The following is a 45,939-nucleotide window of genomic DNA, read 5'->3' on the forward strand; positions in this document are numbered from 1 at the left end:
CGATGGCCTCGTTGATGAACGTGCCGATGACGCGCGAGGTGAAGAAGCCACGCGAGTCGTTGACGACGATCGGCGTCTTGCGGATGGCCTGGACGTAGTCGAAGACGCGCGCGAGGGCCTCGTCGGACGTCTTCTCGCCGCGGATGATCTCGACGAGCGGCATCTTGTCGACGGGGGAGAAGAAGTGGATTCCGATGAAGTCCTCTTGACGCTTCACACCCGTCGCCAGGCCGGTGATCGGCAGGGTCGACGTGTTCGAGCCGAGCAGCGCCGTCGGCTCGACGATGTCCTCGATCTCCTGGAACACCTTGTGCTTCAGGTCCTGCGACTCGAACACGGCCTCGATGACGAAGTCGACACCGGCGAAGTCGGCGGGGTCGGCGGTCGGAGTGATGCGGTCGAGCAGCGTCTTCGACTTCTCCTCGGTGGTCTTGCCACGCGAGAGGGCCTTGGCCTCGATGCCCTCGGAGTACGCCTTGCCCTTGTTGGCGGCCTCGATGGTGACGTCCTTGAGGACGACGTCGAAGCCGGCCTTCGCGGACACGTAGGCGATGCCCGCGCCCATCATTCCGGCACCGAGCACACCGACCTTGGTGATCGGGGTCTTCTCGATGCCCTCGGGGCGGGAGGCGCCGGAGTTGATGGCCTGCAGGTCGAAGAAGAACGCCTGGATCATGTTCTTCGCGACCTGGCCGGTGACCAGCGACGTGAAGTAGCGAGCCTCGATGAGGAGCGCGTTGTCGATGTCGACCTGCGAACCCTCGACGGCGGCGGCCATGATGGCGCGCGGTGCCGGCATGGGAGCACCCTTGAGCTGCTTGCGCAGGTTCGCGGGGAACGCGGGCAGGTTGGCTGCGAACGCCGGGGTGGACGGGGTGCCGCCGGGGATCCGGTAGCCCTTCTTGTCCCACGGCTGGACGCCGCCCTCGGGGTTGGCCTTGATCCACGCCTTCGCGGCGGGGACCAGCTCCTCGACCGAGGACACGACCTCGTCGACGAGTCCGACCTCCTTGGCCTGCACCGGTCCACGCTGCTGACCCTGGAGCAGCACCTGCATGAGCGCGTTCTGCAGGCCGAGCATGCGGACGGTGCGCACGACGCCGCCACCACCGGGCAGCAGGCCGAGGGTGACCTCGGGCAGGCCGATCTTGACGCCCTTCACGTCCGCGGCGACGCGGTGATGCGTGGCCAGGGCGATCTCGAGTCCGCCACCGAGCGCGGCACCGTTGATGGCGGCGACGACAGGCTTGCCGAGCGTCTCGAGGCGGCGCAGGTCCGACTTGATCGCGACGCTGTGGCTGTAGATCTCGTCGGCGTTCTCCGGGCCGACCTTGATCATGTTCTTCAGGTCGCCGCCGGCGAAGAACGTCTTCTTGCCGGACGTGATGACGACACCGGTGATGGAGTCCTTCTCGTCGACGAGGCGGTCGACGGTCGCCTTCATCGAGGAGATGTAGGCGTCGTTCATGGTGTTCGCGCCCTGGTTGGGATCGTCGATGGTGAGCACGACGATGCCGTCGGCGTCCTGCTCCCAGTTGATGATGTTCTGCTCGCTCACTGCTTCAAGTCTCCTGATGGTCCGGGCGGTCAGACGCGCTCGATGATGGTGGCGACGCCCATACCGCCGCCGATGCATAGGGTGATGAGGGCGTACCGGGCGTTACGGCGCTCGAGCTCGTCGATCATGGTGCCGGTGATCATGGCGCCGGTGGCTCCGAGCGGGTGTCCCATCGCGATGGCACCGCCGTTGACGTTGAGCTTCTCGTCGGGGATGTTCAGGTCCTTCTGGAACTTGAGCACCACGGACGCGAACGCCTCGTTGATCTCGAACAGGTCGATGTCGTCGACGGTCAGACCGGCGGCGGCGAGGACCTTCTTCGAGGCCGGGGTCGGGCCAGTGAGCATGATCGTGGAGTCGGCACCGCTGGTGGCCGTCGCGACGACGCGGGCGCGCGGGGTCAGGCTCATGTCCTTGCCCGCCTGCTCGGATCCGACGAGGACCAGTGCGGCGCCGTCGACGATGCCGGAGCTGTTGCCGCCGTGGTGGACGTGGTTGATCTTCTCGACCCAGTGGTACTTCTGCAGCGACACGGCGTCGAAGCCGCCCATCTCACCGACGCCGGCGAACGACGGGTTGAGGCCCGCGAGGTTCTCGAGCGTGGTGCCGGGACGCATGTGCTCGTCCTGATCGAGGACGGTGAGGCCGTTGATGTCCTTGACCGGGACGACGGACTTGGCGAAGTAGCCGCCGGTCCACGCCTTCGCGGCGAGGTCCTGCGAGCGGACGGCGTACGCGTCGACGTCCTCGCGGGAGAAGCCCTCGATCGTGGCGATCAGGTCGGCGCCCACACCCTGGGGAACGAAGTAGTTGTCGTAGTTGGTGGCCGGGTCGAGCGCCCACGGTCCACCGTCGGAGCCCATCGGCACGCGGGACATCGACTCGACGCCGCCGGCGATGACCAGTTCGTCCCAGCCGGAGCGGACCTTCTGCGCGGCGGTGTTGACGGCCTCGAGGCCGGACGCGCAGAACCGGTTCAGCTGGACGCCACCGACGGTGTCGGGCAGCCCGGCGTCGTTGACCGCGACGCGCGCGATGTCCATGCCCTGGTCGCCGACCGGGGTGACGACGCCGAGGATCAGGTCCGAGATGCGATCCTCGTCGAGGTCCGGGAAGCGGGCGCGGAGCTCGTCGATCAGGCCGGTGACCAGCGAGATCGGCTTGACCGAGTGCAGCGAACCGGTCTTCTTTCCGCGGCCACGCGGGGTGCGGATGGCTTCATAAATGAATGCCTCTGTGGTCACTGTGGAGTGTTCCTTCCTTATCTGCGTCGACGCCGACCGTGCACACGGCGCTCTGCACGGGGCATACCCCGGCACGTCCACCTTAGAACGTGTTGCAAAACGGAAGGAAGGACCGAAGCGATCCTGGATCGTGACCCAGGCGATCACGATCGGCCGGTCTGCGCCCTGCCCGGCCCGCCTTTCGTGCTGTAATGACGCGGCGCTCGACCCGACCCGAGCGGAGGAGAACACGCTGTGACCACCCGACTGTCCCGCCGGCAACTGTTCGGCGCCGCGACCGCGGGTGCGGTGACCGTCGTCGGGCTGGGGCGTGCCGCGGCGTCCGCGAATCCGGCTCGTCGGCTGCCGTCGCCTGCCGCGATCACGGCGTCCGATCCGGCTCTCCTCAGCGCGGTCGAGGCCGCGTCGCTGTTGCAGTCCCGGGCGCTGCATCCGCGCGAACTTCTGGACGCATGCCTGTCGCGCAGCGCCGCGCACGACGGCGGCATCGGGGCGTGGATCCGTATCTACCCCGAGCAGGCGTACGAGGCCGCGGAGTCCGCCGCCCGGCGACTCGAGGAAGGGTCCGCGCCGCTGGTGTGCGGATTGCCGATCGCGTTGAAGGACCTGTACGCGGTGGCCGGGCTGCCCGTCACGGCGTCGAGCGGCGTCCTCGAGGGCAACATCGCCGCCGGCGATTCCGGGGTGTGGCGGCAGCTGCGCGACGCGGGCATGGTGCTGATGGGCCACGCGCACACTCACGAGTTCGCCATCGGAACGGCGACACCGCAGGTGGGGAACCCGTGGAACGTCGAGTACTCGCCGGGCGGCTCGTCCGGTGGCAGCGCAGCCGCCCTCGCCGCACGGTTCGCGCCCTGTGCGGCGGGTACCGACACCGGCGGGTCGCTGCGCATTCCCGCGAGCGCGTGCGGAATCACGTCGATCAAACCGACGTTCGGCCGGTGCAGCACCAGCGGGGTGATTCCGCTGACCTGGACGCGCGATCACACCGGTCCGATGGGACGCAGTGTCGCCGACGCGTCGCTGCTCCTGAGCCACATGGCGGGCGTCGACGTCGACGACCCCAGCACGTCGGTGGGTCCGGGCGTTCCCGCGGAGGGTTACCCGCTGACCGCCGCGGGCGGGTCACGCCCACTGTCCGGCACGCGTTTCGGGTTGCCTCGGGGTGTCGCCGACGACCTGCCCGGCCCGATCGGGACCCTGTTCGCCGGCTTCCTCGACCTCGTCCGCGCACTGGGCGGCCAGATCGTCGACGTGACCGAGCCCGACGTCCCGAAGGGGTTGCTGAGCGGCGACTATGCCGAGTTCGGCTCGTATCACCAGCAGTTCGCGGACCGGCTCCCGGCATACGGCCCGGAGTCGGCGCTCGCCGCGACCGCGGCGATGGCGAGCCTCGCCCTGCCCGTAGCCGACTACTTCGCACTCGAACGCGCACGGCTGCGCTTCCAGCACGACTACAACCGGATGTTCGCCGAGCACCGGCTGGATGCGATTCTGCGTCCCGGCGCACTCACCGACGGCGTGCGGCGCGACGCACTCGCCGATTCGAGCGTGTTCGCCGGTGCGCGGGAGAACTACTTCTGGGCCAACTACACGGGGGCACCGGTCGTCTGCACCCCGGTGGGCCGGTCCGCGGCCACCGGCATTCCGTTCGGCGTGCAACTGGGCGGTCTTCCGTGGTCCGAGGCGTCGCTGATCTCCATCGTCCTGGAACTGCAGGAGGCGCAGCCGGTGTGGCGGGACACGCCGCCGCTCGGTCCGGCGCCGCGGCGGATCCCCGAGGTGCGGGTAGCGGCCCCCGGCGCCGGACCGACTGCGACCAACACGGACGACACGGGCCCGGGCATCCGGTTCGTGCCGACGACGTCGACCGCGGCAGTGTGACCTCGCGAGGTCAGGCGTCGAGGCCGAGACCCGCGTCCCGTGCCCGGACGATCGCGGCGGGACGGTCGGGCACACCGAGTTTGGTCAGCACGTTCGACACGTGGTTGCGCACGGTCTTCGGGCTCAGCACGAGCCGCCGCGAGATGCTCGCGTTGTCGTAGCCGCGGGCAACGAGGTCGAGGACTTCACGCTCCCGGTCGGTCAGCTCGGGAAACACCGTGGGGCCCACCCTGCGTGAGGCGGCCATGAAGCTCATCGCGCGGGCCGCGACCGCGGCGCCGAGGATCACCTCACCGTTGGCGACCGCCCGGACCGCCCGTTCGACCTCCCCCGGGTCGGCCCCCTTCACCAGGTAGCCGCGAGCCCCGGCACGCACCGACGCGACCAGCGATTCGTCGTCCTCGTGCATGGTCACCACGAGCACCCGCAGTGCGGGGTGCCGCTCGACGAGCCGCCGGGTGGCGTCCACCCCCGAACCGTCCCCGAGTTCGAGGTCCATCAGCACCACGTCGATGTCGCCGTCGACGACGTCGAGCGCCTCCGCGACGGAGCTGGCCTGCGCGGCCACCTCCATGCCGTCCAGCGTCGACAGCAACGCGACCATCCCCAGCCGGAACACGGGGTGGTCGTCGACGACGGCGACCCGGATGGACGAGGTGGTGGAATCCGTGGCGGCGCTCATGATGCGGTCAACGGTAACCGGGCCGTGACCACCGTGCCTGTCGGACGGGCGGATTCGATGTGGAGCGTGCCACCAAGTTCGTGGGCCCGCTCGCGCATCGACCGGGTTCCGACGCCGCCGCCCCCGGCCGGATCGAACCCGCACCCGTCGTCGTGGATGACGACGGTGAGAATCTCCCGAGCGAACGTGGCGTCGACCCGGCAGCCGTCGGCGCCGCTGTGCCTGCGCGCGTTGGTGACGGCCTCGACGACGATCCCGTACGCCGCGGCGCTGATCTCCGCGCCCAGCCTCGGCGGCGGTTCGGCCTGCACTCGCAGCTGGAATCCGCTGCGCGACTGGTTGGCCGCCAGTTCGTGCAGCGCCGGGACCAATCCGAGCTCGTCGAGCACCGGCGGGAACATGCTGCGGGACAGCTGCCGGACGCCCTCCACCTGATGGTCGAGTTGCTCCTGCAGCGCGTCGATGAGTTCCGCGGCGGCGGCGGGATCCGAGCCGAGCAGGTTCCGGGCGCCCTGCAGGCCGAGTCGGATACCCGCCAGCGACGGACCCAGCCCGTCGTGCAGTTCGCGGCGAATCATCTGCCGCTCCTCCAGTCGCACGGACGCGAGCCGCCGCCGCGCCTCCTGCAGATTCTCCGCCGACTGCAGCACGACGAGACCGGCAGTCACCACCGCCGACAGTTCGGTGAGCGACCGGCGGGTGCGCGCCCCCAGCGACTCCCCCGGTGGCGCCGTCACGACCATCGTCCCCAGCACCGCACCGCGGTGGGCCAACTCCACCGACTCGGCGTGCCCCGTCGCCGAACCCCACACCGCGGCAACCCCGTTGGCGCGACGCACGGACACGGATTCGAGCCGCAACGCGACGCCCACCCCGGCAGCGAGACCCTCCAGGAGTTGTTCCGGGGTCTCGGCACTGCCGAACTGCCGGCCCAGGGTCCGGACGGCCCGCGCCGGATCCGCGCCCTCACCGTAGACGAGGCGGTGCACCCGCCGCTGCAGCCACAACCGGACCGGCTGCACCGCGACGGCGACGACACCCGCCGCGACCACCTGCGCCCCCACCGAATCGCCTTCGGGCAGCAGCGCCGTCACGGCCGTGGCCACCACCACGTAGAGCACCAGCAGCAGCACGGTGAGGGTGCCGGCCACCGTCGCGCGGCTGACGGCGAGGTTCAGCCCCCACATGCGCTGGCGCAGGATGCACACCAGGATCGCGACCGGATAGAACGCCTGAACGGCCAAGTGCGCCAACGGGTTGAGCACCCACAGACCCGGCAGTGACGCGGGCAGCGCCAACGGAACGTACGCGGCGGTCATCAGCGCCGTGCCGAGGCACATCCATCCGAGCCCGACACGCTCGTCGGGTGGGCCGTGACGCCACCGCCACCCGCAGTCCGCGGCCGCCGCAGAGCCGACGACGAGAACGGGCGCGATCACCCAGACCGCGGGGATGTCCGTGAACGTGCGGGACCAGAAGTACCAGGCCGTCGCGGCGATACCCGCGAGGACGCCGAGTTTCGCGCCGACGCCCAGCGGGTGGTCGCGGATCAGCCACGGCACGATCAGGAACAGGCTGAGCGTCCCCGGAATCCACGCGGTGTTCTGCAGCGGCGACAGCACGTCGACCCACGGCAACCCGGGACGCACGAGCGCGAGTTGCGAATAGCTGTAGCTCAGCGCGGCGACACCCACGCCGATCGCGGTGAGCCCCATGATGATCGGCACCGGGTGCACCCGCCGCGCGAGGACGACGCCCGCCACGGTCCCGTAGACCGCCGCCCCGACGACGTCCACCAGGAAGAACAGTTGGTTCGAATCGATGCCCGGATCGGCCCGGACGAACGCCACCACCGAGAGGACGACCAGAATCCACGCGGACACCGCCATGACAGCAGCAGGTACGGGCGCACCGCCCGTACCCGCCGACCCCTCGGTCATTCGAGTGTCCTTCTGCTTCACCATGATGCGAACGAGTATCGCCCCTACTCGCGCACGGTGTCGGCGAAAGCGAACCCGATCGCGCTCACCAGCACCCACAGCGGTCCGGTGAACCCGGCGAGGTACTGCAGCGGCGAGACGCCGATGACGGCCGTCACCAGGCCCAGGACCAGGCTGACCCAGCCGATCCACCGCGGGCCCGCCTGTCCGCGCAGCAGTGCGACGGCCACCGCCAGCGCGCTGACGCCCGCCCCCGCCCACAGCCACGGGATGGTGCCCATCCAGTGACCGCCGACCACCGCGAACGCCGGCACCAACTGGTCCGTGTCACCGAGACCGAACACCAACTCGGTGGTCAGGCCGGTTCCCAGCAGGCACGCCGCCGACGTCAGGACCAGACCGAACGCCGCGACCGACGGCAGGATGCTCTCGGCCGGCAACGCTGCCCGCAGCCGCTGGGACAGCCCGGCGGCGAAGACGAGGATCAGCAGCGCCGTGGTCATGATCGACACGTGCATGACGAGGATCCCGGTGCGCTGTCCGGCGAGGCCGTTCATGATGGCGACCGCGTCGCCGGCCGACGCCTCCGCGTAGACGGCGTCGATCGACATGCTCGCCTGGATGCCGACGATTCCGGCCACGCCGGCGAGGACCCCGACGTAGGCCCACCACCGGCTGCCACTTCGCGGTCGTGCCGTCGCCGGGACCTCGTTCTGCACGCCGTCTGGAACGTTCACTGTGCTCATGGGACGAGAATCGGCCACCCGGCGTCCCGGGCACCAGGGGCGGATGTCCCGATGTGGCGGGACCGCCGACGGCCCTTCGGGTCAGCCCTCGAGCTTCTTTGCCCCGAGCATGTCCTTGAGCAGTTCGAACGCCACGTCTTCCGGGTCGCGGCGCGTCGTGGGGTCGGCGGGTTCCGCCGCCTCCGCGAACATCTCTTCCTCGTCCTCGGGTGTGGAGACGGGCGGCGTCGTCGCCGAAGCCTCGTAGTCGATCGGCCCGGGATCATCCGGGTAATCGGGTGCCTCCGGCGGCGGGATGTCGTCGTCCGGTTCGGACGACGGACGTGCCTGGCCCGCACCAGGACCCGCCGAATCGGACCGCTGCGTGTCGGACTGCTGCTGCGGCGGACGCTGTGCGGTCCGCTCCTGGCTGGGCCGGGAGAACCGCGGTGCGCCTGCCGGTTTCGTCGGCGCTGCGGCGGCCTTCGCGACCGGTGGCGGCGGCGCCGTCGGAGCGCCGGCCTGGTACTCCACTTCCCAGGTGCCGCCGAACATCTCGGCGAGTACCTCGGTGATCACCTGGGCGTTGTGCGGCGACGCGATGCGAGCGCCCAGGTTGGGGACGGGGTGCGCCAGGATCAGGCGGTTGCCCTGAACGTCGTGCACCGTCGCGGCCGACAACATGGCAGGCAGGATCTTGTTCCGCTGACTCACCTTTTCGCGCAGCGAATTCCAGGCTTCCCGCAGCGCGGCAGCATCCGGGCCGGCGGATGCGGCGGGCGCCGCCTCCACCTCGGGGGCGATCGGCGGCTCCGGCTCGGGTTCGGGAGTCGGCTCCGGCGCAGGATTCGGTTCCGGCGCAGGAGTCGGCTCGGGTTCCGGGACGGGAGCGGGCGCCGGCGCGGGGGTCGGCTCGGGCTCGGGCGCGGGAACAGGAGCCGGCTCGGGCGCGGGCGTCGGTTCGGGGACAGGCGTCGGTTCGGGCTGCGGCTCCGGTTCGGGAACGGGCGTCGGCGCGGGCTCCGGAACCGGCCGCGGCATCGGTTCGGGTTCCGGCTCGGGCGGCGGGGGCACGGTGGCCGCCGTGGCCTGGCGCATCGACGGTCGCTGGAACTTCGGTTCCGGTTCCGGCTCGGCGGGTTGTTGCGGCGCACGCGCAGGAGCCGCCGCGGGCCGCTCGGCCGCGTCGACGGCCGGCGCCGACCCGGCGGGCGGAAGTCCGCGTTCGACCCGTTCGAGTCGCTGCAGCACGGCGGACTCCGCATCGGACGCCGAGGGCAGCAGCATCCGGGCGCACATCACCTCGAGCAGCAGGCGGGGGGCGGTGGCGCCGCGCATCTCACCGAGGCCCGCGTGCATCACCTCGGCGTAGCGGGTGAGCGTGGCGGGACCGATCCGCTGGACCTGGGCGCGCATGTGCTCGAGCACGTCGCCGGGCGCGTCGACCAGGCCACGTTCGGCGGCGTCGGGCACCGCCTGCATCAGGATGAGGTCGCGCAGACGCTCGAGCAGGTCGACGGCGAACCGGCGCGGATCGTGCCCGGCGTCCATCACGCGGTCGACCGTCCCGAACAGCGCTGCACCGTCGCCGGTGGCGAGCGCGTCCACGGCGTCGTCGATGAGCGCGACGTCGGTGACGCCGAGCAGCGCGAGAGCGCGCGGATAGGTGACACCCTCGTCGCCCGCGCCGGCGAGCAGCTGATCGAGGATGCTCAGCGAGTCACGCGGCGAACCGCCACCCGCGCGGATGACCAGCGGATACACCGGGTCCGCGACCGGCACACTCTCCTGGTGGCAGATCTTCTCCAGCAACCCGCGCATCGTCGCCGGTGCGAGCAACCGGAACGGGTAGTGATGGGTGCGCGAGCGGATGGTCGGCAGCACCTTTTCGGGTTCGGTGGTGGCGAAGATGAAGATGAGGTGCTCCGGCGGCTCCTCGACGATCTTGAGGAGCGCGTTGAAACCGGCCGTGGTGACCATGTGGGCCTCGTCCACGATGAACACCCGGTACCGGGATTCGGCGGGCGCGTAGAACGCGCGGTCGCGCAGCTCACGGGTGTCGTCGACACCACCGTGGCTGGCCGCGTCGAGTTCGGTGACGTCGAGATTGCCCGATCCGCCGGGGCCGAGGGCCACGCACGAGGGGCACTGGCCGCACGGCGTCGAGGTGGGACCCTCGACGCAGTTCAGCGATCGGGCCAGGATGCGGGCAGACGACGTCTTGCCACAGCCGCGGGGACCGGAGAACAGATACGCGTGGTTGATCCGTCCGGCGTCGAGAGCGGTGCTCAGTGGTTCGGTGACGTGCTCCTGCCCCACCACCTCGGCGAAGGATGCGGGTCGGTACTTCCGGTACAGGGCCACGCGGAAAGACTACCGGCGGTCCCCGACAGTCCGGGCCGGGTGGTCGAAGCACCCGCTCAGCAACCGCTCGGGGCGCTACTCACAGGCGGGAGTCCGAACCTGACCGCATTGCGTAACACGTTCGCAACGCAGCGGCAGCACAGTCGAAACCGCTCACGGTCATCGTGACTTTCCGCGCCGGGTTTCGTCCCGGGGTGTGAGGAGAATGTCGTGCCTGCAATCGACGCCGGAGCAACCGCCTGGCTTCTGATCAGTACCGCGCTGGTCCTTCTGATGACGCCGGGGCTCGCCCTGTTCTACGGCGGCATGGTCCGTTCCACCGGCGTACTGAACATGATCATGATGAGCTTCGTGTCGATCGCGCTGGTCACGGTCGCGTGGCTGGTGGCCGGATACTCCCTCATCTTCGGCGACGACATCGGCGGCGGACTGATCGGCGGGCTGGAGCACCTGGGGATGGTGGGCATCGACCCGACCACCGTCCACGGGCAGGTGCCCGAGATCCTGTTCGCCACGTTCCAGCTGACGTTCGCGATCATCACCGCCGCGCTGATCAGCGGTGCGATCGCCGATCGGGCCAAGTTCTCGGCCTGGATGATCTTCGTGCCCGTCTGGGCCCTCGTCGTCTACGCACCCGTCGCGCACTGGGTGTGGAACCCGCAGGGCTGGATCGCGCAGTTCGGCGCCCTCGACTATGCGGGCGGACTGGTCGTCGAGATCGTGTCCGGAGCGTCGGGCCTGGCGTTGGCGCTGGTGCTGGGCCCGCGTCTCGGTTTCCGGTCCGAGTCGATGCGCCCCCACAACCTTCCGCTGGTGTTGCTGGGCGTCGGCCTGCTGTGGTTCGGCTGGTTCGGTTTCAACGCCGGCTCCGCGCTCGCCGCCGACGGCACCGCCGCCGCGATCTTCCTGAACACCCTCGTCGCCGGGTGCACGGGCCTGCTCGGCTGGCTCCTCGTCGAGCAGAAGCGGGACGGTCACCCCACCACGTTCGGTGCGGCGTCCGGCGTCGTCGCGGGTCTGGTCGCGATCACCCCGTCCTGCGGCACCGTGAGCATGGTCGGGGCGCTCGTCGTCGGCGCCGTCGCCGGTGTGGTCTGCTCGTTCGCCGTCGGCTGGAAGTTCCGCCTCGGGTACGACGACTCGCTCGACGTCGTGGGAGTCCACCTGATGGGTGGCATCGTCGGCACCCTCCTGATCGGACTGCTGGCCACCGAGGTCATGACCGACGGACCGGAAGGCCTCTTCTACGGGGGCGGGTTCGCGCAACTCGGCAAGCAGTTGCTGGCCGTGGTGGTCGTCGCCCTGTACGCGTTCGGAGTGACGTACGCGCTGGGCAAACTGATCGACCGGATCTTCGGGTTCCGGGTGAGCGCGGAGGACGAGTCGTCCGGCATCGACCTCGCGCTGCACGCCGAATCGGCGTACGAACACGGTGTGCTCGGGCACGGTCCGGGCAGCGGCGGTCAGGGCAACAGCGTCTTCCCGTGGATGCACGAGGCCGAACGCCGACGGCACCTGGACGCCGAGCGGAAGCAGAAGCCGTCCGATCCCGAGTAGCGGCGGCTACTTCTTCTTCGCTGCCGCAGCCTTCTTCGCCTCGGCCTTCGCGGCTTTCTTGAACTCGCGGACCTCGTGGAGGCTCTTGTCGTCCACGACGTCCGCGATCGACCGCCGGGATCCCTCGGTGCCGTAGTCGCCTGCGGCCTCCCGCCAGCCCTTCGGCTCCACACCGATCTGCTTGCCGAGCAGTGCCAGGAAGATGCGGGCCTTCTGATCGCCGTAGCCCGGCAGCGCCTTCAGCCGTTTCAGGACCTCTTTGCCGTCGGGGTCGCCGCTGGTCCACAACGCCTCGACGCTGCCGTCGTAGTTCTCGACGAGGAACGCGCACAGCGACTGGATGCGGGTGGCCATCGATCCGGGAAACCGGTGGACCGCCGGTGTCTGTGAGCAGACGGCCGCGAACTCTTCCGGATCCATCTCCGCGATGCGGTGCACCTCGAGGCCGCCGAGCCGGTCGTCCAGCTTCTTCGGACCCGCGAACGCCGTCTCCATCGGCACCTGCTGATCGAGCAACATCCCGATGAGCAACGCCAGCGGATCACTCGCCAGAAGTGCGTCGGCGTCCGGATCCCCTACCAGATTCAGCGTGCGTGCCATGCTCTGATCCTGCCATCCCACCATCGGGCGGGTGCGCCCTTCAGCTCGACGCACGGTTTATTCACAGAGTTATCCACATCACTGCATTACCGGTCGGTACGCTCCAGCATCGAGGCCACGCCGGCGATCAGACCGTCGCGCCAGTGCAGGACGTCGTGGCCCCCGCAGAACTCGCGGTACCGCACGTCGTGGCCGGTGCCGACCAAGAGGTCGCGCACCTCGCGGTTCGGTTCGACGAGCATCCATTCGAGGGTCCCGACCTCCACACTGAACCGGCTGTTCGACGGGGCAGCGGCGCGGACGCGGTCCTGGAACGGGACTCCCGGCCCCGAGCCGGGCCACCAGAACGATCCGGACAGGCTGACGGCGCAGCCGAACACGTGCGGGGCCGTCAGCGCGAGGTGGCACGCCGTCAGTCCGCCCAGGCTGCAGCCGGCCACGATCGTCGACGCGGGATCGTCGGTGGCACCCCATTCCCGCCGCAGCCACGGAAGCAGTTCGCCGACGAGACCGGACGCGAACGCGGCACTGCAGCCCAGCTCCTCGGATCGCAGTTCGGGTCCGACGCTGTCGACCATCACGACGAGCGGAACCCGGTGCCCGGCACGTCCGAGTGCGTCGACGGCGCCCGCGATCGGCAGGTCGACCGCCCACGTCCGGCCGTCCAGCAACACCACAACCGGACGATTCCGAACAGTGAGTCCGGGCGGTTCGTAGACCCACACCGACCGACGCGTGCCCGACAGCGTGAACGCCGTCTCGTGAAGCGCGCCGCGGCCGGGCCGGTCGGTCCACCAGTGCTGTGCGGGCGCCGCCGGCATCACCGCCTCGGAGCTGTCACCGGTCTGCACCACCCGCGTCGGCAGTGGGTTGAACGGGTCGGGTTGCGCGTCGGCGAGCACCCTCCGCCACCACTGCCAGCCCGGGGTGCCGCCGGGAACTGTCAATGGTTCCGCCCCGGGAATGAAACGGTAAGCACCCCGCCACTTCTCGGGGACCTCGATCGAGAGGGACCACAGGTCGGTGCCGGGTAGCCGGGACAGCGCGGCCTGTCCCAGGCGGGAGCGATCGGTGATTCCGTTGGCGTCGAGGTAGACGTGCCGCGTACGTGACGTGCGCTCGTCACCCTCCGGATCGCGCCAGCAGAACGTCGCGATCACGCAGCCGGGGCCTGCCCCGTCCGGCTCGATGAGGGGACTGCCCGCGGCGGTGAGACGGTCCCAGAACGCGGGGACGCCGTCACGCGTCAGGTCGTCGATCGACCGTGCGCGCACGACGCGACGCTCGGGTCCCGGCACTCGTTGCAGCATCCACTTCCCCATTCGAATGTAGGTAACGCTAGCCTAAATCAGCTTCCTTACCCGTGCGAAAGAGAGTCTTACCGTGAAACTTCGTCGCTCACTGGCAGCCGTCGCTGTCCTCGCCGTCGGGATTGGCGCTGCCGCGTGCTCGTCCGATCCCGATTCCGACGCCGCGACCACCGGCACCACCGCCGCGTCCGACCAGAGCTGGCCGCGCGCCATCACCGACGAGACCGGCAGCGTCACGATCGAACAGAAGCCCGAGCGGATCGTGTCCACCAGCGTCACCCTCACGGGCTCACTGCTCGCCCTCGACGCCCCACTGATCGGTACCGGCGCGCAGCGAGCCAGCGACGTGACCGACGAGAACGGTCTGTTCACGCAGTGGGCGGACATCGCCGCCGAGCGCGGCGTCGACACGCTGTACCAGGGCGAACCCAACGTCGAGAAGATCACCGCCGCCGATCCGGACCTCATCTTCGTGTCCGCCACCGGCGGCGACTCGGCCCTCGATCAGGTGGACACGTTGAAGCAGATCGCGCCCGTCGTGGTGCTGCGATACGACGACAAGTCGTGGCAGGACCTCAGCGGACAGATCGCCGCGGCCATCGGGACCGAGGAGCAGGCCGACGCCCTCGTCGCGAAGTTCGACCAGCAACTCGACGACGCCAAGTCGGCGCTGGGCGACACGGTCGCTGCGGCGAACCCGGTGAATGTGCTCGCGTACAACTCGCCGGAGGAGTCGCGGATCTTCACCGCCGAATCGGCGCAGGGCATCCTGCTGGAACGCCTCGGATTCTCGCTCGCCGAGCTGCCGTCCGACCTCACCGCCGCCGACAAGGGCATCATGGCCGGCCGCAAGGACGTCGTGCCGGCCGGGCAGGAGAACCTGCCGCGAGCCGTGCCCGGCAACACCACGTTCATCGTGATCGGTGAAGCAGCGGACGCCGACAGGTTCCTCGCCGATCCGACGCTGCGGGAGACGCCGTCCGTGGAGAAGGAGCAGGTGATCGGGCTCGGGAAGGACAGCTTCCGCCTCGACTACTACAGCGCGTCCAACCTGATCGACCGGGTCACGAACGCAGTGCGATAGCGCTCACCCCGTGTCGGCGCGGCCCATATCGGGTACCTCTACGTCACAGGGACTCCGGTCCGTTCACACAACCCGAAGGACACCCGATGGCCCAGAACGAAACGAATCGAGCCAACGGGATGAGCCGCGCCGTCGACAGGGCAACCGACAGCAACACTTTCGAGCGGGTCGCGCGCGCCGGCCACGTGATGAGCGGTTTCGTCCACCTGCTGATCGCGTACATCATCGTTCAGCTGGCGTTCGGCACCGGCGGCAACGCCGATCAGTCCGGGGCCCTCGGCGCCCTGGCCGCCAAACCCGGTGGCCGGTTCGTGCTGTGGGTGGCGATGGTCGCGTTCATCGCGATGGCGCTGTGGCGGCTCGCCGAGACCGTTCTCGGCCCCCACGTCACCGAGAATTCCGGGGGCGACGGCGACGACACGTCCCTGCTGGACCGCGCGAAGGCGTTCGGCCTGGCCGTCGTCTACTTCGCGTTCGCCTTCTCGGCGTACCAGTTCGCGAGCGGCGGTGGGAAATCGAGCGGTCAGCAGAACGCCGGAATGAGTGCACGCCTCATGGAATCCGGGGGAGGCAAGATCCTTCTCGTGGTGGTGGGTCTCGTCGCCATCGCGATCGGCGGCTACCACATCTACAAGGGGGCGTCGAAGAACTTCCTGGATGACCTGAAGGGCACCCCGTCGAAGCTCGTCGAGCCCCTCGGAGTGGTCGGCTACGTCGCCAAAGGGCTCGTCATCGCGGGCGCAGGCGTGCTGGTGATCGTGGCGGTCGTCAACGCCGACCCGTCCAAGGCCACCGGCCTCGACGGCGCGGTCAAGACCCTGGGTTCGGCGCCGTTCGGGCAGTTCCTCCTGGTCCTCGCCGGACTGGGCATCGCCGCGTACGGGCTGTACAGCTTCGTGATGGCGCGCTACGCCAGGATGTAGAGACACGTCCGGCCGCTCACCCGCCAAGGGGTGAGCGGCCGGACGTCTTCTACTAGGACTTCGGCAGGTCCAGGCGCGACTCGGTGGCCGCGAGCAGCACGCACGTCGCGACACCGTTCATCGACTTGTCCAGATCCTCCATCGAGGGGAAGCTCGGCGCGAGCCGGATGTTCTTGTCCTCGGGGTCGATGCCGTACGGGAACGCCGATCCGGCTGCGGTGAGCGCGATCCCCGCGTCCTTCGCCAGAGCGATGACGCGCTTCGCGGTGCCCTCGACGACGTCCAGGCTGATGAAATATCCGCCCTTCGGCTCCGTCCACGACGCCACCTTCGACGCCCCGAGACGATCCTCGAGGATCTTCAGGACGAGCGCGAACTTCGGCGCCAGGATCTCGCGGTGCTTCTCCATGTGGGCGCGCACACCCTCGGCGTCACCGAAGAACCGCAGGTGCCGCAGCTGATTCAGCTTGTCGGGACCGATGCTCTTCTTACCGAGGTACTTCTGGTACCAGGCCAGGTTCGCGGTCGAGGAACCGAAGAAGCTGACGCCGGCACCGGCGAACGTGATCTTCGACGTCGACGCGAACACGAGCGGCCGGTTGGGGTTGCCCGCCTCCGCGGCCATCCCGAGGATGTCCAGCGACGGCGCCGTCTCGCCGACGAGCGGGTGGACGGCGTAGGCGTTGTCCCAGAACAGCCGGAAGTCGGGGGCTGCGGCCGGCATCGACGCCAGCGTCCGCGTGACCTCTTCCGAGTACACCGCGCCCGTCGGGTTGGAGTAGTTGGGGACGGCCCACAGACCCTTGATCTGCGGATCGTTCGCCACCAACTCGGAGATGACGCCGACATCGGGGCCGTCCGGGCGCATCGGCACCGGGATCATCTCGATGCCGTAGGTCTCGGTGATCCCGAAGTGCCGGTCGTAACCGGGTGCCGGGCAGAGGAACTTGACCTTCTCCTCCTGCGACCACGGGCGCGGGGAGTCTGGGGTGCCGTGCAGCAGGGCGAACACGACGTTGTCGTGCATGATCTCGAGGCTGGCGTTGTTGCCGGCGAGCAGGTTCTCGACGGGGATGCCGAGCAGTTCACCGAAGATGGCGCGCAGCTCCGGAAGCCCGGTCAGCCCGCCGTAGTTGCGGGTGTCGGTGCCGTTGCCGTCGCGGAAGTCGCCGTCACCGGGCAGTGTCAGCAGCGCCGCCGACAGATCCAGCTGCTCGGGCGAGGGCTTGCCGCGAGTGAGGTCGAGCGTGAGCTTCTCCGTCTTCAGCTGCGCGTAACTCGCAGTCTGGCGCTCGTGCTCCGAAAGTAGTTCCTCATGGCTCATCAACCCGATCTGGGTCTGGTTGGTCATCAGGAGCGGCCTCTCACCGACGTCGTGGGTCGGGTATGCGAAAGATAGGGGACCCCGCGCACCCGGCAGAGCCCGTTGACCCTTGCTGCCTTCCGGCCCTGGGGGAGTTCACAGGATGCGCGCCGCGCGGGATCCACCACAAAGTGTAGACGGCCCCGAGACGTGGTCGGGAGCCACCCCGGCCCGGGCCCGACGCCGCACCTCTGACCACGGCCAGTGCTACCGTCGCCCCCGCATTCGGCCACCTTCGGCAAAGGATCGGGATGAAACTCATAAGGACAGCACACACGGTGACACTCGCCGCCGTCGTGGCAGCACTGTCGGCGTGCGGCGGAGGCAGCGACGACGCAGCCACGTCGGACGCGGTGAGCTGGGACGCGGCCGAGCCGTGCACGCTCGCGGACGATGCGACGCTCGCACCGCTCCTCACGGCAGGCGCCGGCGAGGGCACCGCCACCGACAGTCCCGAACGTCGCGCCTGCACGTGGGGCAAGCCCGAGGCGCTGAACACCGTGACGATCACCACTACGAGCGCGCCGGAACCGGTCGACCCGCTGCGCACGATCGACGTCGGCGGGCTCGAGGGGCGCGCGCTCGCCGAGAGCAAGTACCAGTGCATCCTCGAGGTCACCACCGATGCGGGCACCCTGTCGATCGAGACGAAATTCGGTCTCGACGCCACCGCGAACGCGGACACGTCCTGCGACCGGTCCGTCCCCCTCGCCGAGCATGCCCTCACCCAGCTGAAGTGGGCCTAGAACGGGCGGCTACCTGGTCGTTTAACGGTGAGCCGCCGTCGTTGGGTATGCTCCTCCACGGAGGATTCGCCTAGTGGCCTATGGCGCTCGCCTGGAACGCGGGTTGGGTTAACGCCCTCAGGGGTTCAAATCCCCTATCCTCCGCCACAGGAACCCCTGTGAACTGCTGAGAAGCGGTTCGCAGGGGTTTCTTTTTTCTGTCTCCGAGCGACGACCGACCGGCTGTCGGAGCCGAAAGTCCTGGCCACAGCGGGCACAACCCGTTATCTTCCTGTTATCGTCTGCGGTGCAGCGTTCGCTGTGCTGTGTGTCGATTCGAGATAAAAGGACATTCGTATGGCGATTCGTCGCACCCGCGCACTGATCGTGGGCCTGGTCGCAGTGTTGGCATCGGGCCTCGTGTCCGTATTGGCCGGAACCGGCGTCGCCCACGCCGACTCGGCCCTGATCTCGGTGTATTCACCGTCGATGGACAAGGACATTCCCGTCAAGGTGCTCAAGGCCGCGGGCGGTGGTCCCGCGCCGACCCTGTACCTGCTCGACGGTCTGCGGGCACCGGACGACAACAACGGCTGGCTGATCGAGACCGACGTGGAGAGTTTCTTCGCCGGCAAGCACGTCAACGTGGTCATCCCGTTCGGCGGCGGCGGCACCTTCTACTCCGACTGGCAGCGCGACGACCCGAAGCTCGGCCGCGTCAAGTGGGAGACGTTCCTGACCAATGAGCTGCCCCCGGTGATGGCTTCCCAGTTCGGCAGCGACGGGGTGAACAACGCGGTCGCGGGTCTGTCGATGAGCGGCACCTCCGCGTTGAACCTCGCCACTCACCGTCCCGACTTCTACAAGGCGGTCGCGTCGTACAGCGGTTACCCGACGGCCAGCTCGCCCGGCTTCGCGCAGGGCATCCAGGTTTCCGTCGCTCAGATGGGCGGCAACGCGCTGAACATGTGGGGCTTCTGGCCGTCGGGTGCGTGGCTTCGCAACGACCCGCTGCTCAACGTCGGCGCGCTGCGCGGCAAGTCCGTCTACATCTCGTCCGGCGCAGGCTCGGCGGCGGGCGATCCGACGGTCGACCCGGACAGCGCCTCGTTCGACCCGGTGAAGTTCTCGCAGACGGTCCCCCTCGAGACCGCCTCCGGTCTGAGCAGCAAGGTGTTCGTGCCCGCGGCGCAGCGCGCAGGCGCCAAGCTGCAGACCCACATCACCGACGACGGCCTCCACACGTGGAACTACTGGCAGGACCGCTTGCACGAGTCCTGGGCCAACACGCTGGCACCCGCCCTCGGGACCTCCTGAGCCAGGCGTCGTGATCGCCTGACCTACGCCTCAGTGGCCCCCGATCTCCGGATCGGGGGCCACTGTCGTCGGCTGCGGTGTTTGATGTGGGGTGTGCCGATCGACGACAGCAGGCGGATACTCGCGCTGGCGGTGGTGTTGTCCACGCTGGCCGGTTACGTCGACGCGCTGGGATTCATCACGCTCGGCGGGTTCTTCGTCGCGTTCATGAGCGGCAACCTCACCCGGTTCAGTGTCGGGTTCGCAGACGCCGCGTGGGCGCACGCGGCGACGGCTGCCGCGGTGATCGGCATGTTCGTTCTCGGCTGCGCCCTCGGCGCCGTGGTCGTGCACCTGTCCGATCGTCGGCGCCTGCCCGTCCGGACGACGGTGCTCGCTGTCGTGTCGGGACTGCTGATCGTCGGCGCGGTGGCCGCGACTGTCGGGGCGAGCACGGTGGCCGTCGGCGCGATGCTGCTCGCGATGGGCGCCGAGAACTCCTTCTTCCAGCGCGACGGCGAGGTGACCATCGGTCTCACCTACATGACGGGCGCGCTCGTGAAGATGGGACATCGGCTGGCCGGGGCACTGTTCGGCGGGCCGCGGTGGGCGTGGCTACGGCACTTCGCGCTGTGGGCCGGTCTGGTGGTGGGAGCGGTGACGGGCGCCCTCGCGCACCACTGGATCGGGCTCGACGCCCTCTGGTTCGCTGCCGTCCTGTCGGCAGCGCTGACCGTCACCGTCCACCTGAGGATCGACCGCGCTACTCGCCGCCCGCAGTTGTCGTGACCGGGTTGCCTGCGGAGTCGAGGGTCCACCACACGCTGCCGACCGCCTGCCCGAATGCGTCGCCGGGTTCGTTGTCGTCCTTGTAGCGGTACACGGGGCGTCCGTTGACGGTGAGCTGATGGGTGCCGTCCGGCGCCGGGATGGTGTCGATGACGACTTCCTGCAACCCCTGGACCGTCGGGTTCTCGGTGACGGAGGTGACCGGCGGCCACGACTGCAGGCACGTGTCCCGGCACGAACTGGCGCCGGAGCCGACCTCGTCGTTGTCGTACACGTAGACCGTCATGCCACCGTCGTCGACCATCACCTCGCCGAGCGTCGTCGGTCCCATCTTCAGTACGGGTGTGCCGGGCGCGGCTGGCGGGGACGTCGGCGTCGGCGACACCGGGGCGTTGCCGCCCGTGTCGCCGGAATCGGTGCTGTCGTAGGCGCAACTCGAGAAGGTCAGGCTGACGGCGGCGATCGCTGCCAGCGCCCATGTTCGTCTCATGGAGTCCTCGTTCTCTGTGACGGCGAAGTGGCGGGCCTCCGGGGAACCTCTGCGGACCCGTGCATACAGTTCACCTCGAGTTGCGTGCCGGTGCGGGCACTTCGGGCGATGTGACGGGCCCGCACGTGTCGGTATCCGTGATTAGGCTCCTGTGCATGGGCTGGTACACGCCGACCGCACCGTCGCCCGATCTCACCGGCACCCTGGTGTGCGGGTGGTCCGCGCGCACGCAGGGCGAGCATCTGCTGGTGCCGGATGCGTGCATGGACATCCTGTGGATCCGGGGTGTGGGAATCCGCGTGTGCGGTCCCGAAACCACGGCGTGGTCGTTCACGCTGCCGCCGGGCACCGAATCCGTCGGCGTCCGTTTCCGTCCCGGCGCCGCCTCGCATCTGCTGCGGACGTCGGCGGCCGAGGTCCGCAACATCCGGGTCGGTCTCGGGGACGTGCTCGGATCCACGTGGGAACGGACGCTGACCGACCGGCTCGACAATGCGCCCGGTTACGCGGAACGAATCGCCCTGTTCGAGAACGCCGTGCGCGCGTGGCGAAATCGCGGACCGGACGCGGACCCGCTGATCGGCACCGTCCGGCAGGCCCTGGCCCGGCACTCGTGGAACGTGGGCGCGCTCGCCGACGCCGCCTCCGTCACGGAGCGGCAACTGCAGCGGCGATGCAACGACGCGTTTGGATACGGGCCCGCGACCCTCCGCGGCATCCTGCGGCTGCAGCGGTTCATGGCGCTGGCGCAGTCGGGGACGCGGGCCGGGCTCGCCGACCTCGCCGCCACCGCCGGCTACAGCGACCAGGCGCACCTGTCGCGGGAATGCCGGCGGATCTCCTCGCTCACCCCGTCCGACCTCCTCGCCAGTGAGGCCCCCGACTGGCACGGGACGGAATCCGTCGTCGATGTCGGAAATGTTCAAGCCCTCGGGCCCCGGGCGGGAGAAGAATCGGCAGCATGACCTCGACAACCGAAACCCCCGCAGCCCACTACCGAGACCTCGCCGCGAAGTTCACGAAGCGCGTCGAATCCGTGCCCGCCGAACGCTGGGACGACGCGTCCCCGTGTGACGGCTGGACGGCCCGCGACGTCGTGCGGCACGTGATCGACACGCAGCGCTACATCGTCACCGTCGTCGATCTGGAACTGCCGGAACCGCCGTCCGTCGACGACGACCCGGTTGCCGCATGGGCGGCCACGCGCGACGGCATGCAGGAGATCCTGAACGACCCGGCTCTGGTGAGCCGCGAGTACGACGGGCACTTCGGCCGCACCGACCTCGGAAAGACCATCGACAGCTTCTACTGCTTCGACCTGGTGATCCACGGCTGGGACCTCGCCCGGGCCACCGGCCTCGACGAGACCATCCCGGCCGACGACCTGACCTGGGTGGGTGGCGTCGCGGAGCAGATGGGCGAGAGCATCCGCACGGCCGGGGTGTGCGGTCCAGCCGTGGACGTTTCCGCGGACGCCGACGAGCAGACCCGGGTCCTGGCCTTCCTCGGCCGCAAGGCCTGACCCGAGCGCCTGCCCGGTCGCGCTTGTAACCTCGGGTCATGAGCGTGCCGGGCAGGATTGCCGCGCTGACGGCGGTGTCACTGGCCGCGGCGCTGCTCGGCGGTGACGTGGTCGCGGTGGCCGATCCCGAACCCCGGGGCGCATCCGGTCTGCCGGCGCGTGGCCTCGTCACCTCGGCGCCGCTCGCGTCCGCGGTCATGTTCGCCGGGACCACCGGCGACGCCGCTCCCTCACAGCGGGTTCCGGGTGACGAGTCGAACGGTATGTCGGCCACCAGCCACCGCTTCGATGAGTACCCGTACATGCGGTACGAGGTCCGGTTCGGTCCGGAGCCCGCAGGCACCGACGTGACCTGGCACGGACGTTCGGTGAATCTCGACGACCTCGCGATGCACGTGTGGGACGAGCAGGCGCAGAGCTGGGGTGAGCCGGTCGCGACGGCGCAGGCGTCCGAACCGGGCGGTCCGGTCACCCTGACCACCCGGATCGAGGGCGAGGACTCCGCGCAGATCCTCGTCATCGACGGTCCGCGACGCGACCGGAGTTTCCGCGAGGCCAACGCGACGGCCGATCAGCAGTTCGCCGACCCGAACGCGTACGACTTCGCGCTGCAGCACATCTCCGACACCCAGTACGTCTCGCGGGACCGGCCGGAGGTGTACTTCGACATGACCCGCTGGACCGCCGAGAACGCCGCCGAACGCAAGATCGCCTATTCCATGCACACCGGCGACCTCGTCCAGAGCTGGATTCGCCCGGGCGCACCCGAGTCCCGCGCCCGGCCCGAGTTCGAAGTCGCGGACAAGGCGATGGCGACGCTCGAAGAGGCAGGCATTCCCTACGGCGTCCTGCCCGGCAACCACGACAACCTGTGGAACGTCGGCGGACGACTCATTCCCGGCGAGCACGAGAAGAACCACGCCCTCTACAACGAGTTCTTCGGGCCGTGGCGGTACCGCGACCGGCCGTACTGGGGCGAATCCGTCACGGACACGGACAATTCGGCGCACTACGACCTGCTCGACATCGCCGGCGCGAAATTCCTGATGCTCTACATCGGCTACAACCCGCCCGAGCACGTACTGCAGTGGGCCGAGGACGTGCTCGCCGACCACCCGGACCGCAACGTGATGATCGGCAGCCACTACTACCTGGACGAGGACGGCTCGCTGCGCATGAGCGGGTTCGGCGACATCGGTAGCAGTGCGGGACAGCAGATCTGGAACCGGCTCGTCGTTCCCTTCGACACGGTGTTCCTGGTCCTCGCAGGACATGTCGACGGGCAGACGACGGTCACCGACCGGAAGGTGGGCGACACGGACCGGAAGGTCGTGGAGTTGCTCGCCGACTACCAGTACTTCACCGTCGACAGCCGCCGCGAGACCGGGTTCCAGCGACTCCTGCAGTTCGATCTCGACGGCGGAACCCTCGCCGTCACGACGCACTCCCCCACGCTGGACAGCTTCCGGGTGGAGGACTTCGATCCGCAGCGGCGCTACCAGCCGGATGACGGAGACTTCGTCACCGATGTGGAGTTGCGGGCCGACCTGCCGCGCGCCGTCATGCCTACGCCCTGAGATGTAGGCCGATCAGCTGCGCGACGAAGCTGTCCACGTGGAAGTCGCCGGCGATCAGTTCGATGCTGCGGGTGGCGCGGAGGGTCGCCACCCCGTGCAGCTGGGTCCACAGGTTCAACGCGACCACGCGCGGCTCGTCGGAGCCGGTGTCCGCGACGAGTGCGACGACCGTCTCGAACAGAGGTTTCGAGTGTTGCCGCAGGTCCTCGCCCGACCCTTCGAGCAGGTCGTGCCGGAACATCAACTCGAACAGGGTGCGGTGGGCGTCGGCGAAAGAGAGGTACTGCCGTGCCGTCCGCCGCACGCGTGCGAGGGGGTCCGACTCGGACGCGATCGCCGACCGGAGCTCGTCGGCCAGTTCGGCGAATCCCGAGGCGGCGATCGCGGCGAGCAATGCTTTGTGGGTGGGAAAGTACCGTCGCGGCGCGCCGTGCGAGACACCCGCGTGCCGGGCGACGGCGCGCAGCCCGACGGCGTCGATGCCGCCCTGGTCCAGCAATTCGCGGCCACTGTCGATCAGCCGCACGCGCAGGGGTTGCACTTCTCCACTCATGTAGACAGTGTCTATCATTGCGCGAGTAGACAATGTCTACTCACGCAATGGCGCCCGAGTGAGGAGTTCACCGTGTGGTACTGGATCTTCAAGTACGTGCTGATCGGACCGGTGCTGCGCATGTTCGGGCGGCCCGCGATCGACGGTGCACACCACATCCCGGCGTCGGGTCCGGTGATCCTGGCGAGCAATCACCTCACCGTCGTCGACTCGTTCTTCCTCGTCCTGATGGTGCGCAGGCGCATCACGTTCGTGGCAAAGAGCGAGTACTTCACCGAAAGCGGCACGAAAGGCAGGGCGAAACGCTGGTTCTTCACCGCGGCCGGCCAGGTGCCGATCGACCGATCCGGGGCCTCCGCGGCGGAATCCGCACTGAACACCGCGCGGAAGATCCTGGACGACGGCAAGGTCTGGGGAATCTACCCCGAGGGCACCCGGTCTCCCGACGGCCGACTCCACAAGGGCAAGACCGGAATCGCCCGGGTCGCGCTCGCGACGGGCGCCCCGGTCGTGCCCGTCGCCATGCACGGCACCCGGCAGGTCAACCCCGCCGGATCGCGGATGTGGCGGTTCGGCAAGGTGACGGTGACCGTCGGCGAACCGCTCGACTTCACCCGATTCGCCGAGCTACGCGACAACCGGCACGTCGTCCGGGCCGCGACGGACGAGCTGATGCACGCCCTCATGACACTGTCGGGGCAGGAGTACGTGGACGACTACGCGCTCAGGCGTCCGGCGTAGCGACGGCACGCGTCACGAGATCGGCGACGAGCCGCTCCGTGTCGACCCCCTCGAGCACGCCGGGCAGCGTCAGGTGCTCGACGATGAGCGCATTCATCGCGAGGTAGAGCATCAGCACGGTGCTGCGATCACCGGGCAGTCCCGAGTCGAGGTGAAAACCGATGTCGCGTTCCAGATTCTCGGAGATCGTGCGCGTCAGCGTGGTCCGCAACTCGGGACGCCGGACCGCTTCGAGTCGCAATTCCTGCAACGCGAGATAGCCCGTGCGGTCGCGGGTGATCCTGCCGAACAGCCCCTGCATGTACTCGATCGCGAGCTCGAGATTCTGCGGCTTGCGCCCGCTTTCTTCGACGACCGAGGGGTCGGGACCCATCCGCTCGTGAATCCGCTTGCCGACCTGGTCGAACAGGTCGTCGCGGCTGGCGAAGTAGTTGGATGCCGTCCCCTTGGGGACGTTCGCCTCGACGTCGACGGCGCGGAAGGTGAGGCCGCGCGCACCCTCGCGCGCAAGCACTTCGATCGCGGCGTTCACGAGAGCCGCACGTCGTTCCGGATTCTGCGCCATCGACACTCCTCGACGAAAAGGACTTGCAACCACTTCAGTCATAGTACTACAAATGGAGTTGTTACCGACCACGGGAGGACTCACATGCGAAAGCTCGTCTACTACGCCGCCGCCACCATCGACGGCTTCATCGCCGGCGCCGACGGCTCGGACCCCACCGGCACCATCTTCGAGATCGACGGCGATCACATGCCCGTGATGATCGCCGAGTACCCCGAGACGGTCCCCACCCACATGCGGGCACCGCTGGGAATCGACGCCCCCAACAAACATTTCGACACACTGCTCATGGGCCGCGCCAGTTACCAGCCCGGCCTCGACCTCGGCATGACCAGCCCGTACGCGCATCTGCGGCAGTACGTCTTCTCGACCACGATCACCGAGTCGCCCGACCCGGACGTCGAGATCGTCTCGGGCGATCCGATCGAGAAGGTCCGCGAACTCAAGAGGGAGGACGGCAAGGACATCTGGCTGTGCGGCGGCGGCAAGCTCGCCGCCGCGGTGCAACCCGAGATCGACGAGCTCCGGATCAAGCTCAACCCCGTGGCGATCGGCACCGGCATTCCGTTGTTCGACGGCGAATTCGGCCCTCAGCGGTTCCGGCTGGCCGCGAGCCGCGCCTTCGAGAGCGGGATGATTTTCCTGACGTACGTCCGCCGATAACCGAAGTCACACCCGCCACTCGCGGCAACACGGGCACCTGACGCATGTATTGATTCAATACGTCAGTAATGTTCGAGGCATGCGCGAACGCCGATACTCGTCCACCAGCCCCGAACGCCTGGCCGCAGCCCTGTTCGACGTCGCGGCCGAGTCGGGGCTCGAGGGCGCCAGCGTGCGCGAGGTCGCCAAGAGGGCGGGTGTGTCCATCGGAGCCGTGCAGCACCACTTCTCTACGAAGGACGAGATGTTCGCGTTCGCCCTGCGGACCCTCGTCGACAAACTCCTCGCCCGACTGTCGGAGGTCGAGCGCGGCGGGGATCCCGCCCGGGCCCTGTTCGCCGCGATGTCCCAGTTGCTGCCGCTCGACGAGGCGCGGTCGCGGGAGGCGCACGTCATGGCGGCATTCGCCGTCCGGGCCGCGACCTCCCCGTCGCTCGCCGAGATCCGGCGCAAGACCCTGTTCACCATCCGCACCGGACTGTCCGCCGTGCTCATCGGGATCGGCACCCCGGAGGCGGAAACCCGTGCGGCGCTTCTCCTCGCCACCGTCGACGGCCTTGCCCTCGATGCGATCGGCAGTCCGGCGCTGTACCCGCCGGAGTACCTCGAGCACGCCCTCGACATTCAGATCGGCATGATTCTGCAGGGCGCCGACGTCGTGCCGTCGTCGTCGATCGAACTGGCCAGCTGACCCCTCGGCCGATGTCACATCCGTCTCGTCAGAGTGAACCGCTGTCACATCGGGCGGGGGGCGCGGGGCGGTTCGCGCCCAGCCCGTCCGGCGACCTGCACCTCGGCAACCTGCGGACCGCCGTGCTGGCGTGGCTGTTCGCCCGGTCCACCGGCCGGAAGTTCCTCCTGCGCGTCGAAGACCTCGACCGCGTCCGCGAGGGCGCCCGCGACCGGCAACTGGCCGACCTCGCGGAACTCGGCCTCGACTGGGACGGCGACGTCGTGTCGCAGTCGCACCGACTGTCGCGGTACGACGCTGCCATCGCCGAACTCCACGCCGCCGGCCTCACGTACGAGTGCTTCTGCACGAGAAGAGAAATCCTCAAAGCCGCGTCGGCGCCGCACGCACCGCAGGGCGCGTACCCGGGGACCTGCCGCAACCTGACACCGGACGAACGCGCAGACCGGCTCGCCGGCGGCCGACCACCCGCGCTGCGGCTGCGCGCCGGCGTCACGTCGTTCACCATCGACGACGTCCTGCACGGCAGCTATTCCGGCATGGTGGACGATCTCGTGCTGCGGCGCGGCGACGGGACACCCGCCTACAACCTCGCGGTGGTCGTCGACGACGCCGCCCAGGGAATCGATCAGGTGGTGCGCGGCGACGACCTGCTCTCGTCCGCGCCCCGCCAGGCCTACCTCGCCGGGCTGCTCGGGTTGACCGCCCCCACCTACGCGCACGTGGCCCTCGCACTCAACGAGGACGGCAAACGGCTCGCGAAACGCGACGGCGCCGTCACGCTCGCCGACCAGAAAGCGTTGGGACGCACCCCGAGCGACGTCCTCGGAGTGCTGGCGACGTCACTCGCGCTCGCGGAACCGGGCGAGGTCGTGGATCTCGGGATACTCCTCGACCGGTTCGACCCGGCCCGCCTGCACCGCGAACCGTGGGTGGTCAGGCTCCCGACGCCGCAGCAATCACCATGATCAGGAAGAACAGGATCCAGCCGACGACGTAGGCGCCGCCGATGGCGATTCCGGCGATCGCAAGTCCGCGGCCCTCCTGCCCGGACTGCTTGATCTGGCCCAGCGCAATGATGCCGAGGATGATGCCGACGATGGAGCCGAGGCCGTAGAAGCATCCGCCGACGATCGACGTGATCAGCGACGCGATCGCGAGACCGTTCGTCCCCAGCGGCCGCGGGTAGGGCGCGCCGTACGGGTTCGGTGCGCCGTACTGCGGGGCGGGACCGCCGTATTGGCCCGAAGCCCCGTACTGGTTGGGCGCGCCGCCGTACTGGTTGGGGGCGCTGTACTGATTCGGGGCGGCATACGGGTTGGGCGTCCCGTACTGCTGGTTCGGCGCCCCGTACTGGTCGCCGCCGTACTGATTCTGATTCGGTGCGGCATACGGATTCGGAGAAGTCCCATACGCGCCCGGCTGCTGATAGTCGGGGTACTTCTCGGTGGGCGCCGAATAGGTGGGATAACCGGATTCGTCGACCCCGTATCCGTCGCGCGGCAAGCCGGGAACCTCGCCATAAGTGGGTGGTGTTTGCCCGTTGTACGGATTCGAATCGTCCGATCCCCCAGAATTAGTCACGATAACCAGCGTAAAGCATCAAAACCGCAGGAGAAGAAGCAGACCAAAGGGAGGCGAGTAAAGGATTGTCCACGTAGTGTTTATTCGCACTGTCACGCGCGAGCATTCAACTCTTGCTGAGGGGATCACATGACGACTGGTGGATACGACCCTAACGACAAACCTGAAGGTGGTGACCAGGGCGGATACCCCCCGCGGGGCAATCCTCCACCGCCGCCCGGCGGATATCCGCCACCCCCGGGGAATTACCCTCCGCCGCCGCAGGGACCGCCGCCCGGCGGATATCCGCCACCGCCGCCCGGCGGAAACTACCCGCCCCCGCCCGGCGGAAACTATCCGCCGCCTCCCGGTAATTACCCGCCGCCGCAGGGCAATTACCCGCCGCCGCCCCAGGGACCGCCGCCCGGTGGATATCCGCCGCCTCCGCCGATGTCGGATTACGGCACGCCCGGGCAGACGCCGGGGCAGTTCTCCGTGGGCGACGCGATCGGCTACGGCTGGAACAAATTCAAGGACAACGCGCTCATCTGGATCGGCATCCTGCTGATCGCCGCCATCATCCAGGTGGTGCTGAACCTCGTCTTCGGCGGCTTCAGCACGTCGTCCGACATGAGCGCGGCGTTCTCGGTGTGGCGCATCATCGGCACGATCGTCACGACCATCGTCGGCTATCTGATCAATGCGGCTCTCGTGCGGGGCGCACTGCACGAGGTGGACGGGAACAAGCCGGCGTTCGGTTCGTTCTTCCAGTTCACCAATGTCGGGGCGATCATCATCGCCAGCGTGATCATCGGTGTGGCCGCCACCATCGGTTTCGTCCTGCTCATCATCCCGGGTCTCATCGTCATCTTCCTGACCTGGTGGACGCTGCAGTTCGTCATCGATCAGAACGAGGACGCGATCACCGGCATCAAGTCGAGCTTCCGCGTGATCTCGCAGAACGTCGGCCCGGTGCTGCTGCTGGCCCTCGCTCTCGTCGGCATCAACATCGTCGGTGCACTCCTCTGCGGCGTCGGACTTCTCGTCTCGATCCCGATCACGATCATCGCGTCGACCTACGCGTACCGCGTGCTCACCGGCCGTTACGTCGCGGCCTGACCGCTCGCTCCCACGGGTGAGTGTGCTTCCTGTCCTTCGCGGACGGAAAGTACGCTCACCCGTTTTGCCACTCCCGTCACTCGAGTCACTTCCACCCCTTGCGTAAGGTGCTCAGGCGTCATCCGAGACATTCAGGACTCGAGATTCGAGGGGGAACACATGACTACCGGTGGATTCGATCCAGGCCAGGGACAACAGCCGTTCGGCGGGCAGCAGTACGGGCAACCGCACTACAACGGGGCGGGGCAGCAGCAGTACGGACAGCAGTTCGGCGCACCGCCGCAGTTCGATTCGGCACAGCAGTTCGGCACCCAGCCGTTCGCGCAGCCGGACTTCGGGTTCGACCCGTCCCGTCCCGGTGAACTTCTTCCCCGCCTCGGCGCACGGGTGATCGACGGTCTGATCGTCGGCATCCCGATGGCCGTGGTCAGCACCGTCCTCGCGCTGGTGCTGGGCAACTTCCTGGGCAGCGTCCTCGGCGCGATCCTCACCGCGGCCGCCGTCGTCGGCTACTTCGTCTTCCTCGAGACGACGAGGGGGCAGACCCTGGGCAAGCAGATGCTGGGCCTGCGCGTCGAGGGCCCCAACGGCGGGTTCCCCACCCAGCAGCAGTCGCTGACCAGGAACGGTTTCTACGTCCTGTCCGCGCTCGGTGGGTTCCCGCTCCTCGGGTTCCTGTTCGGTCTGCTCGGCGTCGTTGCCGCGATCGTCATCGGGGTGACGATCAACGGCAGCCCCACCAAGCAGGGCAAGCACGACGAACTGGCCGGCGGCACGCGCGTCGTTCAGGGCTAGTCCGAACCCGTCCTACCGTGCGGGTGAACGTATCTTTCGTCGCGTCAGATCGGACAAAAGGTACGTTCACCCGTTCCTGATTCGCGCCCTTCCACCTGCAGGTGCTTGGATTGCGGCGTGACAGCCTCAGATCAGCAGACCAAACCAGACGACCACGCGACGTTCGCGCACGTCAGCCGGGGGTACTACCCCACGTTCGTCGCCCTCTTCACCGCGACGCTGCTGATCTCGAATATCTGCGCGACGAAGGGCGTCGCGTTCTTCGCCGATTCGTCGCTGACCATCGGGCCGCTGCAGATCCTGCCCGTCATCACCGACGGCGGCTTCTTCCTGTTCCCGCTCGCCTACATTCTCGGCGACGTCCTCAGCGAGGTGTACGGGTTCAAGTCGACGCGTCGAGCGATCTACCTGGGCTTCGGCGCCCTGATCCTGGCGGCGTTCTGCTTCTGGCTCCTCATCGAGCTGCCGTCCGCCGACTTCTACGAGAACCAGGAGGCGCTGCGGTCCGTCGTCGGCGTTTACCCGCGACTGCTGCTCGCCGGGCTGGCCGGTTACCTCGTCGGGCAGATGCTGAACTCGGTGACGCTGGTCCTGATCAAGGAGCGCACCAAGGAGAAGCACCTGTGGGCGCGGCTCATCGGGTCCACCATCGTCGGTGAGTTCGCCGACACCCTGATCTTCTGCTCCATCGCCGCAGGCGCGATCGGCATCAGCACGTGGAGCGATTTCGTCAACTACGTGATCGTCGGATTCCTGTGGAAGACCCTCGTCGAGGTACTGGTCATGCCGATCACGTACCGCGTCATCGCGTACGTGAAGAAGCGCGAACCCACCTACCAGCTCTGACCCCCACGTGAGTGGGAAAGTGTGCCCGAGGACGCTTTCCCACTCACGTGCGGTAGAAGCGGCCCAGGGTTTCGGCTTTGAACTCGTCGAAGTAGCCGCCCTCGATGCTGGCGCGTATCTGATCGACCAACCGCACGGTGAAGCGTTCGTTGTGGATGGTGCACAACGTAGACGCCAGCATTTCCTTCGCCTTGAACAAATGGTGAATGTAGGCGCTGGTGTAATTCGCGCAGGTGTAGCAATCGCAGTTCTCGTCGATGGGCGTGAAGTCACGACGGAAGCGGCTGGTGTTGATGTTGAACCGGCCGTCCGGGTGGTAGATCGCGGCGTTGCGCGCGACCCGTGACGGATTCACGCAGTCGAACGTGTCGGCGCCGTTCTCGATGGCCACGAAGAAGTCGTCCGGCTCGCTGATGCCGAGCATGTGCCGCGGCTTGTGCTCGGGAAGCTCCTCGTTGCACCAGCGGACGATGGTGCCGAGGTTCTGCTTCTCGAGCGCACCGCCGATGCCGTATCCGTCGAACCCGCGGCCGCTCTCCCCCGTGATCGACTCCAGCCCCCGGCACGCCTGCCTGCGCAGGTCCTCGTACTGCGCGCCCTGCACGACCCCGAACAGCGCCTGGTACGGGCGATGGGCGCGCTCAGCGGTGAGCTTCTCGTGCTCGGCGATGCAGCGCACCGCCCACGCCTGCGTCCGCTCCACCGACTGCTCCTGGTACCCGCGGGTGTTCAGCAGCGTGGTGAGCTCGTCGAACGCGAACATGATGTCGGCGCCGAGCTGGTGCTGGATCTGCATCGACACCTCGGGGGTGAACCGGTGCCGCGACCCGTCCAGGTGCGATTTGAACGTGACCCCGTCGTCGTCGACGGTCGCGAGGCGTTCCTTGCCCTTCGCGATGACGTCGTCGGAGCGCACCCCGACCGCTTCCATCGCGAGGACCTTCTTGAACCCGACGCCCAGCGACATGACCTGGAATCCGCCGCTGTCGGTGAACGTCGGGCCGTCCCAGTTCATGAACTTGCCCAGACCGCCGGCCTCGTCGACGATGTCCGGCCCGGGCTGCAGGTACAGGTGGTACGCGTTGGCGAGCAGCGACTGCGCGCCCAGTTCCTTCATGCTCTCCGGCAGCACCGCCTTGACGGTGGCCTTGGTGCCGACGGCCACGAACGACGGCGTCGCGATGTCACCGTGCGGGGTGTGAATGGTTCCGGTACGACCCAGCTGCCCGTCGAGTCGGGTACCGACGGTGAAGAACGGATCGGGCGGGGTCGGGACTACGGCATTCACGGGGCTATCCAATCACGGGCGACATTTCCGGCGACACATCACTACTTCGTTCGATAGTGGGTACAGAGAGTGAGACGATCCCACCCCTTCGACCGGAGGAACCGCCATGAGCGACGAGCAGGCCGGCCATCGGATCGACAGGCGAACCTTTCTCTCGGGTGCGGCGGTCGCCGGCGGGGTGACCGTGATGTCGGGCCTCTTCGACCGTCGGGCGGACGCATCGGAGAAACCGCTGCACCGGCAGCCCAGCAATTACGTGCAGCCCAACATCGTGTTCATCGTCGTCGACGAGATGCGGTTTCCCCAGGTCTTTCCCGCGGGAATCACCACTGCCGACCAGTTTCTGCAGCGGTTCATGCCCAACCTCTACACGCTGTGGGCGCCCGGGGTGAAGTTCACGCAGCACTACACGGCCGGGGTGGCGTGCAGTCCGGGCCGCGCGTGTTTCGTCACCGGTCTGTATCCGCTGCAGAACTGGATGCTGCAGACACGGACCGGTAATCGGGCCTCCCCCGTCCCGTCGCCCGCGATGGGACGGGACTTTCCGACGTACGGCAAGCTGCTGCGGCAGGCGGGCTACGTCACGCCGTACGTCGGCAAGTGGCATCTGTCGCCGTCCCCCGACGAGGACTCCGGGCTCGCCCCCGGCTACCTCGAGGAGTACGGGTTCGACGGACTGACGATGCCCGACATCATCGGAATGAACGGTGAGGGATTCGAATTCGATGGGCACATCGCCGACCAGGCCGCGGCGTGGTTGTCGACGCGGAAGCCCGGGGACGGCCCGTTCTGCCTGACGGCGAGCTTCGTCAATCCCCACGACCAGCAGTTCTTCTGGGCCGGAACGGAAGCGGAACGGTATCAGTCGCTGTACGCGAACAACGTTCCCCCACTCAGTCCCGCGCGGGCCTGGTCGGTGACCACCGGCGAGAGCGACCCTCCGCGCCTGGGTTATCCGTCGGTGCCGCCGAACTGGGAACCCGAGAAGGCATTGCAGTCGAAACCGAGCACCCAGGTGTTCGCGCGGGAGTTCCAGGCCCTGGTGTGGGGCGGCGTCACCGACGACATCCAGAATCTGTCGAACTACTACCTCCAGCCCTACGGCCAGGGCACCGATCCCGACCGCCACATCGCGTTCGCGCCGTACACGTACTGGGAGCGGGCCCTGGACAGTTACACCAACGTGCTGTCGATGGTCGATCACCACATCGGCACGGTGATCAACTCGCTGCCGGAGGATGTCGCGGCGAACACCGTCTTCGTCATGACGTCCGATCACGGCGAATATGCCGGGGCGCACGGCTTCGTCGCGGGCAAGTTGTCCACCGCCTACGACGAGGCGTTCCACATCCCGCTGATCGTCGCCGACCCGACCGGGCGATTCACCGGCGATACCGACACCCCGCGCGGCCAGCTCACGTCGAGCGTCGACGTGGTGCCGCTGCTCGCGACGCTCGGGCACGGCGACCGGAACTGGATGTCCGGGGACCTGTTCGCCACGTACGCCGAACGCGCCGACCTCATGCCGCTGCTGCGGAGCAACACCGCGGCCGGTCGCGACCACGTCGTCCTCGCCACCAACGAGCACGCACCGCAGGGGGTCAACTGGAACAATTCCCCCACCCACATCTACGTGCTGCGCACCCCCGAGGCGAAGGTCGCGGTGTATTCGAAGTGGCTGGGGCCCACCGCCTACGTCGACCCGGCGTCGCTCCAGTACGAATTCTACGACTACGCCACCGAACGCGGTCGGGCGGAACTCGACAACACCTTCGATCACGACCCGCGCGGTCCGGCCATGGCTGCGCAGCTGATGACCCAGTACCTGCCGACTCAGCTCGCCGCGCCGCTCCCCCCGGCGTTCGCTCAGCAGGGTGCCGACGCGATGGCCCGCTACCTCGCCTACATCCAGCTGATCAACCGGTACACGCCCGGCGAGATCGACCGCGAGGGCATCGACAAGCTGACCGCGTTCGGGGAGGTGTTCTGACGGTTATGGCCGGGAAAGTCGTTGCCGCCGTGCTGGTTCTGCTGCTGTGGTCCGGCGGCACCTCCCTCGCGTCCGCGGCGCCCCCACCGACCGCGCAGTGCGCGTGGCAATTCATGTCCGACTCGACCGTGCTCGACGTCGCCTTCCCCGACGCCAACGCGACGTACTGGGTGCTGCCCTACGCGTTGGGGCCGGATGACACCATCGAACTGAGCGGCACCTACCCGGCCGCCCGGTACTTCTCGCTCAATACGTATGGGACGAACTTCGACACCGTCGACACGTTGCGCGACAACCAGATCGGACCCGACCCCGGCAGCGAAAACCCGTTCGCCGACGCCGCCGCCGGCGCCCTGCCCGCCACGCAGAAGCGCTGGCACGCGACGGTCGTGACCGGTCCGGCCGACCACTCCCGCAACCAGATTCAGGCCCTGCCCGCCGGAGCCGACACGCAGTCGGTACCCGTCGGCTTCCTCATCATCCGGGTGTACGTGCCCGACGACCCGGCATCTCCGACGGGCGGAGTTCCACTACCCGACGTGACGCTGACGTTCGGGGGCCGGACGTCGCCGGTGCCGACATGCGGATCCGAATTCGATCCCGCCGCCTACGACAACGGACCACTCGGACAGATCGCGGAGGCCGCATTCGACCAGATCATCGCCGGCGCAGCGTCCGGCGCGTTCCCCGGCAACGTGCCCGAGGCGACGTTCGTGAACCCCGCGAGCACGTCGGGCCTGTTCCCCAACGGCGACAACAAATATGTCGGGGCCGGCCTGACGTACCAGCCCGGACGCATCGTCGTCGTGCAGGGCCGGGCACCGACGTTCCCCGACACCCGTGCCGGCCAACCCGTCACCGCACCCGGCCGCCAGGTGCGGTACTGGTCGATGTGCCAGAACGATCAGGCGACGCCGTACCCGGTCGTCGCGTGCGCCGCCGACTTCCAGACACGCACCGACGGCGACGGCAACTACACGTACGTCGTTGCCGCACCGCAGGACGTCCCCGCCCGCGCCGCGTCCGACCCGGCCGTCACCGTCATCCCCTGGGGCTCCACCGACGTCGCGAAAAAGGTCCTGTTCCTGCGGTACATGCTGCCGTCCGACGCCTTCTACCCACAGTCGGTGCAGGCTTCGCAGAACGATCACACCGACCCGGCCGCCACGATGGGTCCGTACTATCCGCGCGCCGCCTACTGCGACACCGCCACCTTCGAAGCGGGGGGAAGCACTGCGTGCCTGTGAGTACTTATTAACCGCCCGTGGTTAACAAGTACTCACAAGTCGTCAGACCTCGGCGCCGACGAACTGGCTGTTGTAGAGGCGGTAGTACGCGCCGCGGGTGAGGAGCAGGTCGTCGTGGCTGCCCTGCTCGACGATGCGACCGTCCTCCATGACGACGATGAGGTCGGCGTCGCGGATGGTCGACAACCGGTGTGCGATCACGAAACTCGTGCGATCGCTGCGCAGAACCGCCGTCGCGTGCTGCACGAGCAACTCGGTGCGGGTGTCGACGGAACTGGTTGCCTCGTCGAGGATCAGGATCGACGGCTGCGAGATGAACGCGCGGGCGATGGTGATCAGCTGCTTCTCACCGGCACTGATGTTGCTGCCCTCTTCGTCGATGACGGTGTCGTAGCCGTCGGGCAGCGAGTGGACGAACCGGTCGACGTAGCTGATCCGTGCGGCTGCCTGGATCTCGTCCTCGGTGGCGTCGGGACGTCCGTACGCGATGTTGTCGCGGATGGTGCCGCCGAACAACCAGGCGTCCTGCAGCACCATGCCGATGCGGGACCGCAGGTCGTCGCGCGACATCTCGGCGATGTCGACACCGTCGAGGAGGATCTTGCCGCCGTCGAGTTCGTAGAACCGCAGGATCAGGTTGACGAGTGTGGTCTTGCCGGCGCCGGTGGGTCCGACGATGGCGACCATCTGACCGGGTTCCGCCACCAGCGACAGGTTCTCGATCAGCGGCTTCTCCGGCGAGTAGCTGAACGACACGTCCGAGAACTCCACCCGGCCGCGCGGCTCGGCCGGCGTCGGCGCTTCGGCGAGGTCGGGCTCCTCCTCGTCCTCGTCGAGGATGGCGAACACCCGCTCGGCGGACGCCACACCCGACTGCATGAGGTTGACCATCGCCCCGATCTGGGTGAGGGGCTGGGTGAACTGACGCGAGTACTGGATGAACGCCTGCACGTCGCCGAGGCTCATCGTGCCGGACGCCACCCGCATGCCACCCAGCACGGCGATGGCCACGAAGTTGAGGTTTCCGAGGAACATGATCGCGGGCATGATCAGGCCCGAGATGAACTGGGCCCGGTAACTGGCCTGGTAGAGCGCCTCGTTCTGCTCCTCGAACCGGGCCTCCACCTCACGGCTGCGACCGAACACGGTGACCAGTTCGTGGCCCGTGTACGCCTCCTCCACGTGAGAGTTGAGCGCTCCCGTCGACTTCCACTGCGATACGAAGTGGGTCTTGGACCGTTTCGCGATCTGCGCGGTCACCAGGATCGACAGCGGCACCGTCAGCACCGCGATCAACGCGAGCAGCGGCGAGATGACGATCATCATCACGAGGATGCCGATCACCGTCATCGCCGACACGATCAGCTGACTCATCGTCTGCTGCAACGACTGCGAGACGTTGTCGATGTCGTTGGTGACCCTGCTCAGCAGGTCGCCGCGGGAGTGGGAGTCGAAGTAGCGCAGCGGAAGTCGATGGATCTTCCGTTCGACCTCGGCGCGCAGATTCTTCACGACACCCTGCACGATGATGTTCAGCAGGAAACCCGACAGCCACATGAACACCGACGACCCCAGGTACAGGGCCAGCACGATCGCCAGCACCCGGCCGAGCGCGCTGAAGTCGATACCGACACCGGGCACGACGGCCATGCCGGACACCATGTCGGCGAACGTGTTCTGCCCGTCGGCCCGCAGTGCGGCGACGGCCTGATCCTTCGACATCCCGGCGGGCAACTGCGCGCCGATGATGCCGTCGAAGATCAGGTTCGTGCCCTGACCGAGCATCCGCGGCGCGATCGAGGTGAGCACCACCGACACGGCAGCGACCAGGAAAACGATGCCGACGGCGATCCGGTGGGGACCCAGCCGCCTCAGCAACCGCTTGGTGGACGGCCACAGGTCGTTCGGCTTGGACCCCGGGGCACCCGGAGCGACCGGTCCCGGAATACGGGGGCCGGCGGGCCTTTCGGCAGTGGTGGTGGTTGCGCGATCGCTCATAGTGCTTCCTGGACCGATCGTTGGGATTCGACGATCTCGACGTAACACGGACACGTCTCGAGCAGTTGGTCGTGCGTGCCGATTCCGACCACCGCGCCGTCCTCGAGGACCACGATCTGCTCGGCCTCCACGATCGTCGAGACACGTTGGGCGACGACGATGACGCACGCGTCCGAGGTCTCGGGTTTGAGCGCCGCACGCAGCCGCGCGTCGGTGGTGAGGTCGAGGGCGGAGAAAGAGTCATCGAACAGGTAGATCGACGGGCGACGGACCAGCGCCCGCGCGATGGCGAGTCGCTGTCGCTGACCGCCGGACACGGTCGTGCCGCCCTGCGCGATCGGAGTGTCGAGACCCTCGGGCATGGCGCGGACGAAATCCGCGGCCTGCGCGATCTCCAGTGCCCGCCACAGTTCGTCGTCGGTGGCATCGGGTTTGCCGTACCGGAGGTTGGTGGCGACGGTGCCCGAGAACAGGTACGGCCGCTGCGGAACGAGTCCGATGCCGGACCGCAGGACGTCCAGGTCGATGCGGCGCACATCCGTGTCGGACACGGTGACCGAACCCGACGTGGCGTCGATGAGGCGAGGGATCAGCGACAGCAGCGTCGTCTTACCGGAACCGGTGCCGCCGATGATCGCGGTGGTCTTGCCCGGCTCGGCGCGGAAGCTGATGTCGCGCAACACCGGTTCGTCGGCACCAGGGAACTTGAACTGGGCGTCGCGCAGTTCCACCACACCAGGGTTCTCGAGCACGGTGACTGCATCGACCGGCGGCACGACGGTGGAATCGGTGGCGAGCACCTCGCCGATGCGTTCGGCGCAGACGGTGGCGCGGGGGGCCATCATCGCGATGAACGACGCCATCATCACCGACATCAGGATCTGCATGATGTAGCTGAGCATCGCGGTCAGCGAGCCGACCTGCATGGTGCCGCTGTTGATCTCGTGACCGCCGAACCAGATGACGGCGACACTGGTGATGTTCGCGATGACCATCACGAGGGGGAACATCACCGCCGTCAGCCTGCCCACCCGCAGGGCGGTCTGGGTGAGCTGCTCGTTCGCGTCGCCGAACCGCGCCACCTCGGAGCGCTCACGGACGAACGCCCGCACCACGCGGATACCGGTGATCTGCTCACGCAGCACCCGGTTGACCCCGTCGATCCGGGTCTGCATCTCCCGGAACGCGGGCACCATCCGCGAAATCACGAAACCCATGGACAGCGCGAGTACCGGCACGGTGACCGCCAGGATCCAGGCGAGCCCGGCGTCCTCGCGGATCGACATCACGACGCCGCCGACGCACATGATCGGCGCCATCACCAGGATCGTGCAGCTCATCACGACGAGCATCTGCACCTGCTGCACGTCGTTGGTGTTGCGGGTGATCAGGGACGGCGCGCCGAAGCGGCCGAATTCGCGGGACGAGAAGCTCCCGACCTGATGCATCACGGCGCGGCGCACGTCGCGCCCGAAACCCATTGCGGCGCGGGCGCCGAAGAACACCGAACCGATCGAGCAGATGATCTGCACGACGGTGACGAGCAGCATCATGACGCCCGTGGACAGGATGTACCCGGTGTCGCCCTTGGTGACGCCGTTGTCGATGAGATCGGCGTTCAGACTGGGCAGGTACAGGGCTGCCGCGGTCGCGACGAGTTGGAACAGGACGACCGCCGTGAGGTCCCGCTTGTACGGGCGGAGGTACGTGGTGAGCAGGGCATTCAACATGGGCAGCGATCCTGGCGGGTCATCATTATGTCCGAAGGTTACCAACAGAAACGACCGCAGGCCCGCGGATTTTCGGGGCCTCCGGCCCCGTGCGCCTTTCTGGTAGCACGCACTACCAGAAAGGCGCACGGGCGCGAAGCGCCTACCGGACGGGCTGCAGCGGCTCGTCCGCGTCGTGCAGGACCTTCTTCAGTTTCTCGCCCTCGATGTCGACGTTGGGCAGGATCTTGTCCAGCCACTTCGGCAGCCACCACGCCTTGTCGCCGAGCAATGCCATCACGGACGGGATGATCACCATGCGCACGACGAAGGCGTCGAAGAACACGGCCGCCGCCAGGGCGAAACCGATCGACTTGATGAACGAGTTCGGCTCGGCGATGAACGCCGCGAACACCGAGATCATGATGACCGCGGCGGCGCTGACCACCCGGGCACCGTGGTTGAAACCGACGGTGACGGCCTGCTTCGCGGTCGCGCCGTGGACGTATTCCTCGCGCATCCGGGTCACCAGGAACACCTGGTAGTCCATCGCGAGACCGAACACGACGCCGATCAGGAAGATCGGCATGAAGCTGACGATCGGCTGCGGGTTGGAGATGATGCCGCCCCAGCCCTCCTGGAACACCGCGACGGTGGCACCGAACGTGGCCGCGACGCTGAGCAGGAAGCCGAGGGTGGCCGTCAGCGGCACGAGCACCGACCGGAACACCAGCAGCAGCAGGAGGAAGGCGAGGCCCACGACCACCGCGAGGTACGGGATCAGCGCGTCCTGCAGCGTCTCGGACACATCGCCTTCGAGCGCGGTCTGCCCGGTGACGCCGTAGTTGACGCCGATCGAGTCGTGCAGCTCCGCCTCCGCACCGCGGATGTTGTTCACCAGGTCCATCGTCGCCGGATCGCTGGGGGCGCTGCTCGGCGTCACCAGGATCTGCGCGGTGTCACCGGCCTTGTTCACGCCGACGACCTGAGCGTTGGACACGTCGTCCTGCGCGGTGATGGTCTTCACGACATCCCCGAACGCCGCCGACGGCGTGCCGGTGGTGACGTGCTTGGCGTCGACGACGACGAGCAGCGGACCGTTCTTGCCGGGTCCGAAGCCTTCGCTCACGAGGTCGTAGGCCTGCCGGGAGCTGGTGGCGGGGTCGCCGGTGCCCTCACTGGGGAGGGCCAGGCTCAGGCCGGTCGCCGGGATGGCGAGCGCCCCGAGCACCACGACTCCGGCGATCAGCGGAATCGCGGGCCTGCGGACCACGGCGCTGATGTACCGCAGGGCGAGGCTCGGCTTGCCCTCGTCGTCCTCGAGGTCACGACTGCTGAGGAACGGGATCTTGCCTGCGAACGCCTTCTTCCCGAACAGCCCGAGGATCGCGGGCAGGAGCGTCAATGCGATCGAGACGGCGATGAACACCGTGAACGCGGCGGCCGCACCCATGTCGGAGAGGAACGGGATCCCGACGACGCGGAGCGCGATCAGGGCGATGATCACCGTGAGACCGGCGAACACCACGGCGGAACCGGCGGTGCCGACGGCACGTCCGGCCGCTTCCGAGCGGTCGTCGGTGAGCGAAAGCTCGTGTCGGAACCGGGACACGATGAACAGCGAGTAGTCGATGGCGACGGCCAGGCCGATCATGATGGCCAGCGTGGGGGTCATCGAGCTGAGGTCGGTGAAGCCGGTGGCGACGGTGATTCCGAGGCTGCCGATCATGATGCCGATGATCGCGGTGATCAACGGCAGACCCGCGGCGACCAGCGAACCGAACGTCAGCGCGAGCACGACCGCGGCCACGCCGATACCGACGAGTTCGGTGGCGCCGCCGGGCGGCTCGGCTTCGTTGGCTGCGGAGCCACTGATCTCGACGGTCAGTCCGGCGTTGCGGCCGGCGTCGGCCGCGGCCGAGATCTGGTCGCGCAGAGCCTGGTCGACGTCGCCCATGCCGCCCTTGAACGGCACCTCGACGTAGCCCACGGTCTTGTCGGCGTTGAGCGGAGACAGCGCCTGCGCGTTCGCGACGGCGGCGTCTTCACTGATCCCCTTGTCGGCCGCGGTCGACTTCGCCATCTCGACGAGCTGCTCGTTCGCGGTGACGGGGTTTACCAGTGCCTTCGCGGCGTCGGCGCCCGAGGCGGTGGCGGGATCGACCTTGGCGGCGTCCTGGACCTGGTCGATGCCGCGCACCTTGGCGAGCACCGCGTCCATCGCCTGCTGACTCTGCTCGCTCTCGAGGGTCTGCCCCTCGGGAGCGGCGAACACGTAACGCGCGCTGACGGCGTTCATCGGGTCGCTGCCCGCGGCCTCGGGGAACCGTTCGGCCATCAGGTCCTGCGCCTGCTGCGCGGGGGTGCCCGGGATGGAGAACGAGTCCTTCGTGGGCCCGGACAGCGTTGCCGCCCCGACGCCCATGAGGACCAGGATCACCAACCAGACGCTGAGGACCGCACCTTTTCGCCGGTAGGCGAATCTGCCGATCCGATAGAGATAGGTGGCCACGAGAGGCTCCTTCTGAGTCGGTGGAACGAAGAGTGATTCGGGGCAGCCGGCTACGGCTGCGGGATTCCCTGACGGAGTTGGCGCATGGCGTCGCGGACGAGTTCTTCGGGTCCGCTCGCACCGGACTTGCCGCTCATCCACAGGTCGAGCGACGCCTTGCACGCCGATCCGACCGCCAGGTGCAGCAGGTTGGGGTAGAGGTCGGTGTCGATGTTCGTGCCCGTGCGTTCGGCGATCACCTCACCGACCAGACGGGTGACGCGCAGGTGCACTTCGAGTTTCTTCGCGAGCAGTGCGGGGCTGGTCTCGACGAGTTCCATCATCACCGCGGTCTCTTCGAGCGGTTTCGCCGGATCGGTGACGATCTGGACCACCACGTGCTCGAGGGAATCCCAGATCGGCTCGTCCTCGGGGCGGGCGCGGAGCAGGTCCACCCAGTCGTGGACGGACTGCTCGAAGTGCGCGAGTACCGCCTCCTCCTTGCTGGAGAAGTAGTTGTGGAACGTCCGAGTCGAGACTCCCGCCTCGGACGCGATGGCGTCGGCCGTGACGCATTCGATGCCCAGTGCGCGGGCCAGGCGTGCGGCGGCGCCGCTGAGGGCTGCGCGCGTGGCGGCCTTCTTGCGGTCCCGCAGTCCGATTTCCGAAATCACTACACCGACGGTACAGAACTTGCAGAGCTCTGCAAATTTGCGCGACAGTGCAACTTTTATGTTCTTGCCCACAGTCCGCGCAGCACTGTGTCGGGAGTCACCTCGGCGTTACGGTGGATTCATGTCCGATCCGACCGCGCCGCTGTCGTTCCGGGCGGACGAGATCGACCGCGCCGCCCTGGACCAACTCGCCGCAGTCCTCGACCTGCAGGCCGCGCGCCCGGGAATCCGGCGACTGCGCGAGTGGTCGCTCGCCGCCCTGCACGTGCAGCCGGGCGAGAGCGCCCTCGACCTCGGCTCGGGCACGGGATCGGAGACACGTGCGCTCGCCGCCGCGGTCACCCCGTCGGGTCGCGCGATCGGACTCGATCCCAATCCCGGCATGGCCCTCCTCGCCCGGGAGCGGGCCGGGGTGGAGGGCTCGACGGCGCAGTTCGTGATCGGCGACGCCTACTCGCTGCCGTTCCCCGACAACCGCCTCGACGTCGTGCGGTGTGAGCGGGTGTTCCAGCACCTGAGCGATCCGGACCGCGCGGCGGCGGAAGTGGCCCGTGTTCTGCGACCGGGCGGGCGAGGTGTCATCGTCGACAGCGACTGGGGCACGGCGATCATGCACCCCGGCGACCCCGAGATCCTGCAACGGATCATGGACGTGATGCTCTCGCACACCGCGAACCCGCACTCCGGACGGTTGCTCGCGGGGCAGCTCACCTCCGCCGGGCTCGTCGTCGAGGACATCGGCACGCAGGCGTTGATCCAGGATCCGGGCGATGTGACCGGCCCACTCGTCCAGATGATGACGGCCGCGGCGATCGCCGAGGGGGCGATCACCGACGCGCAGAGCGCGGAGCTGCTGGACCAGTTGAACGCCGCTGCCCGCAGCGGCGACTTCCACATGTCGGTGACGATGTTCGCCTACCTCGTCCGCAAGCCCTGACGAAACCCTTCCGACATTCGGAAACCGAGTGTGGTGGATCACCTCCGGTGCCGCACAGTGGTGGAGACGACGCTGACGCCTCACCGAGTCCGGCGTCACGAATAAAGCAGCAGCCCAGCATATTCCGGAGGCCCCCATGTCCACGATCGCCCGCAACCAGTGGTACGTCGCAGCCTACGGCCGTGAGGTCGGACGCGAACTGTTCTCGCGCACCATCTGCGAGGAGCCGATCCTGTTCTGGCGCACCGAGGCCGGCGAGGCCGTTGCGATGAGCGACCGGTGCGTGCACCGCCGGTACCCGCTGTCCGAGGCACCGAGCCGGCTCGACGGCGACAAGGTGGTCTGCGGCTATCACGGTTTCACCTACGGCAGCGACGGCGGGTGCGTGTTCGTGCCCGGCCAGGCGCGCGTTCCCCGCACCGCGCGGCTGCGCTCGTACCAGGTGGTCGAGCAGGACTCGTTCGTGTGGGTCTGGATCGCCGACCCACAAAACCCCCAGCAGGGCGATCCCACCCGCATCCCCCGCGCACCGTGGATGGATTCCCCCGACTACACCGTGGTCAGCGGCATGGAACCGATCGACTGCAACTACGGCCTGCTCGTCGACAACCTGATGGACCTGTCGCACGAGACGTACCTGCACGGCGGCTACATCGGCACCCCCGAGGTAGCGGAAACCCCGATCACCACGGAGATCGACGAGGACCGAAACGTCATCTACGTGTCCCGGCACATGGACGACGCCGAGTGCCCGCCGTTCTACTCCAAGTCCACCGGCATCGAGGGACGCATCACCCGCTGGCAGGACATCGAGTACACGCCCCCGTGCCTGTACCTGCTGCACAGCCGCATCGCCCCGATCGGCGCACCGCTGCCCGGCGACGACGGCTCCGACCCGCACGCGTTCCACAGCGAGATCGTGTACGCGATCACCCCGTCGACGGAGAATTCCACCCTCGACTTCTGGGCCGTGGCCCGCGACTTCGCGGTCGGCGACGACGCCGTCACGACGTTCCTGGCCGAGAACAACCGGACCGTCGTGATGCAGGACGTCGTGGCGCTGAACATCCTGCAGAAGGCGCTCGACACGGAAAAGGACGGCTACCAGGAGCTGTCGATCAACATCGACGCCGGCGGCCTCGGCGCACGCCGGATCCTGAAGAAGCTGGTCGACGCGCCGCAGGCCGTGACCGCCGCGGCGGTGGGCTGAACCGTGGAACCGACCAGGATGCTCCGCGGCGCCAACGTCATGCGCATCGTCTGGCTTCCGGGGTCGGACCTGCTCGAGGGCGAGTGCCACTGCGGCGCGCGCCACGTCGCGGAAGAACCAGCCGCCCTCTGGGAGTGGTTGCTCGCCCACCCCGAGGGACACCACCCCGCCGATCCGCCGGTGCCCGCCACGCCGCCGCCCGCGGCGCCGGAATCCGCTCCCGTTCCCGTCTGATCCCGGAGAAACCGCCATGCCTACCCCACCCGAACCCGTGCTCGACCTGGAGCTGACCACCAAGACCACCGGCGCCGACGGCGTCGTCGTCCTGGAGTTCCGCGACCCTTCCGGAGCCGACCTGCCCGCCTGGACGCCGGGTGCGCACATCGATCTGGTGCTGACGCCGGAGCTCACCCGCCAGTACTCGCTGTGCGGCGACCCGGCCGACACCGGGACGTGGCGCGTCGCCGTGCTGCGGGAGGTGATGGGGCGCGGCGGTTCGCAGTTCGTGCACGACAAGCTGAGCGAGGGCGACCGCGTCACGGTCCGGGGACCGCGCAACCATTTCGAGCTCGAGCCGTCACCGCGGTACGTGTTCGTCGCGGGCGGCATCGGGATCACGCCGATCCTCACCATGGCGCACGCCGCGGAGAACGCCGGCGCCGACTGGACCCTCGTCTACGGCGGACGCAGCCGCAGTTCGATGGCGTTCGCCGACGCACTCGCCGAGCGGTTCGGAGACCGGGTGGCGGTGCACCCCGAGGACGAGCACGGCCTCATCGACCTACCGGGGCTGCTCGGCGACGTTCGGGAGAACACCCTCGTCTACTGCTGCGGGCCGGCGCCGCTGCTCGACGCCGTCACCGGTCACTGCGACAGCTGGCCGTCCGGCGCGCTGCACATCGAGCGCTTCGCGGCCAAGGATCTCGAGGAACCGGTTCGGGCCGAGGGGTTCGAGGTGGAGCTGACACTGAGCGGCAAGACCGTGACGGTGGCACCCGAGCAGTCGATCCTGCAGGCCGTCACCGCCGCCGGCGTCCAGGTGCTGTCGTCCTGCGAGGAAGGGACCTGCGGAACCTGCGAGACGGCCGTGCTCGGCGGTACTGTCGATCACCGGGATTCCCTGCTCACCGCGGACGAGCAGGCTGCCAACGACACCATGATGATCTGCGTCTCGCGTGCGAGCTGTCCACGTCTGACGCTGGAACTGTGAGACGGAGAACGAGTAA

Annotated in this window: 41 protein-coding genes, 1 tRNA gene and 1 other RNA gene; 24 read left to right on the plus strand and 19 right to left on the minus strand. The window is 68.1% G+C overall.

All coding sequences use genetic code 11. The features are described from left to right. Both QM693_RS34825 and QM693_RS34830 read right to left on the minus strand, forming a co-directional pair. Positions 1 to 1,558: 3-hydroxyacyl-CoA dehydrogenase NAD-binding domain-containing protein (locus QM693_RS34825; RefSeq protein WP_283354584.1), on the minus strand; the 1,558-nt coding region annotated here is incomplete at its 3' end. Positions 1,559 to 1,587: 29 nt separating this feature from the next. After that, positions 1,588 to 2,802, minus strand: a complete 1,215-nt coding sequence (locus QM693_RS34830) for an acetyl-CoA C-acetyltransferase (RefSeq protein WP_005253367.1) — start codon at positions 2,800 to 2,802, stop codon at positions 1,588 to 1,590. 234 nt (positions 2,803 to 3,036) lie between these two features. On the opposite strand from QM693_RS34830, the gene QM693_RS34835 reads away from it, so the two are divergent. Further along, positions 3,037 to 4,686, plus strand: a complete 1,650-nt coding sequence (locus tag QM693_RS34835) for an amidase (protein WP_283332737.1) — start codon at positions 3,037 to 3,039, stop codon at positions 4,684 to 4,686. Positions 4,687 to 4,696: 10 nt separating this feature from the next. Here the strand turns inward: QM693_RS34835 and QM693_RS34840 are convergent, their stop codons facing one another. The 4 genes from QM693_RS34840 to QM693_RS34855 form a co-directional block, all read right to left on the minus strand. Then, a complete protein-coding gene (locus tag QM693_RS34840) occupies positions 4,697 to 5,368 on the minus strand; it encodes a response regulator (protein ID WP_283332736.1) in 672 nt (223 codons plus the stop codon). Beyond that, positions 5,365 to 7,308: a sensor histidine kinase gene (locus QM693_RS34845; protein WP_283354585.1), complete on the minus strand. Its 1,944-nt coding sequence runs from the start codon at positions 7,306 to 7,308 to the stop codon at positions 5,365 to 5,367. Before QM693_RS34845 ends, QM693_RS34840 begins: the two co-directional genes overlap by 4 nt. A gap of 44 nt (positions 7,309 to 7,352) precedes the next feature. Beyond that, positions 7,353 to 8,054, minus strand: coding sequence for a hypothetical protein (locus tag QM693_RS34850; protein ID WP_283354586.1), 702 nt, complete (start codon positions 8,052 to 8,054; stop codon positions 7,353 to 7,355). Between the two features lie 81 nt (positions 8,055 to 8,135). Beyond that, on the minus strand, positions 8,136 to 10,397 hold the full coding sequence (locus tag QM693_RS34855) for a DNA polymerase III subunit gamma and tau (RefSeq protein ID WP_283354587.1): 2,262 nt from the start codon (positions 10,395 to 10,397) through the stop codon (positions 8,136 to 8,138). A 210-nt stretch (positions 10,398 to 10,607) separates the two neighbouring features. Here QM693_RS34855 and QM693_RS34860 point away from each other — a divergent pair, with 210 nt between their 5' ends. Further along, positions 10,608 to 11,954 (plus strand): ammonium transporter, encoded by a 1,347-nt coding sequence (locus QM693_RS34860; RefSeq protein ID WP_280781790.1) that lies wholly within the window; start codon positions 10,608 to 10,610, stop codon positions 11,952 to 11,954. 6 nt (positions 11,955 to 11,960) lie between these two features. On the opposite strand, the gene QM693_RS34865 is transcribed toward QM693_RS34860, so the two are convergent. Together QM693_RS34865 and fes are read right to left on the minus strand one after the other, a co-directional pair. Further along, a complete protein-coding gene (locus tag QM693_RS34865) occupies positions 11,961 to 12,554 on the minus strand; it encodes an HhH-GPD-type base excision DNA repair protein (RefSeq protein WP_105413935.1) in 594 nt (197 codons plus the stop codon). 86 nt (positions 12,555 to 12,640) lie between these two features. Then, a complete protein-coding gene (gene fes, locus QM693_RS34870; protein ID WP_283354588.1) occupies positions 12,641 to 13,864 on the minus strand; it encodes an enterochelin esterase in 1,224 nt (407 codons plus the stop codon). 73 nt (positions 13,865 to 13,937) lie between these two features. On the opposite strand from fes, the gene fepB reads away from it, so the two are divergent. Then, on the plus strand, positions 13,938 to 14,948 hold the full coding sequence (fepB, locus tag QM693_RS34875; protein WP_283354589.1) for a Fe2+-enterobactin ABC transporter substrate-binding protein: 1,011 nt from the start codon (positions 13,938 to 13,940) through the stop codon (positions 14,946 to 14,948). Positions 14,949 to 15,034: 86 nt separating this feature from the next. Continuing rightward, positions 15,035 to 15,871, plus strand: a complete 837-nt coding sequence (locus tag QM693_RS34880) for a DUF1206 domain-containing protein (RefSeq protein WP_280781793.1) — start codon at positions 15,035 to 15,037, stop codon at positions 15,869 to 15,871. Positions 15,872 to 15,923: 52 nt separating this feature from the next. Here the strand turns inward: QM693_RS34880 and QM693_RS34885 are convergent, their stop codons facing one another. Both QM693_RS34885 and ffs read right to left on the minus strand, forming a co-directional pair. Continuing rightward, a complete protein-coding gene (locus QM693_RS34885; protein WP_280781794.1) occupies positions 15,924 to 17,222 on the minus strand; it encodes an aspartate aminotransferase type Ic in 1,299 nt (432 codons plus the stop codon). 43 nt (positions 17,223 to 17,265) lie between these two features. Next, positions 17,266 to 17,360: signal recognition particle sRNA small type (gene ffs / locus QM693_RS34890), an RNA gene on the minus strand. A gap of 125 nt (positions 17,361 to 17,485) precedes the next feature. Here ffs and QM693_RS34895 point away from each other — a divergent pair. The 4 genes from QM693_RS34895 (at position 17,486) to QM693_RS34910 (ending at position 20,044) form a co-directional block, all read left to right on the plus strand. Further along, the gene (locus QM693_RS34895; RefSeq protein ID WP_283354590.1) at positions 17,486 to 17,980 is read left to right on the plus strand and encodes a DUF3558 family protein; all 495 of its coding nucleotides are present in this window, start codon (positions 17,486 to 17,488) and stop codon (positions 17,978 to 17,980) included. Positions 17,981 to 18,039: 59 nt separating this feature from the next. Continuing rightward, positions 18,040 to 18,127, plus strand: a tRNA-Ser gene (locus tag QM693_RS34900). 189 nt (positions 18,128 to 18,316) lie between these two features. Further along, positions 18,317 to 19,276 (plus strand): alpha/beta hydrolase, encoded by a 960-nt coding sequence (locus QM693_RS34905; protein ID WP_105413940.1) that lies wholly within the window; start codon positions 18,317 to 18,319, stop codon positions 19,274 to 19,276. An 84-nt stretch (positions 19,277 to 19,360) separates the two neighbouring features. After that, positions 19,361 to 20,044 carry a YoaK family protein gene (locus QM693_RS34910; RefSeq protein ID WP_283332727.1) on the plus strand — a complete coding sequence of 228 codons (684 nt, stop codon included), beginning with the start codon at positions 19,361 to 19,363 and terminating at the stop codon, positions 20,042 to 20,044. Here the strand turns inward: QM693_RS34910 and QM693_RS34915 are convergent. Next, positions 20,019 to 20,534, minus strand: a complete 516-nt coding sequence (locus tag QM693_RS34915) for a COG4315 family predicted lipoprotein (RefSeq protein WP_005248698.1) — start codon at positions 20,532 to 20,534, stop codon at positions 20,019 to 20,021. The two genes, QM693_RS34910 and QM693_RS34915, sit on opposite strands and share 26 nt — an antisense overlap. A 155-nt stretch (positions 20,535 to 20,689) precedes the next feature. Between QM693_RS34915 and QM693_RS34920 the strand changes: the two genes are divergently transcribed. Genes QM693_RS34920 through QM693_RS34930 form a run of 3 tightly spaced genes read left to right on the plus strand, consistent with a single transcriptional unit; the run spans position 20,690 to position 23,633 of the window. Continuing rightward, on the plus strand, positions 20,690 to 21,499 hold the full coding sequence (locus tag QM693_RS34920) for an AraC family transcriptional regulator (protein ID WP_283332725.1): 810 nt from the start codon (positions 20,690 to 20,692) through the stop codon (positions 21,497 to 21,499). Beyond that, the gene (locus tag QM693_RS34925) at positions 21,496 to 22,056 is read left to right on the plus strand and encodes a TIGR03086 family metal-binding protein (RefSeq protein ID WP_280781798.1); all 561 of its coding nucleotides are present in this window, start codon (positions 21,496 to 21,498) and stop codon (positions 22,054 to 22,056) included. Before QM693_RS34920 ends, QM693_RS34925 begins: the two co-directional genes overlap by 4 nt. A 38-nt stretch (positions 22,057 to 22,094) precedes the next feature. Further along, the gene (locus QM693_RS34930) at positions 22,095 to 23,633 is read left to right on the plus strand and encodes a metallophosphoesterase (RefSeq protein WP_283354591.1); all 1,539 of its coding nucleotides are present in this window, start codon (positions 22,095 to 22,097) and stop codon (positions 23,631 to 23,633) included. On the opposite strand, the gene QM693_RS34935 is transcribed toward QM693_RS34930, so the two are convergent. After that, on the minus strand, positions 23,623 to 24,204 hold the full coding sequence (locus tag QM693_RS34935; RefSeq protein WP_283354592.1) for a TetR/AcrR family transcriptional regulator: 582 nt from the start codon (positions 24,202 to 24,204) through the stop codon (positions 23,623 to 23,625). The genes QM693_RS34930 and QM693_RS34935 overlap by 11 nt on opposite strands. Positions 24,205 to 24,258: 54 nt before the next feature. Between QM693_RS34935 and QM693_RS34940 the strand changes: the two genes are divergently transcribed. Then, positions 24,259 to 24,927: a lysophospholipid acyltransferase family protein gene (locus QM693_RS34940; protein WP_283354593.1), complete on the plus strand. Its 669-nt coding sequence runs from the start codon at positions 24,259 to 24,261 to the stop codon at positions 24,925 to 24,927. Here QM693_RS34940 and QM693_RS34945 read toward each other — a convergent pair. Then, positions 24,911 to 25,492 carry a TetR/AcrR family transcriptional regulator gene (locus QM693_RS34945; RefSeq protein ID WP_283354594.1) on the minus strand — a complete coding sequence of 194 codons (582 nt, stop codon included), beginning with the start codon at positions 25,490 to 25,492 and terminating at the stop codon, positions 24,911 to 24,913. The genes QM693_RS34940 and QM693_RS34945 overlap by 17 nt on opposite strands. Before the next feature lie 84 nt (positions 25,493 to 25,576). On the opposite strand from QM693_RS34945, the gene QM693_RS34950 reads away from it, so the two are divergent. From QM693_RS34950 to gluQRS, 3 genes are all read left to right on the plus strand, one after another. Further along, a complete protein-coding gene (locus tag QM693_RS34950) occupies positions 25,577 to 26,155 on the plus strand; it encodes a dihydrofolate reductase family protein (RefSeq protein WP_283354595.1) in 579 nt (192 codons plus the stop codon). Between the two features lie 79 nt (positions 26,156 to 26,234). After that, positions 26,235 to 26,846 carry a TetR/AcrR family transcriptional regulator gene (locus QM693_RS34955; protein ID WP_011596657.1) on the plus strand — a complete coding sequence of 204 codons (612 nt, stop codon included), beginning with the start codon at positions 26,235 to 26,237 and terminating at the stop codon, positions 26,844 to 26,846. 11 nt (positions 26,847 to 26,857) lie between these two features. Next, the gene (gene gluQRS, locus QM693_RS34960) at positions 26,858 to 27,814 is read left to right on the plus strand and encodes a tRNA glutamyl-Q(34) synthetase GluQRS (protein WP_283354596.1); all 957 of its coding nucleotides are present in this window, start codon (positions 26,858 to 26,860) and stop codon (positions 27,812 to 27,814) included. Here gluQRS and QM693_RS34965 read toward each other — a convergent pair. After that, the gene (locus QM693_RS34965; protein ID WP_280781956.1) at positions 27,783 to 28,352 is read right to left on the minus strand and encodes a DUF4190 domain-containing protein; all 570 of its coding nucleotides are present in this window, start codon (positions 28,350 to 28,352) and stop codon (positions 27,783 to 27,785) included. The two genes, gluQRS and QM693_RS34965, sit on opposite strands and share 32 nt — an antisense overlap. 207 nt (positions 28,353 to 28,559) lie before the next feature. On the opposite strand from QM693_RS34965, the gene QM693_RS34970 reads away from it, so the two are divergent. The 3 genes from QM693_RS34970 to QM693_RS34980 all read left to right on the plus strand — a co-directional run bounded on the left by QM693_RS34970 (position 28,560) and on the right by QM693_RS34980 (position 31,169). Beyond that, positions 28,560 to 29,528 (plus strand): DUF2189 domain-containing protein, encoded by a 969-nt coding sequence (locus QM693_RS34970; RefSeq protein ID WP_280781804.1) that lies wholly within the window; start codon positions 28,560 to 28,562, stop codon positions 29,526 to 29,528. Between the two features lie 159 nt (positions 29,529 to 29,687). Then, a complete protein-coding gene (locus QM693_RS34975; RefSeq protein ID WP_283354597.1) occupies positions 29,688 to 30,323 on the plus strand; it encodes an RDD family protein in 636 nt (211 codons plus the stop codon). Between the two features lie 117 nt (positions 30,324 to 30,440). Then, positions 30,441 to 31,169, plus strand: a complete 729-nt coding sequence (locus tag QM693_RS34980) for a queuosine precursor transporter (protein ID WP_005248717.1) — start codon at positions 30,441 to 30,443, stop codon at positions 31,167 to 31,169. Between the two features lie 43 nt (positions 31,170 to 31,212). Here QM693_RS34980 and tgt read toward each other — a convergent pair whose 3' ends face one another. Continuing rightward, positions 31,213 to 32,457: a tRNA guanosine(34) transglycosylase Tgt gene (tgt, locus tag QM693_RS34985; RefSeq protein WP_009477237.1), complete on the minus strand. Its 1,245-nt coding sequence runs from the start codon at positions 32,455 to 32,457 to the stop codon at positions 31,213 to 31,215. 106 nt (positions 32,458 to 32,563) lie between these two features. Between tgt and QM693_RS34990 the strand changes: the two genes are divergently transcribed. Both QM693_RS34990 and QM693_RS34995 read left to right on the plus strand, forming a co-directional pair. After that, positions 32,564 to 34,447 carry a sulfatase-like hydrolase/transferase gene (locus tag QM693_RS34990; protein WP_283354598.1) on the plus strand — a complete coding sequence of 628 codons (1,884 nt, stop codon included), beginning with the start codon at positions 32,564 to 32,566 and terminating at the stop codon, positions 34,445 to 34,447. Between the two features lie 5 nt (positions 34,448 to 34,452). Then, a complete protein-coding gene (locus tag QM693_RS34995; RefSeq protein WP_283354599.1) occupies positions 34,453 to 35,694 on the plus strand; it encodes a hypothetical protein in 1,242 nt (413 codons plus the stop codon). Positions 35,695 to 35,736: 42 nt separating this feature from the next. Here the strand turns inward: QM693_RS34995 and QM693_RS35000 are convergent, their stop codons facing one another. From QM693_RS35000 to QM693_RS35015, 4 genes are all read right to left on the minus strand, one after another. Then, positions 35,737 to 37,692, minus strand: a complete 1,956-nt coding sequence (locus tag QM693_RS35000) for an ABC transporter ATP-binding protein (protein WP_283354600.1) — start codon at positions 37,690 to 37,692, stop codon at positions 35,737 to 35,739. Continuing rightward, the gene (locus QM693_RS35005) at positions 37,689 to 39,422 is read right to left on the minus strand and encodes an ABC transporter ATP-binding protein (protein WP_280781808.1); all 1,734 of its coding nucleotides are present in this window, start codon (positions 39,420 to 39,422) and stop codon (positions 37,689 to 37,691) included. Before QM693_RS35005 ends, QM693_RS35000 begins: the two co-directional genes overlap by 4 nt. A gap of 142 nt (positions 39,423 to 39,564) precedes the next feature. Continuing rightward, on the minus strand, positions 39,565 to 41,913 hold the full coding sequence (locus tag QM693_RS35010; protein WP_283354601.1) for an MMPL family transporter: 2,349 nt from the start codon (positions 41,911 to 41,913) through the stop codon (positions 39,565 to 39,567). Between the two features lie 50 nt (positions 41,914 to 41,963). Continuing rightward, positions 41,964 to 42,566 (minus strand): TetR/AcrR family transcriptional regulator, encoded by a 603-nt coding sequence (locus QM693_RS35015; protein ID WP_005253325.1) that lies wholly within the window; start codon positions 42,564 to 42,566, stop codon positions 41,964 to 41,966. Positions 42,567 to 42,687: 121 nt separating this feature from the next. On the opposite strand from QM693_RS35015, the gene QM693_RS35020 reads away from it, so the two are divergent. The 4 genes from QM693_RS35020 (at position 42,688) to QM693_RS35035 (ending at position 45,923) form a co-directional block, all read left to right on the plus strand. After that, positions 42,688 to 43,503 carry a class I SAM-dependent methyltransferase gene (locus QM693_RS35020; protein ID WP_283354602.1) on the plus strand — a complete coding sequence of 272 codons (816 nt, stop codon included), beginning with the start codon at positions 42,688 to 42,690 and terminating at the stop codon, positions 43,501 to 43,503. A 136-nt stretch (positions 43,504 to 43,639) separates the two neighbouring features. Continuing rightward, positions 43,640 to 44,713 (plus strand): aromatic ring-hydroxylating oxygenase subunit alpha, encoded by a 1,074-nt coding sequence (locus QM693_RS35025; RefSeq protein ID WP_283354603.1) that lies wholly within the window; start codon positions 43,640 to 43,642, stop codon positions 44,711 to 44,713. 18 nt (positions 44,714 to 44,731) lie between these two features. Further along, the gene (locus QM693_RS35030; RefSeq protein WP_317569662.1) at positions 44,732 to 44,947 is read left to right on the plus strand and encodes a hypothetical protein; all 216 of its coding nucleotides are present in this window, start codon (positions 44,732 to 44,734) and stop codon (positions 44,945 to 44,947) included. A gap of 16 nt (positions 44,948 to 44,963) precedes the next feature. Beyond that, positions 44,964 to 45,923 carry a PDR/VanB family oxidoreductase gene (locus tag QM693_RS35035; RefSeq protein WP_283354605.1) on the plus strand — a complete coding sequence of 320 codons (960 nt, stop codon included), beginning with the start codon at positions 44,964 to 44,966 and terminating at the stop codon, positions 45,921 to 45,923. Positions 45,924 to 45,939 lie beyond the last annotated feature (16 nt).

The organism is Rhodococcus sp. IEGM 1305, assembly GCF_030058635.1.
Taxonomy (GTDB): Bacteria; Actinomycetota; Actinomycetes; order Mycobacteriales; family Mycobacteriaceae; genus Rhodococcus_F; species Rhodococcus_F opacus_D.

Coding starts and splice junctions, on each gene's coding strand:
- QM693_RS34840 (WP_283332736.1), bottom strand. CDS start 5,368: ATGAGCGCCGCCACGGATTCCACCACCTCGTCCATCCGGGTCGCCGTC.
- QM693_RS34845 (WP_283354585.1), bottom strand. CDS start 7,308: ATGACCGAGGGGTCGGCGGGTACGGGCGGTGCGCCCGTACCTGCTGCT.
- QM693_RS34850 (WP_283354586.1), bottom strand. CDS start 8,054: ATGAGCACAGTGAACGTTCCAGACGGCGTGCAGAACGAGGTCCCGGCG.
- QM693_RS34865 (WP_105413935.1), bottom strand. CDS start 12,554: ATGGCACGCACGCTGAATCTGGTAGGGGATCCGGACGCCGACGCACTT.
- fes (WP_283354588.1), bottom strand. CDS start 13,864: ATGCTGCAACGAGTGCCGGGACCCGAGCGTCGCGTCGTGCGCGCACGG.
- QM693_RS34880 (WP_280781793.1), top strand. CDS start 15,035: ATGGCCCAGAACGAAACGAATCGAGCCAACGGGATGAGCCGCGCCGTC.
- QM693_RS34885 (WP_280781794.1), bottom strand. CDS start 17,222: ATGACCAACCAGACCCAGATCGGGTTGATGAGCCATGAGGAACTACTT.
- QM693_RS34895 (WP_283354590.1), top strand. CDS start 17,486: ATGAAACTCATAAGGACAGCACACACGGTGACACTCGCCGCCGTCGTG.
- QM693_RS34905 (WP_105413940.1), top strand. CDS start 18,317: ATGGCGATTCGTCGCACCCGCGCACTGATCGTGGGCCTGGTCGCAGTG.
- QM693_RS34910 (WP_283332727.1), top strand. CDS start 19,361: ATGTGGGGTGTGCCGATCGACGACAGCAGGCGGATACTCGCGCTGGCG.
- QM693_RS34915 (WP_005248698.1), bottom strand. CDS start 20,534: ATGAGACGAACATGGGCGCTGGCAGCGATCGCCGCCGTCAGCCTGACC.
- QM693_RS34920 (WP_283332725.1), top strand. CDS start 20,690: ATGGGCTGGTACACGCCGACCGCACCGTCGCCCGATCTCACCGGCACC.
- QM693_RS34925 (WP_280781798.1), top strand. CDS start 21,496: ATGACCTCGACAACCGAAACCCCCGCAGCCCACTACCGAGACCTCGCC.
- QM693_RS34930 (WP_283354591.1), top strand. CDS start 22,095: ATGAGCGTGCCGGGCAGGATTGCCGCGCTGACGGCGGTGTCACTGGCC.
- QM693_RS34935 (WP_283354592.1), bottom strand. CDS start 24,204: ATGATAGACACTGTCTACATGAGTGGAGAAGTGCAACCCCTGCGCGTG.
- QM693_RS34945 (WP_283354594.1), bottom strand. CDS start 25,492: ATGGCGCAGAATCCGGAACGACGTGCGGCTCTCGTGAACGCCGCGATC.
- QM693_RS34950 (WP_283354595.1), top strand. CDS start 25,577: ATGCGAAAGCTCGTCTACTACGCCGCCGCCACCATCGACGGCTTCATC.
- QM693_RS34955 (WP_011596657.1), top strand. CDS start 26,235: ATGCGCGAACGCCGATACTCGTCCACCAGCCCCGAACGCCTGGCCGCA.
- gluQRS (WP_283354596.1), top strand. CDS start 26,858: ATGTCACATCCGTCTCGTCAGAGTGAACCGCTGTCACATCGGGCGGGG.
- QM693_RS34970 (WP_280781804.1), top strand. CDS start 28,560: ATGACGACTGGTGGATACGACCCTAACGACAAACCTGAAGGTGGTGAC.
- QM693_RS34975 (WP_283354597.1), top strand. CDS start 29,688: ATGACTACCGGTGGATTCGATCCAGGCCAGGGACAACAGCCGTTCGGC.
- QM693_RS34990 (WP_283354598.1), top strand. CDS start 32,564: ATGAGCGACGAGCAGGCCGGCCATCGGATCGACAGGCGAACCTTTCTC.
- QM693_RS34995 (WP_283354599.1), top strand. CDS start 34,453: ATGGCCGGGAAAGTCGTTGCCGCCGTGCTGGTTCTGCTGCTGTGGTCC.
- QM693_RS35000 (WP_283354600.1), bottom strand. CDS start 37,692: ATGAGCGATCGCGCAACCACCACCACTGCCGAAAGGCCCGCCGGCCCC.
- QM693_RS35005 (WP_280781808.1), bottom strand. CDS start 39,422: ATGTTGAATGCCCTGCTCACCACGTACCTCCGCCCGTACAAGCGGGAC.
- QM693_RS35020 (WP_283354602.1), top strand. CDS start 42,688: ATGTCCGATCCGACCGCGCCGCTGTCGTTCCGGGCGGACGAGATCGAC.
- QM693_RS35025 (WP_283354603.1), top strand. CDS start 43,640: ATGTCCACGATCGCCCGCAACCAGTGGTACGTCGCAGCCTACGGCCGT.
- QM693_RS35030 (WP_317569662.1), top strand. CDS start 44,732: ATGCTCCGCGGCGCCAACGTCATGCGCATCGTCTGGCTTCCGGGGTCG.
- QM693_RS35035 (WP_283354605.1), top strand. CDS start 44,964: ATGCCTACCCCACCCGAACCCGTGCTCGACCTGGAGCTGACCACCAAG.